Origin of the sequence: Propioniciclava flava (assembly GCF_004126535.1) — a bacterium.
Classification (GTDB): domain Bacteria; phylum Actinomycetota; class Actinomycetes; order Propionibacteriales; family Propionibacteriaceae; genus Propioniciclava; species Propioniciclava flava.
Genome location: NZ_PPCV01000002.1, coordinates 1 through 56,920, shown reverse-complemented (window position 1 = coordinate 56,920; position 56,920 = coordinate 1). Strand labels below are relative to the sequence as shown.

Sequence of the window (56,920 nt, the reverse complement as noted above, 5' to 3'; positions counted from 1 at the left end):
GCATCGGGTCGAACTTCCACCAGCTTCCGGTCAACCAGCCGATCGCGGTTCCCGGCGGCCAGGAGAGCGCCAACCACTACATGTTCGACGGGCAGATGGCGTTCTACCACTCCGGTGATGCGCCGGTGTACGCCCCGAACTCGTTCGGGCGTCCGTACTCCGACTGGCAGGGCACCCCGGCCGAGACGTGGGAGGCCGATGGCGAGATCCTGCGCTCCGCGAACACTCTGCACGCCGAAGATGACGATTTCGGTCAGGCAGGGACACTCGTGCGCGAGGTCTTCGATGACGCTGCCCGCGACCGCCTCGTCGAGACGGTCACCGGCGCGCTGACGGGCGTCACCGGCGAGGTTCTCGCCCGGGCGATCTGGTACTGGAAGTCCATCGACCCGACGGTCGGCGCCCGGATCGAGGCGAACGTGAACGCTCGCTGACGCGACACACACGTCGACCTGACGGGGTCAGCCCTCCGGGGCTGGCCCCGTTTGTCGTGGCCGTCCGGGCTAGAGTCATCCCCCGTGAGCTTGTTCGTGGTGTCCGTGACGTTCCGCAACGCCAAGGGGGATCTCCTGCTGGTCCGCAAGCGAGGCACCACCGCGTTCATGCTGCCGGGCGGCAAAGTCGAGCCGGGCGAAACGCACCCGCAGGCGACCGTCCGCGAGGTCGCCGAGGAACTCTCCCTCACCCTTGATGAGTCCGACCTGACCCTGCTGGGCCACTGGTCGGCTGGGGCCGCCAACGAACCTGGCCTGACCATTACCTCCGACGTGTTCCTGGCCCCGCTGGCCGGCGAACCGGTGGCGTCCGCAGAGATCGAAGAACTGCGCTGGCTTCCCCTCACACCCGACGCGGCCACCGCGCCCGCGTTGTCGCCCATGCTGGTGGAACACGTCATCCCCGCCTTGCTTCAGCGCCCCCTCGGGCCGCGCGGCTAATCTCGCGCTCAGCCCCAGACGCCTCACAGCCCCTCGCGACAGCCCCTGCGCCGACGAGGTGAGGCTGCTCAGGACGCCGAGGGCTTCTTCGCAGCGGGCTTGCGCGTCGTCGTGCGGGCAGCGGGCTTCTTGGCGGCCGTGGTCGCCTTGGCCGTCGTGGACGCCCGACGCGTGGTCTTCTTGGGGGCAGGCCCCTTGGCGCGCTTCTCGGCCAGCAGTTCAGCGGCCCGCTCCAACGTGATGTCCTCCACCGAATCCGACTTCCGCAACGTGGCGTTGTACTCGCCGTCCGTCACGTAGGCGCCGAAGCGGCCGTCCTTCACCACGACCGGCTTGCCCGAGTTCGGATCCTCACCCAACTCCTTCAACGGGCCCGCCGCGGCGCGGCGTCCCCGCTGCTTGGGCTGCGCGTAGATCGCTTCGGCCTGCTCCAACGTCACCGTGAACAACTCGTCTTCGCTGGTCAGCGAGCGATAATCCGTGCCCTTCTTCAGGTAAGGGCCATAGGGGCCGTTCGCGGCGGTGATCTCCTTGCCCTCCGCGTCGGCGCCCACCAGACGGGGCAGCGTCAACAGTTTGAGCGCTTCCTCCAACGTCACCGTGTCCAGCGACATGTCCTTGAACAGGGACGCCGTGCGCGGCTTCTGCTTCTTCGGGGCGTCCTCGGGGAGCACCTCGGTGACGTAAGGGCCAAAGCGTCCGTTCTTGGCCACCAGTGGGTTCCCCGACACGGGATCGGTGCCCAGTTCCTTCGTGGCCCCCGAGGGCGTCTCCAACAACTCCCGCGCCTTCTCGACGGTCAACTCGTCAGGGGGCAGATCCTCGTCGATGTTGGCGCGGTTCCCGTCGGCGTCCTCCAGGAAGGGACGGAACTTCCCGACCCGCACCTCGATTCCCGAACCGTTGTCGTGGACGGGCGCGAACGTCGCGATCTCGCGCGGATCGATGTCGCCCAGTTCCTCCACCAACGTCAGCAGGCCCTGATAGCCGTTCTCGCCCTGCGTCCCGAAATAGAAGTCCTTCAGAGTTTGCAGCCGGTCGGCCGAACCGTTCGCGATCTCGTCGAGGACGTCTTCCATCTCCGCGGTGAACTGGTAATCCACCTGGCGCGGGAAGTGCTCCTCCAGCAGGCGCGTCACCGCGAACGCCAGCCACGTCGGGACGAGGGCCGAACCCTTCTTGAAGACGTAATCACGCTCGGTGATCGTGCGGATGATCGACGCGTAGGTCGACGGCCGCCCGATCTCCAGTTCCTCCAGCTTCGCCACCAGGGACGGCTCGGTGTAGCGGGCCGGCGGGCGCGTCGCGTGCGGTTCGGCTTCCACCCCGGCCACGTCGAGGGCGTCCCCGACACTGAGCGCGGGCAGTTGGGCGGTCGCGTCGTCGGATGCATCGCCCTCCTCAATGCCTTGGACGTAGGCCCGGAGGAACCCGGGGAACGTGAGCGTGCGACCCGAGGACGTCAGCGCCGCCGTCGCGACGTTGACGATCTCACCGGTGGTGGCATCGGTCACGTCCACGGCCGCCTTGAGCGTCGCCGTCATCCCGATGGAGACGGTCTGCCCCTCGGCGTCACGCATCTGCGAGGCAACCGTGCGCTTCCAGATCAGGTCGTACAGGCGCAACGCGTCCCCGCGCAGCCCCGTCTTGTCGGGGGCGGTGAAGCTGTCCCCGGCGGGGCGGATCGCCTCGTGGGCCTCCTGCGCGTTCTTCACCTTCGAGGCGTAGGTGCGGGGCTTGTCGGGCAGGTAGGAGGAGCCGTACAACTCCTTCACCGCCGCCCGGGCACCCTGCACGGCGGTCGCCGACAGCGTGATCGAGTCGGTACGCATATAGGTGATGTGGCCGCCTTCATACAGTTCCTGAGCCACCGACATGGTGCGCTGCGCGGTGAATCCGAGCTTGCGGCCCGCGTCCTGCTGCAGCGTCGTCGTCCGGAACGGCGGGTAGGGACGCCGCGTGTGCGGCTTGGCTTCCACCGAGTCCACCGTCACACCGGCGCCCGTCAGGCCGTCGGCGAGCGCCTGCGCGGCCGCGAGGTTCAGGTGCAGTGCCTTCTTGGCGGTCAGGACGCCGAGGCTGTCGAAATCGCGGCCCGCCGCGACCTTCAAGCCTGCCGCGGAACTGACCCGTGCCGTGAACGCGGACGGCTCCGCGTCGGCACCGGCATCAAGCGTGACCTCCAGGTCGGCGTAATCGGCCGAGACAAACGCCATGCGTTCGCGCTCGCGGTCCACGATGAGCCGGGTCGCGACCGATTGCACGCGTCCGGCGGACAGCTTCGGCTTGACCTTCTTCCACAGCACCCGACTGACCTTGAAACCGTAGAGCCGGTCGAGGATGCGGCGCGTCTCCTGGGCGTCGACCAGGTCGATGTCCAGATCGCGCGGGTTCGCGACGGCAGCCCGGATGGCGTCGGGGGTGATCTCGTGGAACACCATGCGCTTGACCGGAACCTTCGGCTTGAGCTCCTGCAGGAGGTGCCACGCGATGGCCTCACCCTCGCGGTCCTCATCAGTGGCCAGGTAGAGCTCATCGACGTTCTTCAAGGCGTCCTTGAGTTTACGGATCGTCGCCTTCTTGGCCGTCTGCACCACATACAGCGGCTCGAAGTCGTTGTCGATGTCGACGCCGGTCGTGGCCCAGTCCTGCCCCTTGTACTTGGCGGGCACGTCGGCGGCGTTCTTGGGCAGGTCACGCACGTGGCCGACGGACGCTTCGACCACGTACCCATCGCCCAGGTATTGCGCGATGCTGCGCACCTTGCCGGGGGACTCGACGATGACGAGCGCGCGCTTATTGTCAGTTGCCACGATGTGCCTTCTCCAACACGAGGAACGGGGACGACCCCGAGAACCTGGCAGGCCACAGGGGCCACCAGGACGGGATGCTAGCGGGTCTCCGCAAGAAGAACAGATCATGGCCGTGTCGTAGGCCTTGCCTAGACTGGCGAAGTGAGCGCACCTTGGCCCGTCCCACCACCGCCTCCTGTGGCGCGCCGCACCTCCCTCGCTTCCGTGGTGATCGGCGTCCTGATCGCCGTGATGGCCCAACTCGCGACCCTCGCGTTGGTGGCCCCGACGGCCACCGGTTGGCTCACCCGGGGCACTGCGCCCGGGCGGTTCCCGATCCCCGCAGCCCCCAGCGACACCACGACAGCGACCCCGCAGCCCACGGCCGCTCAAACGACGGGCCCCGTCGACGTCACCGACGCCCTCCAGCGCGGCGTCGTCCTCATCTCCGGACGCACCGGCAACCAGACGGTGGCAGGCACCGGCATGGTGCTGACGCCCGACGGATACGTGCTCACCAACTATCACGTGGTCCGCTCCACGTCCGCGGTGACAGCAACCATCGCGCTCACCGGTCGGCAATACACCGCAACCCTCGTGGGGCGAGACGCCACCAAGGACGTCGCCCTCCTCAAACTAGAGGGGGCCTCCCACCTCAAAGTGGTCACCCTCGACCAGGATCCGGTCGCCATCGGCGAAACCGTCATCGCCGCCGGAAACGCGAACGGCCAAGGGTTCATCACCGCCAATCGCGGCAACGTTCAGGCCCTCAACACGTCGGTCCAGGTGCGCAGCGCCAACGAGAACGATCCGCCCCAGCGCCTGCGAGGGCTCATCCAAGCCAATGCGGCCGCCTGGCCGGGCGACTCCGGCGGCCCCATGCTCGACGCCCACGGCGAGGTGCTGGGCATGACCACGGCGGGGGGCGCAACCGGGGAAACCGACGAAGGACGCCGCGTCTACGGCGTCCCGATCGACGCCGCCATGCAGGTCGTCAACCAGGTTCGCGCCGGGGACGAATCCGGCAGCGTCGTCATCGGCCCCAAGGCCTACCTCGGTGTCGTCGTCGTCAACGACGACGCGGCCCAGGAAGTCGTCATCACCCGCGTCGAACCGGGAACACCCGCCTGGCGCGCCGGACTGCGCACAGGCGACGTCATCACCTCACTGGACGGCCACACGATCGCTTCCCGCCCCGAACTGTCGACCGCTTTGGACAACATCGAACCGGGCAGCACCGTCGATCTGGGATGGACGACGGCGGCAGGACGCCAGCGCACCGGCACCGTCACGGTGACCGCTAGCGCCATCAACTGACCCGGGCGTCCACCCGCACACCCCACCCTGGCGTCCGCTCTCTCCCCCCACCCGACGCCCGCCCTCATACCCAACCGTGGGGCGTCCCACAGGTGACGCACAGGATCGCGGCGTCCACTGGTGGACATGAAGACGTCCACGTCGCTCACCGCTCTCGCCCTCGCCGGAGCCACCGCCTTGGCCCTCGCCGTCCCCACGCTCGCCCCGCGCCTGGTGAACCAGTTCGCGCCCGCGGTCGCCTCGGGTCACACGGCCCCGTGGACCACGCAAGGTTCGTGGTCCGGCGACACCACGACGAACTCAGGCGATAACAGCACCTCGACCACGGCGACCACCTCCACCACGAACCCGACGGCCCAGCAGAGCAAGGGCATCGTCCTCATCACCACCCAGACCACCTCAGGGCAGGCCGCCGGAACCGGCATGGTGCTCACCAGCGACGGCCAGATCCTCACCAACTACCACGTCGTCAACGGCTCCACTGCCGTCGAGGTGGAAGTGGTGGACACGCAAAAGACATACCAAGCGACCGTGGTGGGCCATGACGCCACCCGCGACGTCGCCTTGCTGCAACTGAAGAACGCGTCCGGCTTGGTCACCATCACCCCCGACAACGACCACGTCGCCCTCGGCCAGCACCTCACCGCCGTGGGCAACGCGTCCGGCGGGGGCGAACTCGTGGCCGCGTCCGGCACCGTCACCGGACTGAACCAGCAAGTCACCGTCAACTCTGAAACCGGCGGAAGCGAAACCCTCACCGGGGTGATCGAGACGAACGCGGGCGCCGTCCCCGGCGACTCCGGCGGCCCCATGTTCGACCCCGAAGGCGAAGTCCTCGGCATGACCACCGCGGGCAGCACTCAGGTCACAGCCAGCCCGCGCAACGGACGAAACACCTCCGCGAGCGCCTCCACGACCGTCAGCTACGCCGTCCCCATCAGCGACGCCCTGGCCGTCATCAACCAGATGCGCACCGGCAAGGACTCCGGAACCGTCCAGGTCGGCCCCAAGGCCTACCTCGGGATCACCGTCGCCGATACCTCCTCCTTGGTGGTTGCTTCTGTGGTGAGCGGCGGCCCCGCCGCGACGGCCGGGCTGAGCGTCGGCGCGACCATCACCGCCGTCAACGGGGTCGCCGTCAGCAGCCACGATGCGCTGTCGGCGCAACTCGCCACCTTGGATCCAGGGGCAAAGGTCGCGGTCGCGTGGCGTGACGCGTCCGGCACCAAGCACACCTCCACGGTGACGCTGGGGGCCAGCCCCATCAACTGAGCTCCGGGGGCCCCGAGGGGGTCGGGGCCCCCGGTCCGTCGCGGCCTACCCGCGTCGCGACAAGTAGCCCTGGCGGATGAGCGCACGCAGGCGTGGGAGCAGCTCATCCGCCAGGGCCTCCGCGTCCGCATCCAAAATGTCGGCGACGGCGTTGATGAGGGTGCCGGTGTCCAACTCGCCATCGGAAGCGCCCAGAACGGCCCCGAGCGCGGTGTCGACCTCCACGGCGCGACCGAAGCCGTACCGCTGGCGATAGACGACATGCTCAGGGTCGGCCTCACCCGGGCGTCCCAGCATCTCCACATCGACCCGCGAGTCGAGAACCCACGCCCCGGCCAGGAGGGCGTCATCGTCGACCTCTTCCGCCTCGATGCTGGCCTGATGCGCGGCGAAGGCGTCCCCGACGGGCTGCACCACGGCGTGCGGCCACTCCTCGAACGTCAGGTCAGGCTCGTCGCGGTCAGCACGGTGCAGCATGATCCACCCCATACCGACGCCCGTGATCCCCTGGGCGGCAAAGTAGTCCAGCCACTCGCGGTAGCGCGCGTGATAGCTCGGATCACCCACCAGACCCGCATCGTGCAGCCACACCTCGATGTACTCGTACACATCCAAACGCTCGCGCTGCAGCACCAAGGCGTCCGCGCCAGTAGGCCGGATCCACCCCGCCAAACGGTCCTGCCACGACTCGTCCTTCGCCATCGCCCAGTTGCCCAGCACCTGCAGGGTTCCGCCCGGGTTGAGACGTGCAGCCCCGCCCCGCACCACCTGCTCCACGAGCGCGTCCCCGGTGAACCCGCCCTCGCGGTACACGAGCCGCTCGCCGCTAGGCGGACTCATCACGTAGGGCGGATTCGTGACGATGAGATCGAAGCCGTCGTGAGCGACCGGCTCATACAACGAGCCCTCGCGCACATCCAGGTCGAGACCGTTGAGCGCGCCCGTGAACCGGGCAAACGCGACCGCCCGCGGGTTGAGGTCGGTGGCAACCACCCTGGCCGCATGCGTAGCCAAGTGGAGACTCTGGACGCCACACCCCGTCCCCAGGTCGAGCGCACTGCCCACCGGGCGCCGGATCGTCATCTGCGCCAGCGTGCTGGACGCCGGGGACAACCCCAGCACGTAGTCGGGGCGTGGCCGATCCAGACGCCCATCCAGCGTGGGGAGCAGATCATGCGCCACCCAGCCATCGAACGCGCCCGGCATCCCCGGGTCGGCGGTCGCCGCGTACGGCCTGATCTCGATGGCGGCCCGCCACCCCTCCCCGCGAGACTCGAGGACGGCGTCCGCCAGACCCGCCACGTCACCGAGAGCCTGCTCCAGCCGCTGCGCGGGGATCACGTCGTGCAGCATGAACAGCCGGATCAGGTCCGCTTGCGCGTCCGTCGCCGAGCCCAAGGCGTCTCGCGCGGCCAGGGTCGTGTTGCGGGCCAGGGCGTCCGCTGCCGCGGGACCGATCCGATCGACGACAGCCTCCAGCGTGTACCCGGCGTCTCGGAGTCGTTGCGCCAGCACAGGGGCGTCCACGTTGTCGAACATGCCCCCAGCTTCCCATGCGCGCCTCTCGTCCTCGGATCACGGCGATCATCCGACGCCTCCTCGCGGGCCGGGGTGGCCGAAGGACGTTGTCACTGCTCATGCCTAAGCTCAAGGTGCCGTGTCGTACATCCGCGATGCGGCACCCCGCCGGGCTGACCGTGGGCGAGGGCGTCAACGCACGACAAGGAACGACGTAGGGAAGGGAGGTGCACGGTGGCGATTCCGTCGTGGCTGGCTGCCTCCGATTCCGTCGCCTACCAGCATCACCGCGACGCCACGCCAGGCGTCACCGGCGCATGGCCCGCGTGGGTATCGCCCCGCGTCCGACACGCGTTCGCGCGGCACGGCATCTTGGCCCCCTGGGCGCACCAGATCACGGCGGCAGAAGCAGCCCACGCAGGGCATCACGTGGCCCTGGCGACCGGCACCGCTTCTGGAAAGTCCCTGGCCTACCTGCTGCCCGTCCTCGCCGCGACCGCCGACGGCCTGTTGCCCGAGGGATGCCGTGTGGCGGGCGTCCGAGGCGAGCGGTCGGGGCTACGCGTCCGCAGCCAGCCGACCGCCTTGTACCTGTCCCCCACCAAAGCCCTCGCCCACGACCAGGTTCGCGCCTGCGAAGAACTGGGCATCGCCGACTGGCGCGTCGCGCCGCTGGATGGAGACTCCGACCCCGACGAGCGGCGGTTTGCTCGCGAGTTCGCCTCCTACGTGTTGACGAACCCCGACATGCTGCATCGCAGCGTCCTGCCGCAGCACCACCGCTACGCCCGGCTGCTGGGTGGCTTGACCCACGTCGTGATTGATGAGGCCCACCGCTACAAGGGGCTGTTCGGCGCCCACATGGCTGCTGTGCTCCGCCGCCTGCGACGGCTGGCCCACCACTACGGAGCCGACCCGGTCTTCGTGTGTACGTCGGCGACGATCGCCGCTCCCGAGAGTGTGGCATCGGCGCTGATCGGGAGCGAGGATGTGGTGGCGGTGACGTCGGACGCCTCCCCTCGCCCCGCCCTCGATGTGGTGTTGCTGTCGCCGACGCCCAGCCTGACCGAGACCACCGCGGGGCTGCTGGCGGGGTTCGCGCGCGATGGGCAGGCGCTCGCCTTCACAACATCGCGGCTGCAAGCCGAACTGGTCGCCATCCGCGCTCGTGAGCTCTCCCCCGACCCCGACACGATCGCCGCCTATCGGGGCGGCTATCTGCCGACGGATCGTCGCTCCATCGAATCAGCGCTCAGCGAAGGCCGGTTGCGGGGCGTCGCGAGCACGAACGCCCTCGAACTGGGGATCGACATTGCCGGGATGGACGCCGTCATCACCGCCGGGTTCCCCGGAACCTTGGCCGCCTTTTGGCAGCAGGTCGGCCGAGCCGGGCGCGACGGCCGCGACGCTACCGCCGTCCTCGTCGCCCGCGAGGATCCCCTGGATGCCTATCTGGTGCAGCACCCCGAAACGATCTTCGAGCGCCCGATCGAGCGGACGGTCGTCCCGGTCGACAACCCGTTCGTGCTCGGCCCTCACCTGTGCGCCGCTGCACAAGAAATCCCTCTCACGCAGGCGGATGCCCGGTGGTTCGGCCCCGACACGGTCGCGCTGGCCGAATCCTTGACGCGGCAGGGGGCGTTGCGTCGGCGTCCAACGGGGTGGTTTTGGCCGCACCCGTCCCGGGCCGTCGATTCCATCGACCTGCGCTCGGCTCAAGGCAAGGCGTACGAGGTCGTGGACGAGGCCACCGGGCGCGTCATCGGCAACGTGGACGCTTCGGCATCGGATCGGACGCTGCACCCTGAGGCCGTGTACGTCCATCAGGGCGAGACGTGGTTGGTGCACTCCGTTGAGGAAGCAGATCGCGTGGCGCTGGTTCGGCGCGCCGACCCGCTCTACTACACCCAGCCCCAATCCGTTGCCGACGTTCGCGTCCTCAGTACGGAACGGTCGCGCCCTTTCGGTGCGGGGGAATTGTTCTCCGGGGAGGTCCAACTCTCCAGTCAGGTGACCTCCTACCTGCGTCGTGATGCCGAGTCGGGTGAGGTGTGGGACCAGACCCCACTGGACTCCCCTGAGCGCCGGCTGCGCACCCGCGCCACGTGGTGGACGCTGCCCTCGTCGGTGCTTCTCGACGCGGGGGTCGCCGCCGCCGACATTCCGGGCGCCCTGCATGCTGCCGAGCATTGCGCGATCGGCCTGCTACCCGCCTTCGTCCCGTGTGACCGGTGGGACATTGGCGGGCTGTCCACAGCACTCCATCCCGACACCAACGCGGCGACCGTCTTCGTCCATGACGGACTGCCCGGCGGCTCTGGCCTGGCCGAGCGTGGCTTTGATCGTGCCGAGGAGTGGTGGTCGGCGACCCTGGACCGGTTGCTGACGTGCCCCTGCGAGGGCGGCTGCCCCGCGTGTGTCGTCTCGCCCAAGTGTGGTTCGGGAAACAACCCGCTCGATAAGGACGGTGCCGCCGCACTCGTGGCTCTCTTGCTGGAGCGATCCCCTCGGCTCGTCATTCCGGCGCTCCCGTGAGGATGCCCGCGTTGGCGTGACCGGCAAGGTCCGTCGTCCAGGGGCCGAGCCCCGCACGGATCCGCACATCTACGGTGACGACAACCTCGACCTCGTCGCCCGCAACCGCGCATGCGGTCACCTCCGCATCGTTGAGGGCGGCGCTCTTGGCGGCGGCAGGGCAGGCGTCCCGGCCGGATCGTTGCGCCTGCGCGCCCGCCAGCGCCGCCAGATCCGCTGCACCCTGGGCTGCGTGCCCGCGTGCTGCCAGCGCGCCTGCCCCGATCAGCAGGAGCGTCACCACGACGATGAGGAGGATGATCCCGGACGCCCACAGCATCGCCGACCCGCGCTCGGCTTCGGCCCTGCCCGTCACGGTCGTTCCACCAAGACCGTGGCCTGGGCGCTGAGGGGCCACGACAGCGGACCCAAGGCTGCGGAAACCTGAACCTCCGTCACCACTGCCCCCGCCTCGCGGCGCGTCACCACGATCGCGCCCCGGGGGGCGTCCTGCTTGGCTCGTGCGACAGCCACCTGGTCCCCCCGCGCCTCTTGCCTGGCTACCTCGTTCGCGGTCACCTGGCAGGCACCCAACACGAACAGCGCACCGGCGACGGCGATCGCGAAGCTCCCCACCACCGCCAAGGAGATGAGCGCAAAAGCGGTCTCCACTGTCACCATGCCCGCCTCCACGCCCCACGGGGCAGCTGGCCGCCTCATGCGGGATAACAGGCCCGGCCGACGGCGAGACCGGAACAGCAGGCCACGCTCGCTGAGGGGGCGGAACTGCGGACACACCTCGGCCCGCAGAGGCCTTGGTGCACTGCTTTTCTGATCTGCCATGGCTGTGCCTTCCTGATCGACCCTCGGGCCACGCTTGAGGTGGGGCTTCGTGAGAGCGGGGCCGCCCCGTGCATGCGACCCTCGCCCCCACGACGGCGGTGAAAACCCCTGCCCGCTGCCCGGTGCCGTGAGCGCGGATCGGGCAGCGGGCTCTGAGCGGGGGGCGTCTCAGCGCTTGATGGGCAGATTCACCTTGAAGGCCTCCTGGATCCACCCCATGATCGCCGAGATGAGTTGATCCAGCAGTTCCTTGAAGGTGCCGGTGTTGATCGCCGTGATGATCAGGCCGATCAACACGATGACGATCACCACACCGAGCGCGTACTCGACGGTCGCCATGCCGCGTTCGCGGAGCCGCGCGACGCGCTGGGTGGTGCGGTAGGCCGCCTCCAGCGAGGCCGGGGAGCCAGCGTCGGCGCGGTCGGCGGGGGTGGCGAGGATTGCGTGGGACATGACATCTCCTGGGTTAGTTCTCCGTTGCCGGGCACCGCCACTCGGCGTTGCACCCTGAGGTTGGGCATCCCGTGAGCTGAGGAATCACCAGACCGGCTCCTGTGGAGACCGCACTCGGCCAACACCACCGCTGTGGACAACGCGCCCCCTCCTTCGTTGCCACGGCGCGCAAGGCCCCGGCACAAGCCCACCCGAGCGTCGACGCCAGGTGACGGCCTCAGGGGAGCGGAAGGTTGAACCGGAAGGTGGCGAACAGCGGGATGATGCCCAGCGCAAAGAAGGCGGGCAGGAAGCAGATCATCAAGGGCAGCACGCCGCGGACGCCTGCACCGCGCGCCCGCACCATCGCCGCACTCGCGACCGCCAGTCGTGCCTCCCGAGCATGGTGATGCAGCAGATCGGCCAGCCCCAGCCCCGAGCGGATCGCCCGCGCCACGTCACGACTCATCTCCTCATACCCTGCGACCGAGCCGAGGTCAGCCCAGGCGTCCGCCTCGTCGACGCCGACGTCGATGCGCTGGACGACGGCGGTCAACTCAGGCCCAGCGGGAGCACCCACCACCCGTGCCACATCGCGCAGCGCCCGTCGCGGTGGAGCCCCCGCCGCCAGACACGACGCCAGCAGCGAGCACGTGGCAGGCACCGAACGACGCAGTGCCTCCTGACGACGGACGTCCCTCTTCGTCGGAAGCATCGGCAAACGGGACGCCCACCGTCGCAGCCCACTCCACATCGGGCGCGAGGCAGACGCTCGTAGCCGTCGAAGGGGATCCCCCGGCAGCGCCCACCACACCGCCAAGGCCGCCCACAATGCCGCGAAGAAGGCCAGCGGGAAGGTCTGCGCCATCACACGCCCCCCTCTGCTTGGGCCGCGATCGCGTCGATCCACCACACCCCAGCGCACACCAAGGCGACCCCCACATTGAGGCAGACCCAGCCTGCTGGCTGAGCCAGGAGAAACCCCAGCGGGTCGCCACCCAGCGCGTACCCCAAACCGATCCCGACAAGCGGCAGGACCGCCATCATGTGGCCTGACAGCCGGGCAGCCGCCAGTTCTGCGGCTACCACGCGCGTCACCTCCGCTTGTGCGGCGAGCCGCTGCGCGGCCACGTCGACGGCCTCCACCAGCGAAGCGCCCGTGCGGGTGGCGATCTCCCACGCGTCAGCCAGTTCCCCTAACCCCTCGCACCCGGGCTGTGCGGCCACCCGGCGCAACGCCGGTGCCGCCTCGCCGCCAGCCGAGTGCTCCGCTGCGGCCGGGCGCAGGACCGGCGCATCCAGGGCAGCCTCGACCAGAGCGGCCGAGGGCACCCGCCCGACGCGCAGCAGCCCGGCCATGGTCTCGCCCGCCTTGACGATCTCCGTAGCGCGCGCGGCGCTACGCCGTCGCCTGCCATGCCGCGCCATCATGGCGGCGACGGTGCCTGCCGCGACACTCGCTGCGAGCGCGACCGCGACGCCCGCAGCCCCCGCAACGAATCCCGCCAGCACAAGGATCAGCGCCAGCGCCCCCAGCCATGCCACCGACGCCGACAAGCGCCGTACCCGGCGTGCGGTGGGCTCACCGGCGATCCTGCGCAGGTTCTCCTCAGCGGGGACCCACCACCACGCCGCGAGGGCAGCGAGCAGCGCAGCGATCACGGCCATGGCGGCACCCGCCTCACGAAACCCACCGCCGAAGCCGGGCCGCGCCCGGACCCGCCTCACCGTGCCCTGACGCGTCCCACGTCCACCCAGGCACCACCCTCAGCAACCCGTCGTCGGCACGCTCGACCGCAGCCACCTGCTCTACCCAGCGGCGACCATCGCGATCGCGCCGGACATGGATGACCGCATCCAGGGCCGCCCCCGCCTGAGCGTGCAAGGCCTCCCGCCCCAGCCCGCCGAGCACTCCCAGTGCCTCCAACCGCGCCGGAACCGACTGGGCGCTGTTGGCGTGGACCGTGCCACAGCCACCTTCATGCCCGGTGTTCAGCGCGGCCATCAAGTCCACCAGTTCCGCACCACGAACCTCGCCGACGATGAGCCGATCCGGACGCATACGCAAGGCGTTACGCACGAGATCGGTCAAGCTGACCCCGCCCGCGCTCTCGGCGTTCGCCACACGGCCCTCCAGGTGCACCACGTGCGGATGCACCGGGTTCAGTTCGCGGCTGTCCTCAACGATGACCAGCCGTTCTTCGGGGGGCACCTCACCGAGCAGGGACGCCAGCAGGGTCGTTTTGCCCGACCCGGTCCCCCCGCTGACCAGCAGCGCAGCGCGCCCGGCGACCAGCCCTCGCAGCACCGCCTCGCCCTCGGCACACAGGGAACCTCGCTCCACCCAATCGCTCAGCGACATCCGTACCCGGGAGGGAACCCGTAGGGACAGGCACGTGCGCCCTGCCACGCAGGCCAACACGGCATGCACCCGCGTGCCGTTCAGCATCCGGGCGTCGACGAAGGGGCTGGCATCGTCCAGCCGACGGCCCACCTGTGCGGCAAGCCGGACAGCGAGGCGCCGGACTGCCTCTTCGTCGGCGAACCGGACAGGTGCGCGTTCCAGGCCCGCCCCACGATCCACCCACACCTCCTCGGGCCCGTTCACCAGCACATCGGTGACGCCTTCCCCGCCGAGCAGTTCCTCCAACGGGCCCGCTCCCTCGCTCTCGCGCCGCAGGGCAGCGACCGTGGCCAGCACCGACGCGTCAGAGACCACATGCCCCAGCCAGGCCAGCGCTTCGGCGACCTCGGCCGGGCGCGCGGCCTCCCCCCGTTCACTGAGGCGTGCCCGGACGCCGTCGAGGTCAACGGCCATGACTCGCCTCCGTGATGCCCCCGGCCACCTCGTCGACGAGCGCAGCCACCGCGCGCTGCCAGCGCGCGCCCGCCACACTCGGAGACTCCCCCTCGGCGCTCGCGTGAGGAAGGCGCCGGTCGAAGGGCAGCACGCCAGCAAGCGGCAACCCCAACGCCTCAGCGACTGCTTCGGCCTGGGCTCCCCCCGACGTCTGCCGGACGACGACCGAGCCGCTCGCCCAGTCGAATCGCTCACGCACCTGGGCGGCAGCCGCGACACCCCGCGCGTCGCCCGAACAGACCAGCAGGGCAGCATCTGCCCCCCGGACGGTGTGCCGCGCCACGGGCGCGGGAGCGCGCCCGGCATCGACCACGACCAGATCGTGGTGGCGCGACAGCGTCCCCAGGACGGCAACGACCGCGTCACCGGGAGGGGGCTCTGAACCGCGCCCCATCGCCACGAAAGGCACCCCCTCCACATGCGGCAGGAGCCCGCGCACGTCCCCCACCTCGCCGTGGGCACCCACCAGCCGCGGCCACCGCCACCCAGGGGCGCGCTCTACCCCCAGCAAAAGATCGATCCCGCCGCCCAACTCATCGACCTCCACGAGCGCGCTGCTGCGGCGAGATCGCACCGCCGCCAGCGCCAGCCCCGCAGCCAACGTGGAGGCCCCCACACCGCCGGAGCCGCCCACCACGGCGACCACGCGGCCACCCGCCTTCGGCTGGCCTGCCATCACGTCGGCGAGGAGAGCCGACCCCTGGGGCAACACGATGACGGACGCCCCAAGCGCCACGGACCAGGTGGCCGCCTCAGCGTCCTCGTAGCCCACGAGGTACACCTCCGGCCTGCGGCGAGGCGCCACCGCCGCAATGGCCGCGCCCGCATCGGCGCCGACGAGACAGACCGTGGCATGCGACCACGACGCCAACCCCACCGACGCCTCGGCACACACCTGCACGGCCACCCCCAAGGCGACGCCCGCAGCTTCGACGGCCTCGCGGATCCGCGCGTCGTGGGTGACCAGGACGATGAGGCGTTGTTCCTCCATGTCCGCACCTTGGAATGAAGGCGGTGCACGGCGTCACGATGCGTCGCGGCTGTGGATACCCGACGCGCCCATCCACAGCCGTGGCGCAGGGGTTGACCTGCGCCTCGGTACGATCACACTTATGCCCGTGACCAGCCATCCGGCCTTCCCGCGCGCGGCCATCGACTGGCTGCTGCCTGCGCGCGCGCAGGCCCGCGTCCTGGTGCTGGGCCGCTCCAGCGCGCCGGTGGTGGGCGGGCTCGCCACGGACGGCCAGGTGGTTGCCTGCGACACCAGCCGTGCCGGGGTTCGAGCCCTGTGGTCGCGCGCCCCTCACGCTCTTCCCGTGGTCGCTGCCCCAGAGCACCTGCCGTTCCCCACGGGCTCGTTCGACGTCGTCTTCCTTCACCAGTGCCTCCACCGGCTCGATCCGGCCGCGCTCGCCGACGTGGCGGGCGTCCTGGCCCCCGGGGCTCACCTGGCTATCAGCTACACCGTGCGCGATGACTCCGTGCCATGGGTGCGGCGTCTGTCTGCACTGTTGCGCGATGTGGACCCAGCGGCCATGGCGGGCGCCTATGGCACCGAGAGCGTCGACCGGCTCACCGAGTCCGGCCTGTTCAGCAGCATCGAGCAACGCCATCACCGCTTGTGGGTGCCCATCTCCCGCGTGGACCTGCTGGACATGGTCGCGCGCCGCTTCCCCGACCTGGACGCCGACCGCCTCGGACGCCTGATGGCTGAGGTCGGCGCCCTCTACGAGTCGTCGGCTCGCGTCCCTGAGCCGTTACTTCTTCCGTACCAGGTGTCGTGCTGGCGAGCCACGGTCGATCCCCGCCGCATCCCACCGCCCCCAGCGCGACCGGATGCCGCCGTCTCGATCAAGGTGTAGTCCGCCATCGCCGTCAGCATCCGCTGTAGCCGCTAGCATGAACTGCAGTCGTCGAAGGAGTTCCCATGTCTGAGCCTCAGCTCGGTGACGTCATCAAAGACATCACCCAAGACGTCCAAACCATCGTCCGAGGCGAGATCGAGCTGGCGAAGGCTGAGCTCCTGCCTCAGGCCAAGCGGTTGGGCTTCGGGGCTGGGCTCTTTGGAGCGGCCGGATACCTGGCGCTTCAGGCGGTGACGCTGCTGTTCATCTGCGTCGGGCTCGCCTTCTCCGCCTTGTACTCGCTCATCCTCCCGCTGGCTTGGGCGCTCGTCCTGGGGTTCTTGACCCTCACGATCGCGGTGCTCTTGGTCGTCTTGGTGATGGTGCTCATCGGCAAGGGCAAGATGCACGTCGAGGAGCCTGCCAGCACGATCAATCAGGCGAATCTCACCGTTGACGCCGTCGCGGACGCCATCGACCGCGCCGCCGTCAACGTCAGGGAAATCACCGCGAACCCGGGGCGTGCCGGCCGCACCCCGGCGGTGCGGCCGGACTTCACCTACACCGACAACGCGTAGACGCGAGCCTCCCACGGCTGCAGGGTCTGCAGATCCTGGCCCGTGCTCAGGTTGGTGAGCAGGAGCCGCGCATCTTCGATGTCGGGCAACTCCGCCATGGGGACGCCGGCCAGCGCTGACGTCATGTTGATCACGACGAGCAGGCGATCCTCACCCCACGTGCGCGTGAACGCCCACAGCCGCTCGTCCTCGGGCAGCAGCAGGTCGAAACGCCCCATCTGGACGACGGGGAGTTCGTGCCGCAGCCGGATCAGTTCGCGGTAGTAGGCGCTGACTCCGTGCGGGTCCGCCCCATCGGAGGCAACGTTGATGGTCGGCGTCGTCGGGTTCAGCGGGAGCCACGGAGTCGCATCGGTGAACCCGCCCTCCGGCGTCCAGGGCATCGGCGTGCGGGCGTTGTCGCGTGACATCTTGCCCAGACCGGCCAGCAGGGCCTCGGGATCGGCGCCTGCGTCGACCATCTGCTTGAACTGGCCCAGCGCCTCAATGTCGGCGTACTGCTCGATCGTCGTAAACCCTGCGTTGGTCATCCCGATCTCTTGCCCCTGGTAGACGTACGGCGTCCCCTGGTGCAGGTGAAGGGCGGTGGCCAGTGCCTTGGCGGAGGCAATGCGGTACTCCTCTGAGTCGTCGCCGAGCCGGCTCACCGACCGCGGCTGATCGTGGTTCTCGAAGTACAGCGAGTTCCATCCTTCGCCGTAGAGCCCCTCTTGCCACAGCGCCAGGTTCTTCTTCAGATCCGGCAGGTGCAGCGGCCGGGGGTCGAGCTTCCCGCCCGGGCCCTGATCCAGGCTGACGTGCTCGAACGTGAACACCATCCCGAGCCGGTCGTGTTCGCGCGAGGTGTAGGCGCGCGCGTGGTCGACGTCGCAGGAGACCATCTCACCGACGGTAAAGAGTTGCTTGTCGGTCAGCCCGACGGCGTGGTTCATCTCCTCCAGGAACTCGACGAGGCGAGGACCGTTCGCCACCTTGTCGATCTCGAAACTGAAGGGCTGCCCGGGGGCGACGGCGCCGTCGGCGAGCGGGTAGGTCTTGCTGATGAGGTTGATGACGTCCATTCGGAAGCCGTCGGCGCCCCGATCGACCCACCAGTTCATCATGGCGTACACGGCCGCCCGGACGTCGGGGTTCTCCCAGTTGAGGTCGGGCTGCTTACGGCTGAAGAGGTGCAGGTAGTACTCCCCGGACGCCTCGTCGTACTCCCAGGCGGAGCCGCCGAAGAACGAACCCCAGTTGGTGGGTTCGGCGCCGGGCGTGCCGGGCTCGAAACCCTCGCGGGCCGGACGCCAGATGTACCAGTCGCGCTTGGGGGAGGCGGGATCGCGGGACTCGACGAACCAGGCATGCTCGTCGGAGGTGTGGTTGACGACCAGGTCCATGATGAGTTTCAGGCCGCGCTCGTGTGCGCGGGCGAGGAGTTCGTCGAAGTCGGCGAGTGTCCCGAACAACGGATCGATGTCTTGGTAGTCGGAGATGTCGTAGCCGTTGTCGTCTTGGGGAGAACGGTAGATCGGCGACAGCCACAACACGTCAGCGCCCAGCCCGGCGATGTGGTCGAGATGGTTGATGATGCCGCGCAGATCACCGATCCCGTCACCGTTGGCGTCCGCAAAGGAACGCGGGTAGATCTGGTAGACGACGGCCGAGGACCACCATGGAGGTGCAAGTTCAGGCATGCCCCCAGTCTTGCCTTTCGTGACGGAAAAAACTACCGGTTTGGGAAGGTGGCGCAGCCCTGCTTCTCCTACTCCTTGCCGGGTGCGCACCCATGCGGCGCCTCGACCTTCATCCCTCGGCTATGGCACGTCGGTGGGCTCGCGAGGTGTCACACTGGGGGGTATCACGACCAGCAGGAGGTGGCGGTGAGCGACCCGACGCCGAAGCCCATGGTCTTGACCCCACCACCGCAACGGCACGTCTTCCGCGTCACGGCTGCCCAGCACCATGCACCGCGCAACGACCCCGAGAGCGCCCTGCTTCTGGGGTGCGGCATCGTGCGGGAGGCGGCTGCCGACGGCGCCGACCTCGTTGCCTTCCCGGAGATGTGGTCGACGGGTTACGCCCTACCGTTGGATCAGTCGCTGGCGCAGCCGCTGGAGGGGCCCTTCGTGGAGGGGTTCCAAGACATCGCGGCAGAGTTGGGCGTCGGCGTCTTGGTGACAGCGCTGCTCACGAGCCCTGCGGGCCCCACGAATTCCGCCGTTCTCATCGGACGCCGCGGTGAGATCGTGTTGCGTCACGACAAGGTACATCTGCTCGCCGATGCCGAAGCCGAGCTGGCGGCGGGGACGCGCTTCGATGTCGCCTCGTTCGACGGTGTCATGGTGGGCGTGATGACCTGCTGGGAGCGGGAGTTTCCCGAAGCCGCACGCGAGTTGATGCTCGCGGGAGCGGAGGTGATCCTCGTCCCCAACGCGACCGCCTGGAATCCCACCCGCTCGCACCAGATGGAGGCGCGCGCGTTCGAGAACATGGTGGCCCTGGCCTCAGTCAACTATCCCGGGGACGGCTGGGGGCAGTCATCGGCCTACACGCCCATCGTCTTCGATCCTCGCGGACGGCCGCTGTCGGCGCTCCTGGCCCAGGCCGACGCGCGCGCCCAGTACGTCCCGTTCCGCTTCGACATGGACGCGTTACGCGATTGGCGCTCACGCGAGGTGTGGGGGGCGCGCTACCGGCGTCCGGAGGCCTACCGGAGGCTCCGCGGGCAGGAGTGACGACGCCTCACACGGCGGCGGTGTGGAACCGCGTCACGCACACCTGCGGGCCGATCGTGATCGGGTCGGCCACCCACGCGCCAGCGCTGGCGTCCATGTAGCCGTCCAGCAGCCCTTGGTGGATGGCGCACACGATGGGGAGTCGCGCCGGGTCGATGGCATTGCGGAACGGGCAGCGGGTGAAACAGAGGTCTTCGCCTTCGCGCCGGATGCCGAAGCCACGCTCAGCCAGGTGCGTGGTCAGGTCATCGGTGACGCGGTCGGCGGGGGTGGTGGGGTCGGCCAGCGCGGCGCCCCAGCGTCGTCCGGCACGCTCCCCGATGCTGGCGGAATCCTCGGATTCGGCCAGGACTTCGGTCAAGAGCAGGTTGACCAGCTCAAGGAGGTGAACATTGCCCATGCTGGGCGCCTCGCTCGTGGCCGAGTAGAGCAGGGGTGGCCGCCCTTGCGTCTTGGGCGCAGCGGCGGCTCGCCGCGCGTAGCCGACCTCGGCCAGAGCGTCCAAATGGAAGCGGGCCGAGTTCTTGTGCACGCCGAGATCGACAGCCACTTGCCCCACTGAGAGTGGTTCGGCCGACTTCTCCAACAGCGCTAGCACGCGAGCACGACTCGGCCCGAGCCCGTGCTGCTGGGTGAGAGTCACCGCTGCATTCTGGCACTGAGCGCCAACCCGGGTGGGGAGTACTCACCGGCACAGCTACAGTTTCTTCCATGCTCCTTGGACAATTGGCCGATCGGCACGGGCGGGTGGCGCGCGACCTGCGCGTCTCGCTCACCGACCGGTGCAATCTGCGTTGCAGCTACTGCATGCCCGCCGAGGGCCTCACCTGGCTGCCCACCGAGGAGACGCTCACCGACGCAGAGGTGCTGCGGCTCCTGCGCGTGGCCGTGGAACGGTGCGGGGTGGAGTCCATCCGTTTCACGGGCGGGGAGCCCTTGTTGCGCCGGGGCCTTGAGCAGATCATTGCGGGTGCCGCCGCGCTTCGTGGCCCCACGGGCCGCCCCGAACTGGCGCTGACCACGAACGGCCTCGGGCTCGATCACCGGATCACGGGTTTGCGCGAGGCTGGCCTCGACCGGGTGAATATCTCGCTGGATTCACTCGACCGCGAACGCTATGCCCGCCTCTCCCGGCGCGATCGCCTCGACGACGTGCTGGCGGGTATCGCGGCCACCGATCGGGCGGGCCTGCGTCCGGTGAAGATCAACGCGGTGGCGATGCGCGACGTCAACGAGGCCGACATCGTGCCCTTGGCGCAGTTTTGCCTGAGCCATGGCTATGAGCTGCGTTTCATCGAGCAGATGCCGCTGGGCCCCGCGGGCGAGTGGCAGCGCTCCCGCCTGGTGTCAGCCGACGAGATCTTGGCGATGCTCGGCGCCGCCTTCACGCTGACACCCGCCAGCGCTGCCCGGGGCCCCGCACCCGCCGCACTGTGGGAGGTCGCCCCCGACGCGACCCAACCCGGGGGCACCGTGGGCGTCATCGCCTCGGTGACGCGTCCGTTCTGCGGCGCCTGCAACCGCACCCGGCTCACCGCGGACGGACAGGTGCGCTCCTGCCTGTTCTCCCAGAAGGAAACCGACCTGCGCGCGCTTCTGCGCGGCGGGGGCAGCGACGAGGCTCTGGCCGAGGCGTGGCGGACGGCGCAGTGGGGTAAGCCGCGCGCCCATGGGATCGACGATGAGGGCTTCCAGCCGCCCGAGCGCACCATGAGTGCGATCGGCGGCTGAGGCCGACAACGAAGGGGAGAGGCATGGCACAGATCAGGTACTTTGCGGGCGCGGCGGAGGCCGCCGGGGTTGACGAGGTCGAGGTGGACGTCGCCGCGTTGACAGTGTCCGGCCTGCTCGCGCGTCTGGGGCAGGACAACGCCCGCCTGGCGGAGGTGTTGCGGGTGAGTTCGCTGCTGGCCGACGGCGTCCGCCAAGACGATCCAGACGCCGTCCTGACCGGCGTCGCGCAGGTGGACGTGCTGCCTCCGTTCGCGGGCGGGTAGACCCGTGGAGAGGGTCGTCGTCGTCGTGGGTGGCGGGCGCTCCTCACGCATGGGCGTGGACAAGCTTGCCCTCCGCCTGGAGGGGCGCACCCTTCTCGAACGCTGCATCAGCGCCGGGCTGACCTGGGCGTCTCGCGCGATCGTCGCCGGGGATGAACCAGATGCCTGGGTGTCCGATGCCCGTGTGACGTTTCGGCGCGAGGATCCTCCGTTCGGCGGCCCGGTCGCAGGCTTGGCCGCGGCCCTTGCCGCAGCGCCAACCGCGGACGAGGTGATGATTCTGGCGGGTGATTTGGCGCACCCGGACGCGGCGGTCGCGTTGCTCTCCCCCACGCGCCTTCGCGGCGACGGGGTGGCGCTTCTCGACGCCGAGGGCTGGCCGCAATACCTCGCGGGCCGCTACTTCGCCGCTTCGGTGCGGCGCGCCATCGCGGCCTTGGACACGGTGCGGGACTCGTCGGTGCGGCGCCTGATGCGCCCTCTGGACGTGACGCTACTCCCCGCCCCAGCGTTCGCGACCCTCGATTTAGATACTCCCGAAGTTGCGAAAATATCTGGGGCTATCGATCCGCAGATGCGGATCTAGGAGCCCCCTTTCTCCGCTGACGCGAACCCCCTTCCCCCCGTCGCGACAACCGAGGCGCAGCGTCCCGCCGCACAGCATTTATTTCAGAACTTTGTGTAAAACTGTCCGCCATGGAACAGAGTTCGAGGCTCGACGGGCCGGCGTCGGACGCCCTGCTGAAGCTGGGGAAGTACTTCACACGCTGGGACACCACCGCAGACGATCGCGCCGTCTTCCGCCAGGGAGGCCGCGCCGGCGACGTCTTCTACCGTGACCGCTGGAGCCACGACAAGGTCGTCCGGTCCACTCACGGCGTCAACTGCACGGGATCGTGCTCCTGGAAGGTGTACGTCAAGGACGGCATCATCACCTGGGAGTCGCAGCAGACCGACTACCCCACCACCGGGCCTGACCGTCCCGAGTACGAACCTCGCGGCTGCCCGCGCGGCGCCTCCTTCTCCTGGTACACCTACTCCCCCACACGCGTCCGCTACCCGTATGGGCGGGCCGTCTTGCTGGAGATGTACCGCGAAGCCAAGCAGCGCCTGGGCGATCCCGTCCTGGCGTTCCGCGAGGTCAGCACCGACCCGGTCAAGCGACGCCGCTACCAACAGGCGCGCGGCAAGGGCGGACTCATCCGCATCTCGTGGGACGAGGCGCTGGAGATCTCCGCGGCGAGCTACGTCAACACCATCCAGAACTACGGGCCTGACCGGTGCGTGTCGTTCTCTCCCATCCCCGCCATGAGCATGGTCAGCCACGCGATCGGGACCCGCTTCACGCACCTCATCGGCGGCGCGATGACCAGCTTCTACGACTGGTATGCCGACCTTCCCGTGGCCAGCCCGCAGGTCTTCGGCGACCAGACCGACGTTCCCGAATCGGGCGACTGGTGGGACGCCACCTACCTGATGATGTGGGGATCCAACGTCCCGCTCACCCGGACCCCGGACGCCCACTGGATGGCCGAGGTGCGCTACCGCGGCACCAAGGTCGTCACGGTCAGCCCCGACTACGCCGACAACGTGAAGTTCGCCGACGAGTGGCTGCCCGCCCAGGCAGGCACCGATGCCGCCTTGGCCATGGCGATGGGGCACGTCATCTTGAAGGAGAACTTCGTCGACGCGACCGTCGACTACTTCGACTCCTACGTGAAGCAGTACACCGATCTGGGCATGCTGATCACGTTGGTCGACCACCCCGACGGCCACGGCCTCACCGCAGGCAAGTTCGTCACGGCCGCCGACCTTCCCGAGCACGCCAGCCTCACCGATGCCGCCTTCAAGACGGTCATGTGGGACAAGGCGACCGGCGTGCCCGCCGTCCCCAACGGTTCGATGGGCTTCCGCTACGCCGACGACGGCGAGGGCCAATGGAACCTCGACCTGGGCAGCATCGAGCCCGCCCTGACCTTCTTCGGTGACCCCGACGCCGACGGCGTCGAGGTGGCGCTGCCCTGCTTCGAGGATCCCCGCGGGGAAGGGTCGATCATCCGCCGCGGGGTGCCCGCCCGCCGGATCGGGAACACCCTCGTCACGACGGTCTTCGACCTGATGCTGGCGCAGTACGGCGTCGGACGCGACGGCCTGCCGGGCACGTGGGCTCGCGACTACGACGACGTCCTCTCGCCCTACACCCCGGCCTGGCAGGCCGAGATCACGTCCGTCCCCGCCGAGGCGTGCATCCGCACGGCACGTGAGTTCGCGGCGAACTCCGTGGAGTCCCAGGGCCGCAGCATGATCATCATCGGCGCGGGTATCTGCCACTGGTTCCACGCGGACGTCACCTACCGCGCCATCATCGCGTTGCTCATGATGACCGGCTGCATCGGGAAGAACGGCGGCGGCTGGGCCCACTACGTCGGCCAGGAGAAGTGCCGTCCGATGACGGGCTGGTTCAACATGGCCAATGCGACGGACTGGCAGCGTCCGCCGCGCACCATGATCGGGACGGCCTACTGGTACATGCACACCGACCAGTGGCGCACCGACGGGTTCTCCTCCGACCGGGTCACCTCGCCGTTGTCCACGGGCGCACTGGACGGGATGCACACCGCCGACGCGCTCGCGCAGTCCAACCGCCTGGGTTGGATGCCGTTCTACCCGCAGTTCGACGTCAACCCGCTCGATCTGGCCGATGAGGCGAAGGCTGCGGTGGCGCGGGGTGAGGCGGAATCGGTCGCGGGCTACGTCGCGGGCCGGTTGAAGAGCGGCGCGCTCAAGAGTTCGATCGAGGATGTCGACGCCCCGCAGAACTGGCCGCGGACGATGATCTTGTGGCGCTCGAACCTGTTCGGGTCCTCCGCTAAGGGCAGCGAATACTTCCTCAAGCACCTGCTGGGGACCGACAGCAACCTCATGCCGAACAACTACGGCGCCGATGAGCGTCCCCAGGATGTGGCGTGGCACGACGAGGCGCCAGAAGGCAAGCTCGACTTGTTGATGACGGCGGACTTCCGCATGACGAGTTCGACGCTGCTGTCCGACATCGTGTTCCCTGCCGCGACCTGGTACGAGAAGCACGACCTGTCCAGCACGGACATGCACCCGTTCGTCCACGCGTTCTCCCCGGCCATCGATCCGCCGTGGGAGGCCAAGACCGACTACGAGTTGTTCACCGAGTTGGCCCTGCGGCTCTCCGCCATGGCGAAGGGACGCCTCGACACCCGCTCCGATCTGGTGGCGGTCGCGCTCCAGCACGACACGCCTGGGGAGATCAAGCAGCCCGGTGGCGTCGTGCGGGACTGGAAGGACAGCGACATTCCAGCCGTCCCCGGTCAGAACATGCCGGTGCTGACGGTCGTGGAGCGGGACTACACCGCCATCGCCGACAAGCTCGGCACGGTCGGCCCGCTCGCGGACAAGCTCGGCTTCACGGTGAAGAACATCACCTATGACGTCAAGCACGCGGTCTCCAAGCTGGCGTCCTTGCATGGCGTGTTCCCGACGGGCGCGGCTGCCGGACGCCCGGCGATCGACACCGACAAGCGGCTGGCCGAGGCGATCCTTCTGTTCTCGGGGACCACCAACGGCGAACTCGCCACCCAGGGCTTCCACGATCTGGAGAAGAAGACCGGACGCCCCCTGGTGGACCTGGCCGAGGGCTCGGAGGAGAAGGTGATCAGCTTCGCTCAGACGCAGCAGGCTCCCCAGCCCGTGATCACCTCACCGGAGTGGTCCGGCTCGGAGAAGGGCGGACGCCGCTACTCGGCGTTCACCATCAACGTGGAACGGCTCAAGCCCTGGCACACCCTGTCGGGTCGCATGCACTTCTTCCTCGACCACGACTGGATGATCGACGCCGGGGAACAGTTGCCGACCTACCGGCCTCCGCTCGACATGGCGAAGGCGTACGGCGAACCCGATCTGGGCCCCGCCGGCGAGAAGGCGATCACCGTGCGCTACCTGACAGTGCACAACAAGTGGTCGATCCACTCCGAGTATCAAGACAACCTGTTCATGCTCTCGTTGGGGCGTGGAGGCCCTCAGGCCTGGCTGAGCGTCGCGGACGCCGCCTCCATCGGGGTCAGCGACAACGACTGGATCGAACTCACGAACGCCAACGGGGTGTTCGTGGCGCGCGCCGTCGTCACCTCCAAGCTGCCGGACGGCATCTGCTACGTCCAGCACGCACAGGAGCGGACCATCGACGTGCCCAAGTCGGAAGCGACCGGGAAGCGGGGCGGCATCCACAACTCCGTGACACGCATCCTGCTCAAACCGACCCACCTGATCGGGGGGTACGCGCACCAGGCGTACGCCTTCAACTACATCGGCCCCACCGGCGTCCAGCGAGACATCGTCTCCACGGTGCGCCGCCGCTCCCAGGAGGTGCAGTACTGATGGCGAAGCAGCGTCGCGTCATGGCTCAGGTGGCCATGGTGATGAACCTGGACAAGTGCATCGGCTGTCACACCTGCTCGGTCACCTGCAAGCAGGCGTGGACGAACCGGGCAGGCACCGAATACGTGTGGTTCAACAACGTCGAAACCCGTCCTGGCCAGGGGTATCCCCGCACCTACGAGGATCAGGAGAAGTGGCAGGGCGGTTGGGTCCGCACCAAGAGCGGGCGGCTCAAGCTGCGCTCCGGTGGCCGGTTCAAGAAGCTGCTCAGCATCTTCGCCTCCCCCGTGCAGCCGGGCCTGGACGACTACTACGAGCCCTGGACCTACGACTACGAGAACCTGATCTCGGCCCCGCTGGGCGACGACTTCCCGGTCGCGCGCCCCAAGTCGCTGGTCACCGGCGAGGACATGGCCATCTCCGCGTCGGCGAACTGGGACGACGCGCTGGGTGGTGTCGCCGCGACCGAGGCGGGGGATCCGATCCTGCGCAAGCTCCGCGAGGAAGCCAACCAGCAGATCAAGCTGGAGTACGAGAAGAGCTTCATGTTCTTCGTCCCGCGCATCTGCGAGCACTGCCTGAACCCCTCGTGTGTGGCGTCGTGCCCCTCGGGAGCGATCTACAAGCGCGCCGAGGACGGCATCGTGCTGGTCGACCAGGACAAGTGCCGTGGCTGGCGCCAGTGCATCACCGGTTGCCCGTACAAGAAGGTCTACTTCAACCACCGCACGGGGAAGGCCGAGAAGTGCCACTTCTGCTACCCGCGCATCGAGGAGGGCATCCCCACGGTCTGCTCGGAGACGTGCGTCGGGCGGCTGCGCTACCTCGGCATCATCTTGTACGACCCCGACAAGGTGACGCAGGCGGCCCTCGCCGACGACAAGGACCTGTACAAGGCCCAACTCGACCTGATGTTGGATCCGACCGATCCCGAGGTGATCGCGGACGCCCGGCGCTCCGGGATCCCGAACGATTGGTTGGAGGCCGCCGCGATCTCCCCGGTGTACGCCTTGATCAAGCACTTCAAGGTGGCGCTGCCGCTGCATCCCGAGTACCGCACCATGCCGATGGTCTGGTACATCCCACCGCTGTCCCCCGTCGTGGATCTGCTGAAGGAGCAGGGGCACGACGCCGAGGCGGGCGGAAACCTGTTCGGCGCCATCGACGCCCTGCGCATTCCCCTGGAATAACTGGCGGAGTTGTTCACCGCGGGCGACGTCGAGGTGGTCCGTTCGGTACTGCAGAAGCTGGCGGCGATGCGCTCCTACATGCGCGATGTCACGCTGGGGCGTCCCCGCCAAGAAGAACTCCCCACCGCCGTCGGGATGACCGGCGAGGCGATGGAACAGATGTACCGGCTCTTGGCGATCGCGAAGTACAACGACCGCTACGTCATCCCGACCGCGCACAAGGAGCAGGCCCACAACCTCGAAGAGATGGGGTGTTCGGTCAACTTCGACGACGACCCGAGCGCCCAAGCCCCCTTCGGGGAGTCCTCAGGCCGGGTCGTCCCGGTGGCGGTGGAGTCCTTTGCTGCGGCGAAGGCCCGACGCGAACAGGCGGAACGAGGATGATGCTTCCGACCCCGCCCGCCAAACGTGACCGCGTGATCTATGCGGCCGCCGCCGTCGTGTTGTCCTACCCCGACGAGGACGTCATGGCGCGCCTACCCCTCGTCGAGGAGGCCCTGATCGAGGCGTCCGCGTTCGACCGATTCGCGCCCACGTTCGCCCACCTGCGGTCGATGCCGTTGATGGAGGCACAGAGCTGGCATGTGCAGGAGTTCGATCTGAGCCGTCGCCACGCGCTGCATCTGACCTATTGGACCGATGGCGACACGCGTCGGCGCGGGGAGGTTCTCGCGGCCGTCAAGCAGACCTATCGGGATTCGGGTCTGGTGGTGGACCTCAACGGGGAACTGCCCGACTACCTGCCCATGGTGCTGGAGTTCGCCGCCAACGGTGCCCCCGCCGTCGGCGTCGCCCTGCTGAACACCTATCGGGCCTCCTTGGAACTCCTGCGTCTAGGGCTCGAAGGCGATCGCCTGCCCCAGGCGGGCGTCCTCGCCGCCCTCTGCGACACCCTCGGCGGCCCGTCGCCGCGGACACGCGCCGAGGTGCAGCACCTTCACGACAACCCCCCGAGCGAACTCGTCGGCCTCGACGGGTTCCTGACGTCGACGCCCTCTCCGGCCTGCCCGGCGTCGATGGCGACCGGCACCGAGCAAGGAGACCGACGATGAGCATCTTCCTGTGGAGCGTCCTGCCCTATGTTGCCGCGCTGATCCTCGTCGGGGGTCTGGTGTGGCGCTACCGCTACGACCAGTTCGGCTGGACGACGCGCTCCTCGCAGTTGTACGAATCCACGCTGCTGCGCATCGCGTCCCCGCTGTTCCACTTCGCGTTGCTCGCCGTGTTCCTCGGGCACGTCGTGGGGCTGCTGATCCCGAAGGCATTCACCGACTCGATCGGCCTGGATCAGCACGCCTACCACCTGGGGGCATTCTGGGGCGGCGGCTTGGCCGGGATCGCGCTGGTCGTCGGCCTGGGGCTGCTGATCTATCGACGCCGCACCCAAACGGCCGTGTTCCGGGCGACCACCACCAACGACAAGATCATGTACGTGGCGCTCGCCTTGGCGGTCGGCCTGGGCATGGTGGCGACCCTGACCGGCGATCGGACCCCGACCGGGCAAGAGCACAACTACCGCGAAACGGTGTCGGTCTGGTTCCGTTCGCTGTTCACGCTGCAGCCCGACGTTGAGGCCATGGGGCACGCCACCTGGCAGTTTCAGGCGCACATCCTGATCGCGCTCGCGCTCATCGCGATGATCCCGTTCACGCGCCTGGTGCACGCCTTCACTGCACCCCTGCACTACCTGTTCCGCCCCTACATCGTGTACCGCTCCCGCGATGAGGACACCCGACAGTCCGCGACCCGACGTGGCCGCGGCTGGGATCCGGTCGGAACCTTGGACAACCAAAAGCCCCCGCGCTGACCACTCGCCCATTCACGTCTGCAGAAGGCCGCACATGTCGACCCCCCTGATCGTGGTCGGACCCGACCACACCACCGCCAAGGGCGCCGGACGCGTCCTGGTGATGTCCACCATCGCGTTCACGCTGATGTTCGCGGTCTGGCTGATGTTCGGCATCCTCGGGGTGCCGATCCAGCAAGAGTTCGGGCTCAGTGATGTGGAGTTGAGCTGGATCTCCGCGGTCGCCGTCTTGAACGGCTCGATGTGGCGTCTGCCCGCGGGCATCCTCGCTGACCGCATCGGCGGTCGCACCGTCACGCTGATCCTGCTGTTCGCCACCGCCATCCCCGCCTTCCTGGTGAGTTTCGCCAACAGCTACCTGTGGCTGCTGGTCCTCGCGTTCCTGGTGGGGTTCGCCGGGAACCTGTTCAGTGCGGGTGTCGCCTGGAACTCCGCCTGGTTCGGCAAGGAGCGCCAAGGCCTCGCGCTGGGCGTCTTCGGCGCAGGCAACGTTGGTGCGTCGGTGACGAAGCTGATTGGTCCGGGCCTGATCGCCGCCACCGCGGGCAGCACGTTCATCCTCGGGATCCAAGGCGGGTGGCGGCTGATCCCCGTCCTGTATGCCGTGCTGTTGGTCATCGTCGGCGTCGCGACCTGGATCATCGTGCCCCGCGTCGACCGGGCCCCGGGGGCGAGCAAGCCCCTCGCCGAGACGCTGCAGCCACTCAAGCAGGTCCGGGTCTGGCGCTTCAGCCTGTACTACGTGGCCGTGTTCGGCACCTATGTCGCCTTGTCGGCGTGGCTGCCGAAGTACTACGTCGACAACTTCCACGTCGACCTGGCGACGGCTGGCCTGCTCACCGCCACCTTCATCTTTCCGGCCTCGCTGCTGCGCCCCCTGGGCGGCTGGCTGAGTGACCGCATCGGCGCACGCTCGGTCATGTACGTGACCTTCGCGGTGATGCTTCTCACCAGCGGCATCTTGATGATGCCCAACGGGCACCTCGTCATCGCTCACGCTGACGGCACCACCACCGAGCATCTGCCCTTCCACCTGGAGTTGCCCTGGTTCGTGGCGCTCGTGTTCTTCCTGGGCTGCGCCATGGGCATCGGCAAGGCCGCCGTCTACAAGCACATTCCCGAGTACTTCCCCGATCACGTGGGTTCCGTCGGTGGCCTCGTCGGCATGTTCGGCGGGCTCGGCGGTTTCTTCCTGCCGCCGCTGTTCGCCTACACCAAGGCGGCCAGCGGGTTCCCCACCTCGACATTCTTCGTGATCTTCATCCTGGTGGCGCTGTGCGCCGCGTGGATGCACGTCACTATCCACCGCATGATGACGCGGGCCACACCATCCACGGCCAGCCTCATCGAACCTGAATTGGAGGCCGTATCGTGAGCATGACCCATGAGACCAAGGGAGACTGGCTTGTCTCCTGGGATCCCGAGAACGAAGCCACGTGGGACAAGAAGCTCGCCTGGAACACCCTGGCGGTGACGACGTTCACGCTGACGCTGTGCTTCGTGGCCTGGTTCCTTCCCAGCGCCATCGTTCCCAAGCTGAACGCGCTCGGCTTCGCCTTCACCAAAGAGCAGCTCTACTGGTTGGCGGCCATGCCCGGGCTGTCCGGTGGCCTGCTGCGCCTGGTCTGGATGGTCCTGCCCCCCAAGATCGGCACGCGGAAGATGGTGACGCTCACCACCGTGCTGCTCATCCTTCCGGTGCTCGGGTGGGGCTTTGAGGTCACCAACCCGGACGTGCCGTACTGGCGTCTGATGGGCTTGGCCTTCCTGTCTGGCATCGGCGGGGGCGCGTTCTCCGGGTTCATGCCCTCCACGTCCTACTTCTTCCCGCGGCGTCTGCAAGGGACCGTGCTCGGCATCCAGGCGGGTATCGGCAACTTCGGCGTCTCGTTGGTGCAGTTGCTGACGCCGTGGCTGATCGGCTTTTCGATGTTCGGCTTCCTCGGCTCGCAGCACATGGCGATCCCCGGGAAGGCCCCGATCGTCGTCTGGTACCAGAACTCGGCGCTGGTCTACCTGCCGTTCATCGTCGCCGGGGCCATCTGGGCCTATGTGGCGCTGAAGTCAGTGCCGATCAAGGCCAACATCAAGCAGCAGTTCGACATCTTCCGCAACCAGGACACCTGGTGGATGACGCTGCTCTACATCATGACCTTCGGCACCTTCTCGGGCCTGTCGGCGCAGTTCGGCCTGCTGCTGACCAACCTCTACGGGGCGGGCAACTCCGCCATCGTGGAGGGCAGCGGCCAGACGGCCAAGCTGCTGGTCGAGGGCTACGCGATCCCGGACGCCGCCGCCTACGTCTTCCTCGGCCCGCTCATCGGCGCCGGCGCGCGCGTGCTGTTCGCGCCGCTGACCGACAAGATGGGCGGCGCCATCTGGACGCTGGTCTCCGGCCTGGGCCTGATCGGCTCGATCTGGTACACCATCGGCGGCCTGACCCCCGACACCACCTCGGCGGCCACGCTGACCGCGGGGTTCAACCAGTTCCTGTGGGGCATGCTGGCCATCTTCCTGTTCTCCGGCATCGGCAACGCGTCCACGTTCAAGCAGATGCCGATGATCTTCCAGCCGCGCCAGGCCGGCGGCGTGATCGGCTGGACGGCCGCCATCGCCGCGTTCGGGCCGTTCCTGTTCGGCATCGGGCTGACCACGTTCGGCGCCGTGCCCTTCTACTGGATCGGCGTCGCCTACGCGGTCATGTGCGTGGGCATCACCTGGTGGCGCTACGCGCGCCCGGGCGCCCCGATGAAGAGCTGACCGCTACCGTGAACGACATGCACGAGCCAAGCGGGGTCACCGCGTCCCCCATCGAGACCGACGCCCTGCGTGAGGCGGTCGGCGATGATCGTGCGGGGGCCGTGGTGACGTTCGCGGGCGTGGTCCGCAACCATGACCACGGTGCTGCGGTGACCGGCATTGAGTACGTCGGGCATCCCCAGGCGGACGCGCTGCTGAAGCAGATCGTCGCCGACATCAACGCACGCGAAGGCGTGCACGCCGTGGTGGCCCAGCATCGCGTGGGTCACCTGGATATCGGCGGGGTGGCGCTGTTCGTGGCCGTGGCGACGTCGCATCGCCGCGAAGGCTTCGAGGCGGCCAGTGACCTCGTCGAGCGCGTGAAGAAGGAACTGCCGATCTGGAAGAAGCAGTTCTTCACCGACGGCAGCCACGAGTGGTCCCAATGCCCCTGACCCCGGCACAGGTGCAGCGCTACCAGCGCAACATCGACGTCGCCGGCATCGGGGTCGAAGGCCAAGAACGCCTGCTGGGGTCCTCGGTGCTGGTCATCGGCGCCGGGGGCCTGGGGTCGGCGGCCCTGCCCTACCTCGCTGCGGCGGGTGTCGGACGCATCGGCATCATCGACGGGGACGCCGTCGAGCTGACGAACATGCAGCGGCAGGTTCTCCACACCGACCTGGGCCGCAACAAGGCGGAGTCGGCGGCTGAACGGCTCGGCCTGCTCAACCCGGATGTCCAGGTGGAGATCGACACCACCTACCTCACCCGAGCGCGAGCCGAGGCGTTGTTCCCGCACTACGACCTCGTCCTGGACTGCACCGACACCTTCGATGCGAAGTTCATGATCGCGGACGCCGCCGCCGCGGTGGACGCCCCGCTCGTGTGGGCCTCCGCGGTCGGCATGCAGGGCCAGTGCTCGGTTTTCGGCGTCCCGGACGCGGACGGCATCCGGCTCACTCTGCGTGACGTGATCGCGAGCGAGCCGTCGCCGCAGGACTATCCGCGCGCGGTGAACGTCGGCGTCCTGGGGGCCATGGTCGGCCAGATCGGCGCGCTGCAAGCCACCGAAGCCCTCAAGATCCTGGCGGGGTTCGGGGAGCCGCTCGTGGGTCGGGTCATGGTGCTGGACGCCGCGCGCGGACGCTGGTCGGTGCTGCCGCTGCGCGCCGCCCGGCCGCGCATCCGCCCGTCGGAGCAGGAGTAAAGGATGCTGAGCGTCGAGGAGTATCGCGCGCGAGTCCTGGCCTTGGCCAGCCTGCCCCCCGTCGAGGAGTGCGCCATCGGGTCGGGTTTTGGCCGCGTCGTGGCCGAAGACATGGTGGCTCACTGCGCCGTTCCCCCGTTCGACAATTCCGCCATGGATGGGTTCGCGGTGCGCTCAGCCGACACGCTGGGGGGCGCCCACCTGACGGTGGTGGCCGACCTTCCGGCCGGAACCCGGCTGGCCCCGCTAATCGGGGCGGGGCAGGCGGCCCGGATCATGACGGGGGCCCCGTTGCCTCCCGGCGCGGACGCCGTGGTGCCCGTCGAGGACACCGACCAGAGCCCCGGCGATGTGCCGCTTCCGGATGCGGTGCGGGTCCCCCCGGTCGCCGTTGGTGCTCATGTGCGCCGCGCAGCCGAGGACGTGGCCGTGGGCGCCGTCGTCGTGCCGCGTGGCCAGCGCTGGACGCCTGCCTCCGCCGCCGCGGCGGCCGCGGTGGGGCACGCCCGCGTGCGCCTGCATCGGCGTCCGACGGTGGCCGTGCTGGCAACCGGGAGCGAACTGCTCCCTGCAGGCGCCCCGCTGGGCTATGGGCAGATCCCCGACTCGAACTCGGTTTTGCTGGCTGGCCTGGTGGAGCAGTTCGGCGGCCAGGTGGTGTGTGCGCGCGCGGTCTCCGACGACCTGGCCGACTTTCGGCAGGCGTTGGTCGACGCGGCAGACGCCGAGGTCATCGTGACCTCCGGTGGCGTGTCGGTGGGCGCGTTCGAGGTGGTACGGCAGGCGGTCGAGGGCTCGATCGAGTTCGTGCGGGTCGCTATGCAACCGGGCAAGCCCCAGGCCAGCGGCCGCATCCGGGATGCCGCGGGCCGCGAGCACACGCTGGTGGCGCTCCCGGGCAACCCGGTGGGCGCTTTCGTGTCGGCGTGGGTGTTTGTGCGTCCGTTCCTGGATGCCTGCCAGGGGGCATTCTCGGAACCGCCAACGCTGCGGATCGCGGTCGCCGACGGCTGGCGCACGCCGCCGGGCCGAGCGCAGTTCATGCCCGTCGTCATCACGCCGGACGGCGTCCGGCCCGCGCACCGGCTGGGTTCGGGTTCGCACCTGATCGCCTCGCTGCATGCTGCTGAGGCGCTGGCCTTCGTCCCCGCCGACGTCGAACGCGTCGCGCCGGGTGATGTTCTCGACGTTCACCTGGTGAGGTAGAGGCATGGAGTTCACGCATCTGGACGCGCGGGGCCATGCCCGCATGGTTGACGTCACCGCCAAGCAGCCGACGGTACGCAGCGCGACGGCCGAGGCTGTGGTCTCGTGTTCGGCCGACGTGGTGACGGCGCTGCGTGAGGGCACCGTCCCTAAGGGTGACGTGCTCGCGGTGGCGCGTGTGGCCGGGATCGCGGCGGCGAAGAAGGTGCCCGACCTGCTGCCCCTGGCTCACGTCATCGGCGTCCACGGCGTCGTCGTGGACGTGGACATCGTCGAGGCGGGGGTCGCACTGCGCGCCGAGGTCAGGACGGCCGATCGCACCGGCGTCGAGATGGAGGCGCTCACGGCGGTGACGGTCGCCGCGCTCGCGGTCGTCGACATGGTCAAGGGCGTGGATCGTTCCGCCGAGATCACCTCGGCGCGGATCACGGCGAAGTCGGGAGGCCGCTCCGGTGATTGGCGGCGCGAGCCGCGCTGACGCCGCTACGCCGACGGCGGGCGGTGCAGGTCGTGGTCGGCCCCGTCGAGTTGTTCCACGATGTGCACCAGGAGCGGCGCCAGTACCGCGAGGGCGTCCCGGGCGCCACCGCGCGAGCCGGGCGCATTGAACACGAAACTGCGCGTCCCCTCGTGCTCGATCACCCCGGCTAGCCCGCGCGACAGGCTGGATAGGGGTGTCTTGACCGCCCCCGTCGCCCGGACGGCCTCGGCGATACCGGGCACCTCGTAGCTGAGCAGCGGACGCGTTGCCTCGACCGTCACATCGCGGGGGCTCACCCCGGTGCCGCCGGTGGTGAGGACGACGCGGGCCCCCGCAGCCACTGCGTCCAGGATCGCCGTGGCGATGCGTTCGGCGTCGTCGGGGAGGATCGTCGGTGCAGCGACATCGAAGCCGAGATCGGCCAGCCCGTCGCGCAGCACCGGCCCGGAGCGGTCCTCGTAGAGGTCGGCGGCGGCACGGTCGGAGCAGGTGATGACGGCGGCGCGGTAGGGCATGGTGGCCACACTAGCGCCGGTGGATGCCCGAGCCAGGGCACACATCCGCATTTGATACTGATAATGTGGATTTATGACGCAGATACGTATCTCGGCCGCCGCGAGCCTGCTGGGTGTCAGCGATGACACCGTGCGGCGCTGGGTGGACGCCGGACGACTCACGCAGGTCACCGACACCGCGGGCAGGCACGCCGTGGACGGAGCCGAACTCGCGGCGCTGGCTCAGGAGTTGGCCGACGACGCCCTCGATCAGCTCGATCCGGGCGCAGGCACCAGGTCGGCTCGCAACCACCTCACAGGCTTGGTCACCCGGGTCGTGTCCGACACGGTCATGAGCCAGGTCGAACTCCAATGCGGGCGCTACCGGATCGTGTCGCTCGTCTCGACCGAAGCGGTCAAGGAACTGGGCCTCGAGCCGGGCGTCATCGCCACCGGCGTCATCAAGGCCACCAACGTGACCCTGGAACGGAGCCAGCCATGAAACGTCTCGCCGCTCTCGCCGCCGTGGCCCTGCTGACGGCCTGCGCCCAGCCCAGCACCCCCTCCCCCACCGCGACGCCGCCCGCGCGACCCGTCGTCTTCGCCGCCGCATCGTTGTCCACCGTGTTTCCGACCATTGCGCCCGCGCAGTACTCCTTCGACGGCTCCTCCGGCCTGGTGGACCAGTTGAAGGGCGGGGCACGGGCCGACGTCTTCGCATCAGCCGACAAGAAGAACATGGACAAGGCCGTCGAGGCGGGCCTCATCGACGGCACCCCCACGATGTTCGCCACCAACGCTCTCGTGCTCATCACGCCCGCCGACAATCCCGCCCACGTCACCGGGTTCGACGCCTCCTTGACCGGGACCAAGCTTGTCGTGTGCGCCGCGGAAGTACCGTGCGGGGCAGCCGCTACCAAGGCGGCCCAAGCGAACGGGCTGAGCCTGCGTCCCGTCTCGGAGGAGACGAAGGTGACCGACGTGCTCGGCAAGGTCAGTTCCGGCGAGGCCGACGCCGGGCTCGTCTACGCGACCGACGCCGCCACCGCGGGAGCAAAGGTTACGGTCTTCGAGATCGCCAGCGCCAAGACGGACCCCAACACGTATTGGATCGGTGTCGTCGCGGGTGCCCCGAACAAAGCTGGCGCCGCGTCCTTCATCGCCACGGTGATGGGCGAGGGCCAAGCCACGCTCAAGGCGGCAGGCTTCGGTCCGCCGAAGTGACGACCACGTTGGGCTATCCCCGGTGGGCGGTCCTGCCGCTCGGCCTGACGGCGGCCGTCCTCGGGTTGCCCCTTCTGGGGCTCGTGGCCCGCGCCGACTGGCCCGCGCTCCCGCAGCTCCTGGCCTCGCAGCGATCCTTGGACGCTCTGCGGCTCAGCCTGGGCACCTGCGCCCTGGCCACCCTGATCGTCGTGCTCCTGGGCGTCCCGACAGCCCTGGTCTTGGCGCGCACCCGTGGCCGGTGGGCGACGCTCGGGCGCACGCTGGTCACGGTCCCCATGGTCCTGCCGCCGGTCGTCGCCGGGCTCGCCTTGCTGACCACGCTGGGCCGCCGGGGGCTGGTGGGGCAGTACCTGGCCGCGTGGGGCATCGACCTGGGCTTCTCGACCGCCGCCGTCGTCATCGCTCAGGTGTTCGTGGCGCTGCCTTTCCTCGTGGTGTCGCTCGAGGGCGCCCTGCGATCGGCCGGGCAGGACTACGAGCGCGCGGCGAGCTATCTGGGCGCCAGCCCCAGCCGCACGCTGTTCACCGTGACGCTCCCCATGGCGGCCCCGGCGCTTGCCTCGGGGACGGCCCTGTCGTTCGCCCGCGCTTTAGGCGAGTTCGGGGCCACCTTGACGTTCGCGGGCTCGCTGCAAGGCGTCACGCGCACCCTTCCGTTGGAGATCTACCTCTTGCGCGAATCAGACTCCGACCTGGCCTTGGCGCTGGCCGTCGTGCTGCTCGGTGTCGCCAGCCTCGTCGTGTGGTTCGCGCTACACGTCCAGTCACGGGGGCGCCATGAGTGAGCCCCTCACGGTGGACGCGCGGGTCGCCGCGCGCGACGTCCACGTGCGGTTCGACGTGGCCGCCGGGGATGTCGTCGCCCTCATCGGGCCCAACGGGGCGGGGAAATCGACCACGATCCACCTTCTCGCCGGAGCGCTGCGCCCGGAGTCGGGCGCGATCACGCTCGGCCCCACCACCCTCGCCGGGCCTCACACGTTCGTCCCGCCTCATCGGCGGAAGATCGGCTACCTCGAACAGCGCGCGCTCCTCTTCCCTCATCTCAACGTCCTCGACAACGTCGCCTACGGCCCCCGCTGCTGGGGTGCGTCCCGGCAGGACGCACGCCGCCGCGCCGCCAGCGAACTGGCCGCGGTCGGGCTGGCCGGGTTCGAGACCCGCCCTGTCGGCACCTTGTCGGGTGGTCAGGCTCAACGCGTCGCGCTGGCCCGGTCGCTGGCCTGCGACCCCGACGTCGTGTTGCTCGATGAACCATTCGCGGCGCTCGACGCCACGGCGACCCCGGCGCTGCGCCACCTGGTACGCGGACGCCTCCGCGGGATCACTACGCTCATCGCGACCCACGACCCGCTCGACGTCATGGTGCTGGCCGAGCGTGTCGTCGCCCTGGAGCACGGACGCGTCACCAGCGAGGGCAGCGTCGAGGAGATGGTCGCCCGCCCGTCGTCGGCGTTCCTCGCCGACTTCGTCGGGCTGAACCTGCTGACCGGCCGGGCCGAGGGCACGCAGGCCCTCGCCTTGTCGGACGGGTCCCTCATCAGCGGGTTGAGCGAGGCGCCGTTACCCGAGGGTGGGGCGCGCGCCGTGTTTGCGCCGGACGCCGTGAGCTTGTTCACCACGCCACCCCACGGCAGCCCGCGCACCGCGTTGCGGGCCGTCGTGTCCGCCATCGAGGATCGGGGCATGGTTCAGCGCGTGAGTCTCCTCGTCGCGGGGCAACGCATCCACGCCGACGTCACCCCGGCGGCGGTGCGCGATCTCGGCCTCACCGAAGGCGACCCCGTCGTCGCCGCCATCAAAGCAACTCAGGTCGCGTTGCACCCGGTACCGGCGCGCTAAGCGCGGTGCCAGAAGCGTTCCGGCACCAGTTCGGTGCGGCGCTCATCCCAGGGCTGCTGCCACCCGGCCAACTCGATCAAGCCATCGAGGAGGGCCGCGGTGAACCCCCAGATGAACAACTCACCGATCGTGAAGCCGGGACCGCGGTGCCCCATCGGCAACCGCCACGTCAGCCGGTTGGCGGGGTCGACCAGGTCACCCACCCGGATCTCGTGGATCGCCGCCACCTCGACGGTGTCCACGATCTCCAGCGGATGCTGCTCATGCCACCACCCGACGACGGGGGTGACGTCGTACCCAGCGGCGGCCACGTGGGCGGCGGGCAGGACGCCGAGGAGTTCCACCGTCTCAGGATGCAGCCCTACTTCTTCGCGGGCCTCCCGGAAGGCCGCATCCTCACTGGACGCGTCGGTGGGCTCAACGCCACCACCCGGGAACGCGCATTGCCCCGCGTGGTGCCGCAGGTGGGCTGACTTCTCGATCAGGATCAGCCGCAGGTCAGCGGGGGCGGCATCGGCGGCACCGAAGAAGCAGATGAGCACGGCGGCTTTGCGTCCGTGCCGGGCCGGACGCCCGCGCACGACCCGCGCCCCGCCGCCCGGTTCGGCGAGGGCGGTGACGAGCCGGTCCAGGCACGCCGCCCGCGCGGTCACAGATCCACTCCGAGGTAGGTGTGGGTGGCCTCGACGAGTTGATCGACGGACGCGACCGCCCCAATGGTGCGGTAGACGATGCGGCCCTGCGCGTCGACGAAGATCGTGACGGGGATCCCGGTGAACCGGATCGGCCCGGCGGTTTGCCGCAGCGGGTCGGTGACGTGCGGGTAGGTCCATCCCGACTGCTGCGCGAAGGCCAGGGCCAGCGACGGGTCCGGGTCGGAGTAGTCGACGCCGAGGACGGCGACCTTCCCGTGGGCGCGCTGAGCGAACTGGGCCAACGACGGCGCTTCCGCGCGGCAGGGGCCGCACCATTGGGCCCAGAAGTTGATGACCATCGGTGAACCCCGCAGCCCCGCGAGGTTGACCTGGCGACCGGACCCCAGGCAGCCGAGCAGCAGGTCGGGCAGGCCGCCCGGGACGGGCTCTGCCGACGCCGGGGTGAGGGGGCAGTCCTCGATCCCCGCCTGCTCGCGCTGGGTGACGAGCGCAGCGTCCACCGCCACGCTGGGCGCGGGGGTGTCGTCCTGGGGGGACGCGCACCCGGCGAGGAGCGCGAGCCCGAGCGCGGCTGCGATCAGCGCGGATCGACCGCGCGGGCTCATGCCCGCGGCTCCTTGATCAACGTGGCCGCGATCTCAGGGTCGGTGGGCCCCTCCCCGAAGCTGGGGCACAGGGGCGCTAGGGCGCAGGCCCCGCACGCAGGGCGTCGGGCATGGCAGCGTCGCCGCCCATGCCAGATGATGCGATGGTTGAGGGAGACCCACTGCTGCGGCGGGAACAGTGCGCCGACGGCCGCCTCCACCACGTCCGGCTTCGTCGAGGAGACCCAGCCAAGACGGTTCGACACCCGGATCAGGTGAGTGTCGGGGGTGATGCCCGGTACTCCAAACGCGTCCCCCAAGACGACGTTGGCTGTCTTGCGCCCCACGCCGGGCAACGTGACGAGATCCTCCAGGCTGGCGGGCACTACCCCGTCGAACCGCTCCACGAGGCCTTGGCCGATGCCGACGAGGTGCCCTGCCTTGGCGCGAAAGAACCCGGTGGGGCGGATGATCGCTTCGAGGTCGGTCAGGTCAGCACTCGCATAGGCGGCGGCGTCGGGGTAGCGAGCGAACAGCTGCGGCGTGACCGTGTTGACTCGGCGATCCGTGGATTGCGCCGACAAGACCGTTGCCACGAGCAATTCCAGCGGCGTGCTGAAGTCGAGCTCGCAGTGGGCATGGGGGTACATCTCCCCCAATGCCGCATAGACCGCCGCCGGTTGCTCCACTACCAGGCAACCCCGGCAGGCTCGATCGTCAACTCCACTTCGACCGGGGCGTCCAACGGAAGGACGCTCACCCCGACGGCGCTGCGGACGTGACGACCCGCGTCCCCAAACAGCTCCGCGACGAGTTCGCTGGCGCCGTTGGCGACGGCGGGCTGGCCGGTGAAGGTGGGCGCGCTGGCCACGAAGACGGTGACCTTGACGATGCGGCCGATCTGGTCGAGACCACCGACGAGGGAGGCGGCGGCGGCGAGAGCGTTCAGCATGGCGGTGCGGGCCGCTTCCGCTCCCTGTTCGGGGGTGACCTCTGCGCCGACCTTGCCGACGTAGGTCAGTTCACCGGCAACGGAGGGAAGCTGCCCGGAGGTATAGACGTGCCCGCTGCTCACGATCGCCGGAACGTAGGCGGCCAGCGGCGTGGCGACGGGGGGCAGGCTCAAACCCAACTGGGCGAGCCGGGCGCTCGGGGTGCTCATGAGGCAGGAGCGGCGATCGGGCGCTTGAAGTAGGCGACCAGGTTCTGCGGGTTAGGGCCGGGGATGATGGTGACGAGCTCCCACCCGTCAGCGCCCCAGGAATCCAGAATCTGCTTGGTCGCGTGCACCAGGACTGGTGCGGTGGCGTACTCCCACGTGGTCATGACCTCACCCTAGATGATGAGGCCGACGAGGAAGGGTCAGAGGATCTTGCCGGGACCGCACAACACGGTCTGCCACGAACGGATGTCGGTGCGCTGACGCAGGAGCTGGCGACGCTCGCGCTCAGTCATGCCGCCCCACACACCCCACTCGATGCGGTTGTCCAGAGCCTCGGCCAGACACTGTGACCGGACAGGGCAACCCATGCAGACCAGGCGCGCACGCTTCTGATCGACCCCTTCGGGGAACAGCTTGTCCTGCATGCCTCGGCATTTCGCCTGCAGCGTCCAGTCTTCCGTCCTGCTGAGCGTCATCGCCCACCTCCCTGACGTGGCTGTCGTTGCCGTCCGGATGACCCGCGCCGGCATCACGGAATGATAACGTCGCGCTGCAACTTTGCCAACGAATGTTGCATGGTGAAGCAGGCGCTAACATCTCATCTCGCTCCCTAGGATACGCCGTTCGGGACACTGGTCTGACCAGTTCTCAGCGCGGACGCCGTCCGCCCCGCCCGAGGACGCGTCCCGCCTCGGCGTCCACCCCCCGAGAATTCTCAGGTGCGTCCCGTACTCTGGGTGATATGGGTGCACCAACCATGGGTCGCAAGCTCTATTCGGCCTTGATGTTTGTCGCCGTCAGTGTTCTGGGCGGCGTCCTCGTCGCAGGCCTCGCCGTCCCCACGGCGAGCGTGGCGGCGGAGTTTTCTAAGGCCGGGGCGACGGCGATCCAAGCCATCCCCAAAGAGGTCGAGACCCCTCCCCCCGCGGAAGGCTCCAAGGTCTTGATGGCCGACGGTTCGGTGCTGACCAACTTCTACGATGAGAACCGCGTCTATGTGCCGCTGGCCGACATCGCCCCGGTGATGCGCCTGGCGCAGGTGACCACGGAGGATCGCCGCTTCTACGAGCACGGCGCCATCGACCTGCGCGGCACGCTGCGCGCCCTGGTGCGCACCTCGAGCGGCAACATGCAGGGTGGCTCCACGCTGACACAGCAGTACGTGAAGCTCGCCCTCATCGACAAGGCCGTGGCCGACAACGACAAGGAAGCGCTCGCCGCCGCCTACGACCGCACGTTCTCCCGCAAGCTGCTGGAACTGCGCTACGCCATCGCCTTGGAAGACAAGATGTCGAAAGACGACATCTTGGAGCGCTACCTGAACCTCTCTTACTACGGGGCTGGCGCCTATGGCGTCGAGGCGGCCGCTCGTCGCTACTTCGGCACCACGGCGAAGGATCTGACGCTGGGTCAGGCGGCCATGCTCGCTGGCCTGGTCCGTAACCCTGCGACGACGGATCCGATCAACCACGAGAAGCTCGCCATGGAGCGGCGCAACAACGTGCTCGACATCATGCTGGGGCAGAAGGTCATCACCCAAGAGCAGTACGACGCCGCCCGCGCGGAAGTCTTCGACCGCAGCAAGGTGACGACCCCGGCGCACGGGTGCGCGGCCGCCGAGTTCCCCCACCTGTGCTCGGTGGTGGAGAAGACACTGCTGCAGATGGACAGCCTGGGGCCGGACACCGAGACCCGCCGCAGCCTGTTGAACCGTGGCGGTCTGACTATCCAGACGGAGATCGATCCGCGCACGCAGCGCGCCGCTCAAGACGCCGTGTCCAACTACATCTCCAGCACCGATCCCGTCATCGGCGTCATGGCCATGATCGAACCGGGCACTGGCCTCATCAAGGGCGTGGCCCAAAGCCGCGACAAGATCGGCAACAACCCCGGCGAGACCTTCTACAACTACGCCATGGAGCGTGACCTCGGCGGCGCCGAGGGCTACTTCGGCGGATCGACCTTCAAGATGTTCACCCTTGCTGCGGCGATCAACAAGGGTTTCCCGACCTCGCGAAGCTACGACGCCCCCAAGGAAAGGGACTGGAAGGGCGAATCGTTCCGCACCTGTAGTGGCAGCGTGCGCATCAACAAGCCGTGGGGGGTAACCAACGCGGGCGGTGGCGGCGAGTTCGACATGTACTCCGGAGCCAAGTACTCGGTGAACAACTACTTCGTCTCACTGGAGCAGGACGTCGGGCTGTGCGATGTTACGCAGATGGCTGAAACCCTCGGCCTCCACCTGATCGGCAAGACGTTCGCCGAAGCTCAATACCCCGCCTTCACGCTAGGTGCGGCGGAAGCGTCCCCCATCTCGCTGGCGAACGCGTACGCGACCTTGGCGGCCCGGGGCAAGCGCTGCGACCCGATCATCTTGAAGTCTGCGGTCAGCAAGGACGGCAAGAGCTACGAGGTCCCCTCGGCCAACTGTCAGCAGGTGATTCCCGAGGGCGTCGCGGACACGGTGAACGACGTGCTCCGTGGCCCGTTCAACGGTGGCACTGCGTCGGCCGCCAACATTCCCGGTTACAGCATCGCGGGCAAGACGGGCACCGACACGGGGGCTCCGACGATCTGGACGATGGGCTATACGCCTCAGTTGGCCGGCGCCGCGATGATTACCGTCGACAAGAAGACCAAGCGCAAGTCCCTGGTCGGCGCACCGATTCAGGGTGGCAAGCGGACGCTGCGCGGCAGTTCGGGTGGCGAGGCGGGCGCCATGATCTGGAAGCCCGCCATGTCGGTGGCACTGGCAGGTTTGGAGAAGACCGACTTCGTGAAGCCTGGCGCCGATCGGGCCGTGGGCGAGACGGTCAGCGTCCCCAGTTGCTCGGGAATGAGCCTGAACGATTGCCGGGCGGCCCTGCAGGACGCGGGCTTCGGCACGTCGGTCGTCCGCGTCGAGAACGCGAAGAAGGCGGGCACGTTCCTCGGCCTCTCCCCGAAGTCGGAGGCCCCGAAGTTCAGCACGATCAAGCTGATGGTCTCCTCGGGCCCGAAGGTCGATCCGTCCGCCCCGGCGACTGATCCGGCTGCGCCTGCGACACCGCCGGTCGCTCCGCCTCCTGCGGGTGGCGGAGGTGACGGCAACCGGTGAGCGCCCGAGGCTGGCTGCGCGCCTTCGGTGCGGTGGCAGCCGTCGGTGCCGCCTGCGTGACGTACGGTGTGGCGATCGAGCGCACCGCGTTCCGCGTCCGGCGCGCCAACGTTCCCGTGCTTCCGGAGGGCTCCCGTCCCATCCGCGTGCTGCATCTCTCGGATGCCCACCTGCTGCCGCGTCAGGGCCGCAAGCGTGACTTCCTGCGGGGCTTGGCTGGGTTGGAGCCGGATCTGGTGGTCTCGACCGGGGACAGCATCAGCTCACCGGACGCCATTGAGCCGCTGATCGAATCGCTCGGACGCCTCCGCGACGTCCCCGGGGTGTTCGTGTTCGGCTCGAATGACTTCCACCAGCCGACGTTCAAGCTGCCCGTCCGCTACCTGTTCGGCCACTCGGGCGGGGCCGCGAAGGCCGACCCTCCGCCCATGCCCACGGGTGAGCTGCGCGAGTCTTTGGAGGGCTTGGGCTGGGTGTACCTGGAGGAGCGCACGGCCGAATTGGAGATTGCCGGTCAGCGGCTCCGCTTCCGTGGCACGGGGGATGCTCACCACGAGCGCGACGACTACAGCGCCGTCGCGGGTCCCGCCTCTGCCGACGCGGTGGAGATCGGCGTGACCCACGCGCCCTACCTGCGCCTGCTGGACGCCATGACGGCTGACGGTGTCGAGATGATCTTTGCCGGGCACACGCATGGCGGCCAGGTGTGCATCCCTGGGCGTGGCGCGCTCGTGACCAACTGCGATCTGCCCCGCGAGCACGCCAGTGGCCTGTTCACCTACGACGCTGGCGGGAACGAGAGCTACGTGAACGTCTCGGCAGGGATTGGCATGTCGCCCTTTGCGCCCTACCGGTTCGCCTGCCCGCCCGAGGTTTCGCTGCTGACCCTGGTGCCTCGCACCTGACGCGATCACGCCGTTCCGCTCTCCGCGGGACGCCAGGGCAATCGCGGCGGCGATGTGAGATTCACCGCAGGTTGGGATATGCTCATCAGCGGCCCTGAGGGGCCATCGGGGTGTGGCGCAGCTTGGTAGCGCGCTTCGTTCGGGACGAAGAGGCCGCAGGTTCAAATCCTGTCACCCCGACCAGTGGGATTCGTGGTCCCCTCTCTCCTTTCACCTTCCTTGAGCTAGATGACCCCTTGCTGGCATCCGCGTCCTAGGCTCGTTCCATGCGAATCAGGGCCTGGGCGCTCTGCCTGGGCACTATGGGGGCCCTGGTGGGCTGCAGCAGCGCACCTGCCAGCACCCCGGCGCCGAGCACGCCACCCCCGGTTGTCGTTCAGGGTCTGGAGACCTCCCCAACCCAGGCCACCGGCAAGCCCACCCACGCCGGAACCCTGAGCGGCAAGACCGTCGTGGTGGACGCCGGACACGCCGGACTCTGGACGAAGGACGACAGCGGCCGCCTCATCACGACCTATGGCGACAAGCGGCTGCCGTGCTACACCGCGGGGGCGACCGCCCCCGACGGGACGGCCGAGCACACCGTGAACTTCGATCTCGCCAAGCGGGTCGGGGCCCTTCTCCAGGCCGACGGCGCGACGGTGGTGATGACGCGCGCCGACGACGCCACGCTCGGGCCGTGCAACAACGAGCGCGGGCACCTGGCGAACACGACCAAGGCGGACGCGCTGGTGGCGCTCCACGCGGACTTCGACAGTGACGACAAGCGCGGCTTTCACCTCATCTACTCCCCCGACATGCGCGGCGGTCAGCACGTCCAGACGGCCTCGGTGACGCTGGCCACGCACCTCTCGGACGCCCTCCACGCCTCACCGCTTCCCCCCGCGAACTACAAAGGCACCACGGCACTGCCCCTGGATCCGCGCACCAACGTGGCCGTCCTCAACGAACTGAGCCGCACGCCCGGCGTCCTGGTCGAGATCGGGAACCTCAACAATCCCGCAGACTGGGCGGCCATCGCCCAGCCGGGGACGCGGGACGCCCTCGCCGCCGCCATCGCTCAGGGGATCCGCACAACCTTGGCGTAAGCAACGCGGCATGGGCAGTACGCAGTGCGGCACCTGGTCGTGGGCGGTGCGCCGCATGCTCGTGAGCAGCACGACACCGCGAGAGTCCGCGATCACCACCCGACCGTTGTGAGAATGGTTCTCAACCATCGTCTATCATGGTTCTTGCGCACGGTGCATTCGGCATCGCCGCACTGCACTACCTGGATGGGATCGACATGAACCTCGCACGACCACTCGCCCTGCTGGCCGCCCTCGCCACCGGTTTGACGCTGGCAAGCTGCACCTCACCGGCCGCCACACCCTCCGCGTCCCCGTCATCCACGCCCGTCACGTTGTCCGTGGTCGCGTCCACCGACGTCTGGGGCGACCTGGCCGCCAAGGTCGGTGGCGATCGCGTGAACGTCACCTCCATCATCGATGACCCGTCCAAGGATCCTCACGAGTACGAGGCCAACGCCCAGATCCAGCTCACGCTGTCGAAGGCTCAGGTCGTGATCGAGAACGGTGGGGGCTACGACGACTTCGTCGACACCATGCTCGCGGCCGCCAAGAACCCGGCCATCGAGCGGATCAACGCGGTCACCGTCTCGGGGAAGCAGGCGAGCGCCGGAGACGAACTCAACGAGCACGTCTGGTACGACTTCGGCACCGTGACGAAGGTCGTCGACGCCATCTCGGCCACCTATACCAAGCTTGACCCGTCCGACGCGGCGACCTTCACCGCCAACGCCAGCACCCTCAAGGCGTCCCTGGCGACCCTGACCCAGAAGGAGAATGACCTGAAGGCGACATACGCGGGCCAGCCTGTCTCCATCACCGAGCCCGTCCCGCTCTACATGCTGGAGGCGATCGGCCTGGAGAACAAGACGCCCGAAGAGTTCTCCGAGGCCGTCGAGAACGAGAGCGACGTCGCCCCCGCCGTCCTCAATGAGACCCTCAAGCTGTACTCCGATCACGCTGTGAAGCTGCTCGCTTACAACGAGCAGACCACCGGCGCACAGACCGACGCGGTCGTCAAGGCCGCCACGGCCAACAACATCCCCGTGGTCGCGTTCACAGAAACCCTTCCGGCAGGGAAGACTTACGTCTCATGGATGACCGACAACCTGGACGCCCTGGCGGCGGCGCTAGCCAAGTGACGACCACCACCCAGGACGCCCTCACCGTGCGGGGCGAGGCGTCCACCCAGGCCGCGCCCGCCACCCAGGCTGACTCCCCCTCCACGGGGGGCGACGTCGTCCTGCGGCTGCGCGACGCCGCGCTGCGGTTCGGCGACCGCACCCTGTGGAGCGGGCTCAACCTCGACGTCGCGGCCGGGGAGTTCATCGCGATCCTCGGCGCGAACGGGTCGGGCAAGTCGAGCCTCCTGAAGGCGATTCTGGGACAACTGCCCCTCTCCGCGGGCACAGCCGAGTTCCTCGGCGCCCCCATCAAGGGCGGGAACCGTCGCATCGGGTATGTGCCCCAGCAAAAGCTCGCTGACGAGGGCGTCCCCCTTCGCGCCGAAGACCTCATCGGCTTGGGGGTCGACGGGCATCGTTGGGGCATCCCGCTGCCCAGCAAGGCCCGGCGCGCGGCCATCGACAAGCTCATCCACGACGTTCACGCGGAGCGTTACCGTCACGAGCCCCTCTCGGACCTCTCGGGCGGTGAACAGCAGCGGCTTCGCATCGGCCAAGCCCTGGCCGGGGACCCGCGCCTGCTGCTGTGCGACGAGCCGCTCCTGTCGCTTGATCTGGCCTACCAGACCGTCGTGAGCGAACTGGTCGACAAGAGTCGGCGCACGCGCAACCTCGGCGTCTTGTTCGTCACCCACGACATCAACCCGATCCTCCCCATGGTTGACCGGGTCATCTACCTGGCCGGCGGGAAGATCCGCATCGGCACCCCCGATGAGGTGCTGCGCACGGAGGTCCTCTCGGAGTTGTACGGCTCCCCCGTGGATGTCGTCCGTACCCGCGGGCGCATCGTGGTGGTCGGCGCCGTCGAACCGTGCATCACGCACACAGCCCCGCCATCCGACGGGCACACGCACAAGGGAGATGCGCACGCATGACCGACTGGTGGTCTTCGCTGTTCTCGTTCGAGAACTACGGCGAACTGGTGGTGCTGCTGCACAACTCGATCTTGGCTGGCGCGATCCTGGGGGTGGTCGGCGGCCTCATCGGGGTGTTCGTGGTCGCCCGCGACATGCCCTTCGCGGTGCACGGCATCAGCGAGCTTTCGTTCGCTGGCGGTTCTGCGGGTCTGCTGTTCGGGATCGGTGTGATCCCCGGCGCCCTGACAGGATCGCTGCTCGCCGCGCTGCTCATCGGCCTGCTGGGCAGCCGTGCCCGGCACCGCAACTCGATCACCGCGGTCATCATGCCGTTCGGGCTTGGCCTGGGCATTTTGTGCCTGTCGCTGTATTCGGGGCGCTCGGCCAACAAGTTCGGCCTGCTCACCGGCCAGATCGTCGCCATCGACGATCCGCAGATCGGGGCCTTAGCGATCATCTCGGCGATCGTGATCATCGCCCTGCTGTTGATCTGGCGTCCGCTCATGTTCGCGAGCGTGGACCCGGACGTCGCCGCCGCGCGCGGCGTCCCCACCCGAGCCCTGTCGCTGGTATTCATGCTGCTGCTCGGCCTTGCCGCCGCCGTCTCGGTGCAGATCGTGGGTGCCTTGCTGGTGCTCTCGCTCCTCGTGACGCCTGCCGCAGCCGCCTTGCGCGTGTCCTCCTCGCCGCTGTTGGTGCCGATTCTGAGCGTGTGCTTCGCTGTCGTCTCGACCGTGGGCGGCATCCTGCTCGCCTTGGGCGGCTCGATCCCGATCAGCCCGTACGTGACGACGATCTCGTTTGCGATCTGGGTCGTGTGCACCCTCATCGCTCGGGTCCGCCGTCGCGTGGAGACGGCCGGTCTCCCCGCAGCGGTCGCGGCATAGTCCACCGGGGCCACCTTCCACGCCATCCCGAGGTTCCTCATTGGAGTGGCGAGTTCCTCTCTGGCCCAAGCAATCCGCCACAGACACTCGGGCGGACCACAGTCATGAGCGCAGACTGACCCATGGCGCGGACGGCCCCCTGCACAGGCGGGGCTTTGGCGCATGAGGGAACACGACGCCCCGGTGCGGTGGGAGCTTCCTCCACCACACCGGGGCGTCACGCCGCTCGCGGCTACACGCGCAGCCGATACGGGTCAGGGTCAGGCCAGGCGGCCAGTCAGGTTCTCCAGTGCGTCGAAGAGAGCCTTGACCTCGTCGTTCTGGTGGGCGTTCGGGACGAACGCTCCATCAGCGAAGTGGGTGAACAGGTTGATGTTCAACTCGTTGCGGATGTCGACCATGGAGAAGTTCGCCAGCACCGAACGCCAGTTCTCGATGGCGCGGACGCCGCCGACGGCGCCGTAGCCGACCACCGCGTACGGCTTGCCGACCCACTCCGAGCCGAGGCTGTCGACCGCGTTCTTGAACGCACCCGGGACGCCGTGGTTGTACTCGGGGGTGACGAAGATGAAGGCGTCGCACGCGTCGATGGCGTCGCTCCAGGCCTGGACGCGAGCGTCGTCGTAGTGCTTCTTGGCCATCATCGGGTGCGTGGCCGACGTGAACAGCGGCACATCGAAGCCCTTCAGGTCGATCAGGACATAGTCCGCTGCGCGACCCTGCACGTCCGCCTGCTGCTTGATCCATTCGCCGATCTGCAAGCCCAGCCGACCCTCACGGATGGACCCGACGATGATCCCGATCTTCATGCGTTTTCCCTCTCGTCCTTGATTGACGTTTCAAGCATACTCCGAACAGAGAGGGTCAGGAGGCCACGACCGCAACGGCGTCCGGGCCCGTCACGACGGCGACCGTCTCGGCGTCCAGACGATCCGGGACGCGCAGTTCGGCACGACGGCCGCTCGGCAGCCGGACGCCCACCTCGATATAGCCGCGCCGCGGAAGCTGGTCGACGATCGGCAGTTCCACGCCACCGGGATCTCGGGTGAGGCTCTCGGGCCCGAGCGCCACCACCGCGGACGCGGCCAGCGCGCCGAGCCCGAGCGCCTCCGCGTCCTCACCGGTGAGGGGAAGGTCGTATCCCAGAAAGGCTGCCACCTCGGCGCTGGCCGGGTGCCGCCACAGCATCTCGGGACGATCGATCTGCAGCAGGTGCCCGCCCGCCATGACGCCCACCCGGTCGGCAAGCGCAAACGCCTCGTCCTGGTCGTGGGTCACGTGGATCGCGGTCGTCCCCGTTGCTCGCAGCACCTCATCCAGGACGCCGACCAGGTGCTCGCGCAGCGCCCGATCCAGCGCCGAGAGCGGCTCATCCAACAGCATGAGCCGGGGCCGGGGTGCGAGCGACCGCGCCAGCGCCACCCGCTGCGCTTGCCCGCCGGACAACTCGTTGACCTGTCGCGACGCGTAGCCAGGCAGCCCGACGAGGTCGAGGAACTCCTCCACGACGGCCCCGCGGCTGCGCGTGCAGCCCGTACGCGACGTTGCGTCCGACGCTCAGGTTGGGAAACAGCGCAGGCTCTTGGAACATGAGCCCGAAGTTGCGCTTGTGCGTGGGCACGTCGGTGAGGTCCTCGCCGTCCCACGCCACGGACCCGCCGACCAGCGGCTCCAGCCCGGCGACGGCACGCAGCAGCGACGACTTACCTGACCCGGACGCCCCCAGCAGCGCGACGATCTCCCCCGGAGCGACGTCCAGGCTGACGCCACCGACGGCGGTGATGATCCGGTCGTGCGGGCCCGGTTTGGGTGGGCGCCGGGCCGCGCCCGCGGCAGCATCCGGTGAGACCCGGTACTCCACGACCGCGTCCGCGATCCGCAATCCGTTCACCACAGTCGAGCCTCCTTGGGCCTTAGTGTCTCAGCGATTCCCATGACGATCGCGCAGCCCAGCGTCAGTACCACCGCGGCGGCCATCGCCATGCCCTGGGATTCGAGCCCGGGGCGTCCGATGAGTCGAAACACCATGACGGGCAGGGTCGGTTGATCGGGTCGTGCCAGGAAGGACGTGGCACCGAACTCCCCTAGTGAGGTCGCGAAGGCGAACCCGGTCGCTAGCCCGAGGCCGCGCGCGGCGAGGGCCACGTCGATGCTGGCGAGCACGCGCCAGGGCCCCGCGCCGAGCACTTGCGCCGTCTCCCGGAGCCGGGGATCGATGGCGCGCAGCACCGGGAGAAGGACGCGCACCACCAGCGGCAGCGCCACGATGGCTTGGGCGATCGGCACCAGGATGAGGGAGCTACGCAGATCCAGCGGTGGCCGGTTCAAGGTGATCAAGAACCCGAACCCGACGGTGACCGCCGAGACGCCCAGCGGCAGCATGAACACCGCGTCGAGGACGCCGAGGGCTCGCTGGGCGGGCGCCGAGCGCGGACGCCGGGAGACGACCAGGCTCACCAGCAGCCCCAGGACGACCGCGATGAGCGTCGCGAGGAGCGCAGTCCGCAGTGAGTTTGCGGCGGCCGTCCACACCGGCACGCTGATCGGTCCGCTGCCGGGTGCCCCCAAGGCCAGGTAGTGGTCGAGCCCGTAGCCGGACGCGGTGCGCAGCGAGCGTTCCAGCAGGGCTCCCATCGGGAGCAGCAGCACCAACCCGACGACGACGGCTGTCACCAGGGTGGCAGCCCCGTCGCGACGCCAGCGCCAGGGGGTGTCCTGGGTGGTGTCGGTCGCGAAGCGTTGCGCGCGGGCCTGCCGTGCCTGCAGGTGGTTAGAGACCAGGAGGCACGCCGCGACGACGACGAGTTGCACGATCGACAGTGCCGCCGCGCCCCGCAGGTCGAGGAGTTGGCTGGTCAAGAACCAGATCTCTGTCTCGATGGTTCCATAGCTCGCCCCGCCCAGGACCATGACGACCCCGTAGGCCGACGCGCAGAACAAGAAGACGAGCGCCGCCGCCGACGCGATGGCGGGCGCCAGCGCGGGCAAGGTGACCGTCCACCACACGCGGGCCGGGGACGCACCGAGCGTCGCCGCTGCCTGGGCGGTGCGGGGGTCGAGGGCCGACCACATCGCCCCCACGGTGCGCACGACGAGGGCGTAGTTGAAGAACACCAGGCTGGCCACGATGATCGCGAAGCTGCCGTCCAGGCCCAGCCCGCCCAGGGGCCCGGTAGAGATCACCAGCGACTTGAACGCGACGCCGACGACGACGCTGGGCAGGACGAACGGCACCGTGACGAGCGCCCGAACGACGAGGCGTCCGGGGAAGCGCGTCCGATACAGCAGCCAGGCGCCCGGGATGCCGACCGCGACGGCCACCAGCGTTCCTGCGGCGGCCTGCGCAAGGGTGGTGGCGATGACCCGCCAGGTGCGGGGCGCAGCAAACACCGCGGTGAAGGCGTCCAGGGAGAACGCACCGTCAGGGAAGAACCCCCGGACGATGAGCGTGACGACCGGCCAGGCGAAGAAGACGCCGAGGAACGCTAGCGGCACCAGGGCCGCCAGCGTCCACGCGAGGCGTCGTGTCACGACTCAGCCGACGACCGTCGCGGTCCAGTCGCGGATCCACCGATCGCGGTCGGCCGTGATGGTCGCGGCCGGGACGGCATACGGCGACGGCGACAAGGGCGCGAACGAGACCCAGTCGGCGGGCAGCGTGGCCGAGCGCAGCGCGGGGTACATGTACATCTGCCCGGGGATGTCGGCTTGGACCTGCTGGCTCAGCATGAAGTCGATGAACTTCTTCGCGCCCTCAGGGTTCTTGGCGCCCGCGATGACGCCCGCGTATTCGACCTGCCGGAAGCAGGTCTGCAACAGCGCCTGGGTGGGTGCAGCCCCGTTGACCACCTCGGAGGCGGGCGAGGTGGAGTAGCTCAGCGCCAGCGGACGCGGCCCCTTGCCCGCGCTGCCGGAGAACTGCACCGAGTAGGTCTCGGTCCAGTCCTTGGCGATGAGGACGCCGTTGTTCTTCAGCGCCGTCCAGTAGCCGAGGTAGCCCGGGTCACCGGACGCGCCGACCGTCGCGGTCAGGAAGGCCATACCGGGCGAACTGGAGGCGGGGTTCGGGACGACCAACAGGTCCTTGTATTCAGGCTTGGTGAGGTCCTCCAGGGTCTGCGGGACGGCGAGGTGATGCGCGCTGAACCAGGCCGTGTCGGCGTTCACGCACACATCGCCAAAATCGATCGGGGTCAACCTGTCAGACCCGTCGGCCTTCAAGGCGTCCGCGTCTGCCGCGGGCAGCGCCGTCGACGTGTAGGGGGTCGTGACCTGCTCGCTGAGCGCACGCCCCGCGAAGGTGTTGTCGATGCCGTAGACGACGTCACCCAGCGGCGAGTCCTTCGTCAAGACCAACTGGTTCACGAGCGTGCCGGCGTCCCCCGGCGCCACATAGGTGACCTTGAGGCCGCTGGACTTCTCGAACGAGGCGAGCAGGTCGGGGCTGACGTTGAACGAATCGTGCGTGACGACGGTCAACGTGGCCGGTGCAGAGCTCGGCGTGCTGGCCGCCGACGACGAACAACCGGTCAGGGCGAGCGCTGCCGCCAGGGCGGCCGCGAGGCCACCGACGAAGGTGCGGGACATGATGGACATCCTCCTCAACTAGGAGGGGCCGGCCCCTGAGGCCGGTAGAGAACTCGACTCCCTACGCCGGTGCTAGCCGGATCAGGTTCGAGGGTCTGCGGCGCTCCGCACTCTCAGCGCTCCCGGTGAGCGCTCCCCTGTCTGGGAGACAGCATATCCGCGCGTCCTCACCGCCACGACCTCGGCGACAACCGCAGCAACACGAGAGGAAGGAGACAAGACAAGCGTCCACGAGGGGGCGCGTGGGACAGTCCCGCGCGCCCTCGCGTCCGTGGGGACGACCGAGGGGTGTGTGGTTAGCGGCCGGTACCCGCGTACACGACCGCCTGGCCTTCGGAGTCCAGCCCGAACGCGGTGTGGACGGCGCGAACGGCCTTGTCGAGGAGGTCGGAGTCGACGATCATCGAGATCCGGATCTCAGAGGTGGAGATCATTTCGATGTTGATCCCCGCCTCGGCCATCGCCCGGAACGCGGTCGCCGAGACGCCCGGGTGCGAACGCATCCCGACGCCGATCACCGACACCTTGCCGATCTTGTCGTTGTAGATCAGGTCGGAGAACCCGATCGTCGGCTTGGCGGCACGCAAGGCGGCCATGGCGGCGTCGCCGTCCGACTGCGGCAGCGTGAACGTGATCGCGGTGGTGCCCTCGGCGACCGACACGTTCTGCACGATCATGTCGATGTTGATGCCCGCCTCGGCGACCGTCGTGAAGATCTGACCCGCCGCACCCAGCCGATCAGGGACGCCGATCACGGTGATCTTGGCCTCCGAACGATCATGCGCAATACCGGTGATGATGGGATCTTCCACGGTCCGCTCCTCTTCGCTGTCCTTAACCCAGGTACCCGGCTTGTCCGAGAAGGACGACCGGACATGCACCGGGACGCCTTCGCGCCCGGCGTACTCGACGCATCGCAAGTGCAGGATCTTGGCGCCGTTGGCGGCCATCTCCAGCATTTCCTCGTAGCTGATCTGCGGGATCCGGGACGCGCCGGGCACGATCCGCGGGTCGGCGGTGAACACGCCATCCACATCGGAGTAGATCTCGCAGTAGCCCGCCTTCAACGCTGCAGCAAGCGCGACCGCCGTCGTGTCGGAGGCGCCGCGTCCCAGCGTCGTCACATCTTTGGTCGTCTGGGAGACGCCCTGGAAGCCCGCCACGATGACGACGTCGCCCTCGTCGAGCGCGGACTCGATCCGGCCGGGCGTGATGTCGATGATGCGCGCGTCGCCATGCTTCTCGGTGGTGATCACACCCGCCTGGCTCCCGGTGAAGGAGCGTGCCGTGTAGCCCAGGTCGTTGATCGCCATCGCCAGCAGGGCCGCGCTCATCCGCTCACCGGCGGTCAGGAGCATGTCCAATTCGCGGGCGCGAGGGTTCGGGGAGACCTGACCGGCCAGGTCGAGCAGCTCGTCGGTCGTGTCACCCATCGCCGAGACGATGACGACGACCTCATTGCCTTGCTGCTGGGTCTCGACGATGCGCTTCGCCACCCGCTTGATGCTTGCGGCGTCAGCGACCGAGGAGCCGCCGAACTTCTGCACCACCCTCACGCCGACCCCCTGAGCCAGACGCGGGACCGAACCGCCCACGTCAACCGAAAAAACGCCTCCCCTACTGTGCCACGCGGGCTCGCCCAGGGGACAGGGGTCCGTAGCCTGGGCACACCCTCAGGGCGCGGGAAGGACCCAAGGAGGGTCATCCCTGGCATCCAGTCACCCTCGCAGGCTTGGGGTGATCTGGGATGATGGACGCCGGAAGGAGCCCCCGCATGACCCACGACCCAGTGCCTCAGCGCCTGTCGGACGCCGATCGCGATACTGCCGTCACCGCGCTGCGCCAGCACTATGAGGCGGGCCGCCTCAGCGATGACGAGTTCGCGGACCGCTCCAGCAAAGCCCTCGCGGCGCGCGTCGCCTCCGAGGTGGACGCCCTGTTCACTGACCTTCCCGACCCCCACCCGCTGTTCGGCGCCGCCGCCCCGTCCCCCTGGGCGACCCCCGGCACGTGGGGGCAGGCGCCGCGTCCGCCGTTTGATCCCGGCAACAACACGTGGCCGACGACGCAACCGAACTGGCCAGGGGCAACCCCTTCCCCCTGGGGCACCAGCGCAGGAGCACCGACCCCGCCCCCGTCCTATACGCCCGCGCCGTACGCCTTCACTCCGCCCCCAGCCCAGCAGGATCCACGCCGCGAATGGGTCTCTGTGGTGCGCAAGGCCGTGTGGCCTGCCCTGTTCCTGGGGGCGATCATCACGGGGCATTGGACGATCTGGATCGCGATCGGCATCATCGCCACGATTGTGCTGACCCAGGTCGGTGGCCGCACCCGTAAGCCGCCGCCGTACTGACCAACGCCTCTGGCCTAGGCCGTTCTCGCGACGGCCTAGGCTGGAGGCCATGCGCGGTGAATACAAGGTCCCCGGCGGCAAGCTCGTCGCGGTCGACGTGGAGGTAGAGGATTCGCGGATCGTCCACGCGGCGGTGAGCGGTGATTTCTTCCTCGAACCCGACGAGGCGCTCGCCGACATCAACGGCGCCATCGTGGGCCTGTCCGCCTCCGCGTCCGCCGACCAGATCTCGCACGCCATCACCGGCGCACTGAGTGAGGGCGTTTCGCTGATCGGGTTCACTCCCGCCGCCGTCGGGATCGCGGTGCGGCGGGCGCTCGGTCATGCGACCGGGTGGAGCGACCACACGTTCGACGTCATCGCACCGGTCACGCTCAACCCCGCCATGCACGTCGCTCTCGACGAAGTCATCACCAAAGAGGTGGCTGCTGGCGTCCGGCCGCCCACGCTGCGGTTTTGGGACTGGAACGCTCCCCTCGTCGTGATCGGCAGCTTTCAAAGCTTCCGCAACGAGATCGACCCCGAGGGTACCGCCCGTCACGGCATCGGCGTGGTGCGGCGCATCTCCGGGGGCGGTGCGATGTTCATGGAACCCGGCAACTGCATCACCTACTCCCTCCACGTCCCCACCAGCCTGGTGGAAGGGCTGTCGTTTGAGCAGTCCTACGCGTTCCTCGACGACTGGGTCATGACCGCGCTGGCCGATGTCGGCATCTCCGCGCGCTACGTCCCGCTCAACGACATCGCCTCCGACAAGGGCAAGATCGCGGGCGCCGCCCAGAAACGCTTTGCTGCCGGCTCGGTCCTCCACCACGTGACGATGGCCTACGACATCGACGCCGACAAGATGCTCGACGTGCTGCGGATCGGACGCGAGAAGATGTCCGACAAGGGCACCAAGTCGGCCAACAAGCGCGTCGATCCGATGCGGAGCCAAACCGGGCTCCCCCGCGACGAGATCATTGCCCGCTTCCTTGCCTCCTTCGAGGCCGGGCACCAGACCCGCCGTTCCGACTACACGCCCGCCGAGTACGCCGCCGCGCAACAGCTCATGGACGAGAAGTTCCTGACCGACGACTGGACACACCGGGTTCCGTGACGTCCCCCGCCACCACACTTTCCCCCGCCCCCGGCGGGAAGCCAACCGGCTTCCGTGCGGAGATTCAGGGACTGCGCGGCCTCGGCATCCTGCTGGTGGTCGCGTACCACCTGTGGACGTCGGGGCGCGTCTCGGCTCTTCGTACTTGCGGTGGGTGGGGTGCGACACGCCGGGTGAGGCGGGTGGGTTGAGGTAGGGGTCGAGGCCCTCAGGATCAGGAGTTACCACACTCCCCGTTCCGAGGACCTCGACTGTGACCG

55 protein-coding genes, 1 tRNA gene, 2 pseudogenes and 1 riboswitch (1 of these 59 cut by a window edge) are annotated in these 56,920 nt (G+C 68.7%); of the genes and pseudogenes, 34 read left to right on the top strand and 24 right to left on the bottom strand.

The window, feature by feature from the left end:
- Together C1706_RS03005 and C1706_RS03000 are read left to right on the top strand one after the other, a co-directional pair.
- Positions 1-434, top strand: partial view of a catalase gene (locus tag C1706_RS03005; protein WP_129457736.1) — the 3' end only. Its footprint begins 1,039 nt before the window's first position; 434 of the gene's 1,473 nt are visible here — the last part of the coding sequence; its start codon lies off the left edge, out of view; its stop codon occupies positions 432-434.
- Between the two features lie 84 nt (positions 435-518).
- Positions 519-935, top strand: a complete 417-nt coding sequence (locus C1706_RS03000) for an NUDIX hydrolase (RefSeq protein ID WP_194074880.1) — start codon at positions 519-521, stop codon at positions 933-935.
- A gap of 68 nt (positions 936-1,003) precedes the next feature.
- Here the strand turns inward: C1706_RS03000 and topA are convergent, their stop codons facing one another.
- Entirely contained in the window at positions 1,004-3,748 is a 2,745-nt protein-coding gene (topA, locus tag C1706_RS02995) for a type I DNA topoisomerase (RefSeq protein WP_241653399.1), read from the bottom strand.
- A 141-nt stretch (positions 3,749-3,889) separates the two neighbouring features.
- On the opposite strand from topA, the gene C1706_RS02990 reads away from it, so the two are divergent.
- Both C1706_RS02990 and C1706_RS02985 read left to right on the top strand, forming a co-directional pair.
- Positions 3,890-5,044 (top strand): S1C family serine protease, encoded by a 1,155-nt coding sequence (locus tag C1706_RS02990; protein WP_129457733.1) that lies wholly within the window; start codon positions 3,890-3,892, stop codon positions 5,042-5,044.
- Between the two features lie 126 nt (positions 5,045-5,170).
- Positions 5,171-6,316, top strand: coding sequence for a S1C family serine protease (locus tag C1706_RS02985; protein ID WP_129457732.1), 1,146 nt, complete (start codon positions 5,171-5,173; stop codon positions 6,314-6,316).
- 45 nt (positions 6,317-6,361) lie between these two features.
- Here the strand turns inward: C1706_RS02985 and C1706_RS02980 are convergent, their stop codons facing one another.
- Positions 6,362-7,855, bottom strand: coding sequence for a methyltransferase (locus tag C1706_RS02980; RefSeq protein WP_129457731.1), 1,494 nt, complete (start codon positions 7,853-7,855; stop codon positions 6,362-6,364).
- 213 nt (positions 7,856-8,068) lie between these two features.
- Here C1706_RS02980 and sftH point away from each other — a divergent pair, with 213 nt between their 5' ends.
- Positions 8,069-10,369: a DNA 3'-5' helicase SftH gene (gene sftH / locus C1706_RS02975; RefSeq protein WP_129457730.1), complete on the top strand. Its 2,301-nt coding sequence runs from the start codon at positions 8,069-8,071 to the stop codon at positions 10,367-10,369.
- Here the strand turns inward: sftH and C1706_RS02970 are convergent.
- The 7 genes from C1706_RS02970 to ssd all read right to left on the bottom strand — a co-directional run bounded on the left by C1706_RS02970 (position 10,350) and on the right by ssd (position 15,474).
- Positions 10,350-10,724 carry an Rv3654c family TadE-like protein gene (locus tag C1706_RS02970; RefSeq protein ID WP_129457729.1) on the bottom strand — a complete coding sequence of 125 codons (375 nt, stop codon included), beginning with the start codon at positions 10,722-10,724 and terminating at the stop codon, positions 10,350-10,352. The genes sftH and C1706_RS02970 overlap by 20 nt on opposite strands.
- Entirely contained in the window at positions 10,721-11,029 is a 309-nt protein-coding gene (locus C1706_RS02965; protein ID WP_129457728.1) for a hypothetical protein, read from the bottom strand. Before C1706_RS02965 ends, C1706_RS02970 begins: the two co-directional genes overlap by 4 nt.
- A 330-nt stretch (positions 11,030-11,359) precedes the next feature.
- Complete coding sequence (locus tag C1706_RS02960) at positions 11,360-11,644, bottom strand: DUF4244 domain-containing protein (RefSeq protein WP_129457727.1); 285 nt, start codon at positions 11,642-11,644, stop codon at positions 11,360-11,362.
- Between the two features lie 217 nt (positions 11,645-11,861).
- Positions 11,862-12,491, bottom strand: coding sequence for a type II secretion system F family protein (locus C1706_RS02955; RefSeq protein ID WP_129457726.1), 630 nt, complete (start codon positions 12,489-12,491; stop codon positions 11,862-11,864).
- On the bottom strand, positions 12,491-13,291 hold the full coding sequence (locus C1706_RS02950; RefSeq protein ID WP_129457725.1) for a type II secretion system F family protein: 801 nt from the start codon (positions 13,289-13,291) through the stop codon (positions 12,491-12,493). Before C1706_RS02950 ends, C1706_RS02955 begins: the two co-directional genes overlap by 1 nt.
- A gap of 13 nt (positions 13,292-13,304) precedes the next feature.
- A complete protein-coding gene (locus tag C1706_RS02945) occupies positions 13,305-14,441 on the bottom strand; it encodes a TadA family conjugal transfer-associated ATPase (protein ID WP_129457724.1) in 1,137 nt (378 codons plus the stop codon).
- Positions 14,431-15,474, bottom strand: a complete 1,044-nt coding sequence (gene ssd / locus C1706_RS02940; protein ID WP_129457723.1) for a septum site-determining protein Ssd — start codon at positions 15,472-15,474, stop codon at positions 14,431-14,433. Before ssd ends, C1706_RS02945 begins: the two co-directional genes overlap by 11 nt.
- A gap of 121 nt (positions 15,475-15,595) precedes the next feature.
- Between ssd and C1706_RS02935 the strand changes: the two genes are divergently transcribed.
- Together C1706_RS02935 and C1706_RS02930 are read left to right on the top strand one after the other, a co-directional pair.
- On the top strand, positions 15,596-16,345 hold the full coding sequence (locus C1706_RS02935) for a class I SAM-dependent methyltransferase (protein ID WP_164987402.1): 750 nt from the start codon (positions 15,596-15,598) through the stop codon (positions 16,343-16,345).
- A gap of 65 nt (positions 16,346-16,410) precedes the next feature.
- Positions 16,411-16,905, top strand: coding sequence for a phage holin family protein (locus C1706_RS02930; protein WP_129457721.1), 495 nt, complete (start codon positions 16,411-16,413; stop codon positions 16,903-16,905).
- Here C1706_RS02930 and C1706_RS02925 read toward each other — a convergent pair.
- Positions 16,887-18,584 carry an alpha-glucosidase gene (locus tag C1706_RS02925; RefSeq protein WP_129457720.1) on the bottom strand — a complete coding sequence of 566 codons (1,698 nt, stop codon included), beginning with the start codon at positions 18,582-18,584 and terminating at the stop codon, positions 16,887-16,889. The two genes, C1706_RS02930 and C1706_RS02925, sit on opposite strands and share 19 nt — an antisense overlap.
- Before the next feature lie 186 nt (positions 18,585-18,770).
- On the opposite strand from C1706_RS02925, the gene C1706_RS02920 reads away from it, so the two are divergent.
- The gene (locus C1706_RS02920; protein ID WP_164987401.1) at positions 18,771-19,625 is read left to right on the top strand and encodes a carbon-nitrogen hydrolase family protein; all 855 of its coding nucleotides are present in this window, start codon (positions 18,771-18,773) and stop codon (positions 19,623-19,625) included.
- A 7-nt stretch (positions 19,626-19,632) separates the two neighbouring features.
- Here the strand turns inward: C1706_RS02920 and C1706_RS02915 are convergent, their stop codons facing one another.
- Positions 19,633-20,268 (bottom strand): helix-turn-helix transcriptional regulator, encoded by a 636-nt coding sequence (locus tag C1706_RS02915; protein WP_129457718.1) that lies wholly within the window; start codon positions 20,266-20,268, stop codon positions 19,633-19,635.
- 68 nt (positions 20,269-20,336) lie between these two features.
- Between C1706_RS02915 and moaA the strand changes: the two genes are divergently transcribed.
- The 13 genes and pseudogenes from moaA (at position 20,337) to moaC (ending at position 34,656) form a co-directional block, all read left to right on the top strand.
- Entirely contained in the window at positions 20,337-21,356 is a 1,020-nt protein-coding gene (gene moaA, locus C1706_RS02910) for a GTP 3',8-cyclase MoaA (RefSeq protein WP_129457717.1), read from the top strand.
- Positions 21,357-21,379: 23 nt separating this feature from the next.
- Complete coding sequence (locus tag C1706_RS02905; RefSeq protein WP_129457716.1) at positions 21,380-21,622, top strand: MoaD/ThiS family protein; 243 nt, start codon at positions 21,380-21,382, stop codon at positions 21,620-21,622.
- Between the two features lie 4 nt (positions 21,623-21,626).
- Positions 21,627-22,208: a molybdenum cofactor guanylyltransferase gene (gene mobA, locus C1706_RS02900; RefSeq protein ID WP_129457715.1), complete on the top strand. Its 582-nt coding sequence runs from the start codon at positions 21,627-21,629 to the stop codon at positions 22,206-22,208.
- 101 nt (positions 22,209-22,309) lie between these two features.
- On the top strand, positions 22,310-26,029 hold the full coding sequence (locus C1706_RS02895; protein WP_206660971.1) for a nitrate reductase subunit alpha: 3,720 nt from the start codon (positions 22,310-22,312) through the stop codon (positions 26,027-26,029).
- Positions 26,029-27,603: pseudogene (gene narH, locus C1706_RS02890) on the top strand (nitrate reductase subunit beta). Before C1706_RS02895 ends, narH begins: the two are co-directional and overlap by 1 nt.
- Entirely contained in the window at positions 27,600-28,271 is a 672-nt protein-coding gene (gene narJ, locus C1706_RS02885) for a nitrate reductase molybdenum cofactor assembly chaperone (protein WP_206660944.1), read from the top strand. The pseudogene narH and the gene narJ overlap by 4 nt, the downstream one beginning before the upstream one ends.
- Positions 28,268-29,026, top strand: a complete 759-nt coding sequence (gene narI / locus C1706_RS02880) for a respiratory nitrate reductase subunit gamma (protein ID WP_129457713.1) — start codon at positions 28,268-28,270, stop codon at positions 29,024-29,026. Before narJ ends, narI begins: the two co-directional genes overlap by 4 nt.
- Before the next feature lie 34 nt (positions 29,027-29,060).
- Complete coding sequence (locus C1706_RS02875; protein ID WP_129457712.1) at positions 29,061-30,401, top strand: MFS transporter; 1,341 nt, start codon at positions 29,061-29,063, stop codon at positions 30,399-30,401.
- Between the two features lie 2 nt (positions 30,402-30,403).
- A complete protein-coding gene (locus C1706_RS02870; protein WP_129458062.1) occupies positions 30,404-31,786 on the top strand; it encodes an MFS transporter in 1,383 nt (460 codons plus the stop codon).
- 17 nt (positions 31,787-31,803) lie between these two features.
- The gene (locus C1706_RS02865; RefSeq protein WP_129457711.1) at positions 31,804-32,220 is read left to right on the top strand and encodes a molybdenum cofactor biosynthesis protein MoaE; all 417 of its coding nucleotides are present in this window, start codon (positions 31,804-31,806) and stop codon (positions 32,218-32,220) included.
- Entirely contained in the window at positions 32,211-32,972 is a 762-nt protein-coding gene (locus C1706_RS02860) for a HesA/MoeB/ThiF family protein (protein ID WP_129457710.1), read from the top strand. The genes C1706_RS02865 and C1706_RS02860 overlap by 10 nt, the downstream gene beginning before the upstream one ends.
- A gap of 3 nt (positions 32,973-32,975) precedes the next feature.
- A complete protein-coding gene (locus C1706_RS02855) occupies positions 32,976-34,178 on the top strand; it encodes a molybdopterin molybdotransferase MoeA (protein ID WP_129457709.1) in 1,203 nt (400 codons plus the stop codon).
- A gap of 4 nt (positions 34,179-34,182) precedes the next feature.
- The gene (gene moaC / locus C1706_RS02850) at positions 34,183-34,656 is read left to right on the top strand and encodes a cyclic pyranopterin monophosphate synthase MoaC (RefSeq protein WP_129457708.1); all 474 of its coding nucleotides are present in this window, start codon (positions 34,183-34,185) and stop codon (positions 34,654-34,656) included.
- Positions 34,657-34,661: 5 nt separating this feature from the next.
- Here moaC and C1706_RS02845 read toward each other — a convergent pair whose 3' ends face one another.
- On the bottom strand, positions 34,662-35,174 hold the full coding sequence (locus tag C1706_RS02845) for a MogA/MoaB family molybdenum cofactor biosynthesis protein (RefSeq protein WP_129457707.1): 513 nt from the start codon (positions 35,172-35,174) through the stop codon (positions 34,662-34,664).
- A 73-nt stretch (positions 35,175-35,247) separates the two neighbouring features.
- Here C1706_RS02845 and C1706_RS02840 point away from each other — a divergent pair, with 73 nt between their 5' ends.
- Genes C1706_RS02840 through C1706_RS02825 form a run of 4 tightly spaced genes read left to right on the top strand, consistent with a single transcriptional unit; the run spans position 35,248 to position 38,222 of the window.
- Positions 35,248-35,655, top strand: coding sequence for a TOBE domain-containing protein (locus C1706_RS02840; protein WP_129457706.1), 408 nt, complete (start codon positions 35,248-35,250; stop codon positions 35,653-35,655).
- Positions 35,652-36,377 carry a molybdate ABC transporter substrate-binding protein gene (gene modA / locus C1706_RS02835; RefSeq protein ID WP_129457705.1) on the top strand — a complete coding sequence of 242 codons (726 nt, stop codon included), beginning with the start codon at positions 35,652-35,654 and terminating at the stop codon, positions 36,375-36,377. The genes C1706_RS02840 and modA overlap by 4 nt, the downstream gene beginning before the upstream one ends.
- Positions 36,374-37,165 carry an ABC transporter permease gene (locus C1706_RS02830; protein WP_206660943.1) on the top strand — a complete coding sequence of 264 codons (792 nt, stop codon included), beginning with the start codon at positions 36,374-36,376 and terminating at the stop codon, positions 37,163-37,165. Before modA ends, C1706_RS02830 begins: the two co-directional genes overlap by 4 nt.
- Positions 37,158-38,222: an ABC transporter ATP-binding protein gene (locus C1706_RS02825; RefSeq protein WP_129457704.1), complete on the top strand. Its 1,065-nt coding sequence runs from the start codon at positions 37,158-37,160 to the stop codon at positions 38,220-38,222. Before C1706_RS02830 ends, C1706_RS02825 begins: the two co-directional genes overlap by 8 nt.
- On the opposite strand, the gene C1706_RS02820 is transcribed toward C1706_RS02825, so the two are convergent.
- The 6 genes from C1706_RS02820 to C1706_RS02795 are packed head-to-tail and all read right to left on the bottom strand — an operon-like array spanning position 38,219 to position 41,100.
- The gene (locus C1706_RS02820; protein ID WP_129457703.1) at positions 38,219-38,875 is read right to left on the bottom strand and encodes an NUDIX hydrolase; all 657 of its coding nucleotides are present in this window, start codon (positions 38,873-38,875) and stop codon (positions 38,219-38,221) included. The genes C1706_RS02825 and C1706_RS02820 overlap by 4 nt on opposite strands.
- Complete coding sequence (locus tag C1706_RS02815) at positions 38,872-39,483, bottom strand: TlpA family protein disulfide reductase (protein ID WP_129457702.1); 612 nt, start codon at positions 39,481-39,483, stop codon at positions 38,872-38,874. The genes C1706_RS02820 and C1706_RS02815 overlap by 4 nt, the downstream gene beginning before the upstream one ends.
- Positions 39,480-40,157 (bottom strand): endonuclease III, encoded by a 678-nt coding sequence (nth, locus tag C1706_RS02810; RefSeq protein WP_431830685.1) that lies wholly within the window; start codon positions 40,155-40,157, stop codon positions 39,480-39,482. Before nth ends, C1706_RS02815 begins: the two co-directional genes overlap by 4 nt.
- Positions 40,151-40,624 carry a RidA family protein gene (locus tag C1706_RS02805; RefSeq protein ID WP_129457701.1) on the bottom strand — a complete coding sequence of 158 codons (474 nt, stop codon included), beginning with the start codon at positions 40,622-40,624 and terminating at the stop codon, positions 40,151-40,153. The genes nth and C1706_RS02805 overlap by 7 nt, the downstream gene beginning before the upstream one ends.
- On the bottom strand, positions 40,621-40,788 hold the full coding sequence (gene sp36, locus C1706_RS02800; protein WP_129457700.1) for a Sp36 family protein: 168 nt from the start codon (positions 40,786-40,788) through the stop codon (positions 40,621-40,623). Before sp36 ends, C1706_RS02805 begins: the two co-directional genes overlap by 4 nt.
- A gap of 36 nt (positions 40,789-40,824) precedes the next feature.
- Positions 40,825-41,100 carry a WhiB family transcriptional regulator gene (locus C1706_RS02795; RefSeq protein ID WP_129457699.1) on the bottom strand — a complete coding sequence of 92 codons (276 nt, stop codon included), beginning with the start codon at positions 41,098-41,100 and terminating at the stop codon, positions 40,825-40,827.
- Between the two features lie 266 nt (positions 41,101-41,366).
- Here C1706_RS02795 and C1706_RS02790 point away from each other — a divergent pair, with 266 nt between their 5' ends.
- The 7 genes from C1706_RS02790 (at position 41,367) to C1706_RS02760 (ending at position 48,621) form a co-directional block, all read left to right on the top strand.
- Positions 41,367-43,721, top strand: coding sequence for a transglycosylase domain-containing protein (locus C1706_RS02790; RefSeq protein WP_164987400.1), 2,355 nt, complete (start codon positions 41,367-41,369; stop codon positions 43,719-43,721).
- Complete coding sequence (locus C1706_RS02785; protein ID WP_129457697.1) at positions 43,718-44,626, top strand: metallophosphoesterase; 909 nt, start codon at positions 43,718-43,720, stop codon at positions 44,624-44,626. Before C1706_RS02790 ends, C1706_RS02785 begins: the two co-directional genes overlap by 4 nt.
- Before the next feature lie 106 nt (positions 44,627-44,732).
- A tRNA-Pro gene (locus C1706_RS02780) sits at positions 44,733-44,809 on the top strand.
- An 83-nt stretch (positions 44,810-44,892) separates the two neighbouring features.
- Positions 44,893-45,714, top strand: coding sequence for an N-acetylmuramoyl-L-alanine amidase (locus tag C1706_RS02775; RefSeq protein WP_129457696.1), 822 nt, complete (start codon positions 44,893-44,895; stop codon positions 45,712-45,714).
- A gap of 137 nt (positions 45,715-45,851) precedes the next feature.
- Positions 45,852-46,835, top strand: coding sequence for a metal ABC transporter solute-binding protein, Zn/Mn family (locus C1706_RS02770; protein ID WP_206660942.1), 984 nt, complete (start codon positions 45,852-45,854; stop codon positions 46,833-46,835).
- Positions 46,787-47,752, top strand: a complete 966-nt coding sequence (locus tag C1706_RS02765) for a metal ABC transporter ATP-binding protein (protein WP_129457695.1) — start codon at positions 46,787-46,789, stop codon at positions 47,750-47,752. The genes C1706_RS02770 and C1706_RS02765 overlap by 49 nt, the downstream gene beginning before the upstream one ends.
- Complete coding sequence (locus tag C1706_RS02760; RefSeq protein WP_129457694.1) at positions 47,749-48,621, top strand: metal ABC transporter permease; 873 nt, start codon at positions 47,749-47,751, stop codon at positions 48,619-48,621. Before C1706_RS02765 ends, C1706_RS02760 begins: the two co-directional genes overlap by 4 nt.
- A 260-nt stretch (positions 48,622-48,881) precedes the next feature.
- Here C1706_RS02760 and C1706_RS02755 read toward each other — a convergent pair whose 3' ends face one another.
- From C1706_RS02755 to C1706_RS02735, 6 genes and pseudogenes are all read right to left on the bottom strand, one after another.
- Complete coding sequence (locus C1706_RS02755; protein WP_129457693.1) at positions 48,882-49,430, bottom strand: NADPH-dependent FMN reductase; 549 nt, start codon at positions 49,428-49,430, stop codon at positions 48,882-48,884.
- Between the two features lie 55 nt (positions 49,431-49,485).
- Positions 49,486-49,998, bottom strand: a complete 513-nt coding sequence (locus C1706_RS14480) for an ATP-binding cassette domain-containing protein (RefSeq protein WP_241653435.1) — start codon at positions 49,996-49,998, stop codon at positions 49,486-49,488.
- 45 nt (positions 49,999-50,043) lie between these two features.
- A pseudogene (locus C1706_RS14475) lies at positions 50,044-50,482 on the bottom strand (ATP-binding cassette domain-containing protein); the annotation flags it as partial.
- A 26-nt stretch (positions 50,483-50,508) separates the two neighbouring features.
- Positions 50,509-52,152, bottom strand: coding sequence for an ABC transporter permease (locus C1706_RS02745; protein WP_129457692.1), 1,644 nt, complete (start codon positions 52,150-52,152; stop codon positions 50,509-50,511).
- A gap of 3 nt (positions 52,153-52,155) precedes the next feature.
- On the bottom strand, positions 52,156-53,208 hold the full coding sequence (locus C1706_RS02740) for a thiamine ABC transporter substrate-binding protein (protein ID WP_206660941.1): 1,053 nt from the start codon (positions 53,206-53,208) through the stop codon (positions 52,156-52,158).
- A 41-nt stretch (positions 53,209-53,249) separates the two neighbouring features.
- Positions 53,250-53,357: riboswitch (TPP riboswitch) on the bottom strand.
- A gap of 147 nt (positions 53,358-53,504) precedes the next feature.
- Complete coding sequence (locus tag C1706_RS02735) at positions 53,505-54,782, bottom strand: aspartate kinase (RefSeq protein ID WP_129458058.1); 1,278 nt, start codon at positions 54,780-54,782, stop codon at positions 53,505-53,507.
- A gap of 200 nt (positions 54,783-54,982) precedes the next feature.
- On the opposite strand from C1706_RS02735, the gene C1706_RS02730 reads away from it, so the two are divergent.
- On the top strand, positions 54,983-55,561 hold the full coding sequence (locus C1706_RS02730; RefSeq protein ID WP_164987399.1) for a DUF1707 SHOCT-like domain-containing protein: 579 nt from the start codon (positions 54,983-54,985) through the stop codon (positions 55,559-55,561).
- Between the two features lie 49 nt (positions 55,562-55,610).
- Complete coding sequence (gene lplAB / locus C1706_RS02725; protein WP_129457689.1) at positions 55,611-56,660, top strand: lipoate-protein ligase LplAB; 1,050 nt, start codon at positions 55,611-55,613, stop codon at positions 56,658-56,660.
- Positions 56,661-56,920 lie beyond the last annotated feature (260 nt).

Coding starts and splice junctions, on each gene's coding strand:
- C1706_RS02985 (WP_129457732.1), top strand. CDS start 5,171: ATGAAGACGTCCACGTCGCTCACCGCTCTCGCCCTCGCCGGAGCCACC.
- C1706_RS02980 (WP_129457731.1), bottom strand. CDS start 7,855: ATGTTCGACAACGTGGACGCCCCTGTGCTGGCGCAACGACTCCGAGAC.
- C1706_RS02965 (WP_129457728.1), bottom strand. CDS start 11,029: ATGGTGACAGTGGAGACCGCTTTTGCGCTCATCTCCTTGGCGGTGGTG.
- C1706_RS02960 (WP_129457727.1), bottom strand. CDS start 11,644: ATGTCCCACGCAATCCTCGCCACCCCCGCCGACCGCGCCGACGCTGGC.
- C1706_RS02955 (WP_129457726.1), bottom strand. CDS start 12,491: ATGGCGCAGACCTTCCCGCTGGCCTTCTTCGCGGCATTGTGGGCGGCC.
- C1706_RS02950 (WP_129457725.1), bottom strand. CDS start 13,291: ATGGCCGTGATCGCTGCGCTGCTCGCTGCCCTCGCGGCGTGGTGGTGG.
- C1706_RS02945 (WP_129457724.1), bottom strand. CDS start 14,441: ATGGCCGTTGACCTCGACGGCGTCCGGGCACGCCTCAGTGAACGGGGG.
- ssd (WP_129457723.1), bottom strand. CDS start 15,474: ATGGAGGAACAACGCCTCATCGTCCTGGTCACCCACGACGCGCGGATC.
- C1706_RS02935 (WP_164987402.1), top strand. CDS start 15,596: ATGCCCGTGACCAGCCATCCGGCCTTCCCGCGCGCGGCCATCGACTGG.
- C1706_RS02930 (WP_129457721.1), top strand. CDS start 16,411: ATGTCTGAGCCTCAGCTCGGTGACGTCATCAAAGACATCACCCAAGAC.
- C1706_RS02925 (WP_129457720.1), bottom strand. CDS start 18,584: ATGCCTGAACTTGCACCTCCATGGTGGTCCTCGGCCGTCGTCTACCAG.
- moaA (WP_129457717.1), top strand. CDS start 20,337: ATGCTCCTTGGACAATTGGCCGATCGGCACGGGCGGGTGGCGCGCGAC.
- C1706_RS02905 (WP_129457716.1), top strand. CDS start 21,380: ATGGCACAGATCAGGTACTTTGCGGGCGCGGCGGAGGCCGCCGGGGTT.
- narJ (WP_206660944.1), top strand. CDS start 27,600: ATGATGCTTCCGACCCCGCCCGCCAAACGTGACCGCGTGATCTATGCG.
- narI (WP_129457713.1), top strand. CDS start 28,268: ATGAGCATCTTCCTGTGGAGCGTCCTGCCCTATGTTGCCGCGCTGATC.
- C1706_RS02875 (WP_129457712.1), top strand. CDS start 29,061: ATGTCGACCCCCCTGATCGTGGTCGGACCCGACCACACCACCGCCAAG.
- C1706_RS02870 (WP_129458062.1), top strand. CDS start 30,404: ATGACCCATGAGACCAAGGGAGACTGGCTTGTCTCCTGGGATCCCGAG.
- C1706_RS02865 (WP_129457711.1), top strand. CDS start 31,804: ATGCACGAGCCAAGCGGGGTCACCGCGTCCCCCATCGAGACCGACGCC.
- C1706_RS02860 (WP_129457710.1), top strand. CDS start 32,211: ATGCCCCTGACCCCGGCACAGGTGCAGCGCTACCAGCGCAACATCGAC.
- C1706_RS02855 (WP_129457709.1), top strand. CDS start 32,976: ATGCTGAGCGTCGAGGAGTATCGCGCGCGAGTCCTGGCCTTGGCCAGC.
- moaC (WP_129457708.1), top strand. CDS start 34,183: ATGGAGTTCACGCATCTGGACGCGCGGGGCCATGCCCGCATGGTTGAC.
- C1706_RS02845 (WP_129457707.1), bottom strand. CDS start 35,174: ATGCCCTACCGCGCCGCCGTCATCACCTGCTCCGACCGTGCCGCCGCC.
- C1706_RS02840 (WP_129457706.1), top strand. CDS start 35,248: ATGACGCAGATACGTATCTCGGCCGCCGCGAGCCTGCTGGGTGTCAGC.
- modA (WP_129457705.1), top strand. CDS start 35,652: ATGAAACGTCTCGCCGCTCTCGCCGCCGTGGCCCTGCTGACGGCCTGC.
- C1706_RS02825 (WP_129457704.1), top strand. CDS start 37,158: ATGAGTGAGCCCCTCACGGTGGACGCGCGGGTCGCCGCGCGCGACGTC.
- C1706_RS02815 (WP_129457702.1), bottom strand. CDS start 39,483: ATGAGCCCGCGCGGTCGATCCGCGCTGATCGCAGCCGCGCTCGGGCTC.
- C1706_RS02805 (WP_129457701.1), bottom strand. CDS start 40,624: ATGAGCACCCCGAGCGCCCGGCTCGCCCAGTTGGGTTTGAGCCTGCCC.
- sp36 (WP_129457700.1), bottom strand. CDS start 40,788: ATGACCACGTGGGAGTACGCCACCGCACCAGTCCTGGTGCACGCGACC.
- C1706_RS02795 (WP_129457699.1), bottom strand. CDS start 41,100: ATGACGCTCAGCAGGACGGAAGACTGGACGCTGCAGGCGAAATGCCGA.
- C1706_RS02790 (WP_164987400.1), top strand. CDS start 41,367: ATGGGTGCACCAACCATGGGTCGCAAGCTCTATTCGGCCTTGATGTTT.
- C1706_RS02775 (WP_129457696.1), top strand. CDS start 44,893: ATGCGAATCAGGGCCTGGGCGCTCTGCCTGGGCACTATGGGGGCCCTG.
- C1706_RS02770 (WP_206660942.1), top strand. CDS start 45,852: ATGGTTCTTGCGCACGGTGCATTCGGCATCGCCGCACTGCACTACCTG.
- C1706_RS02765 (WP_129457695.1), top strand. CDS start 46,787: ATGGATGACCGACAACCTGGACGCCCTGGCGGCGGCGCTAGCCAAGTG.
- C1706_RS02760 (WP_129457694.1), top strand. CDS start 47,749: ATGACCGACTGGTGGTCTTCGCTGTTCTCGTTCGAGAACTACGGCGAA.
- C1706_RS02755 (WP_129457693.1), bottom strand. CDS start 49,430: ATGAAGATCGGGATCATCGTCGGGTCCATCCGTGAGGGTCGGCTGGGC.
- C1706_RS02740 (WP_206660941.1), bottom strand. CDS start 53,208: ATGTCCCGCACCTTCGTCGGTGGCCTCGCGGCCGCCCTGGCGGCAGCG.
- C1706_RS02730 (WP_164987399.1), top strand. CDS start 54,983: ATGACCCACGACCCAGTGCCTCAGCGCCTGTCGGACGCCGATCGCGAT.
- lplAB (WP_129457689.1), top strand. CDS start 55,611: ATGCGCGGTGAATACAAGGTCCCCGGCGGCAAGCTCGTCGCGGTCGAC.